36 protein-coding genes and 3 pseudogenes are annotated in these 40663 nt (G+C 68.7%); 13 read left to right on the plus strand and 26 right to left on the minus strand.

Annotated elements, in window-relative coordinates; all coding sequences use genetic code 11:
* Positions 1 to 337 precede the first annotated feature (337 nt).
* The 7 genes from ABZZ74_RS42955 to ABZZ74_RS42985 all read right to left on the minus strand — a co-directional run bounded on the left by ABZZ74_RS42955 (position 338) and on the right by ABZZ74_RS42985 (position 11809).
* The gene (locus tag ABZZ74_RS42955) at positions 338 to 1258 is read right to left on the minus strand and encodes a Dyp-type peroxidase (RefSeq protein ID WP_356949567.1); all 921 of its coding nucleotides are present in this window, start codon (positions 1256 to 1258) and stop codon (positions 338 to 340) included.
* Between the two features lie 203 nt (positions 1259 to 1461).
* On the minus strand, positions 1462 to 3093 hold the full coding sequence (locus tag ABZZ74_RS42960) for a hypothetical protein (protein WP_356949568.1): 1632 nt from the start codon (positions 3091 to 3093) through the stop codon (positions 1462 to 1464).
* Positions 3094 to 3113: 20 nt separating this feature from the next.
* A complete protein-coding gene (locus tag ABZZ74_RS42965) occupies positions 3114 to 7631 on the minus strand; it encodes an RHS repeat-associated core domain-containing protein (protein ID WP_356949569.1) in 4518 nt (1505 codons plus the stop codon).
* A 204-nt stretch (positions 7632 to 7835) separates the two neighbouring features.
* Positions 7836 to 8753, minus strand: a complete 918-nt coding sequence (locus ABZZ74_RS42970; RefSeq protein ID WP_356949570.1) for a hypothetical protein — start codon at positions 8751 to 8753, stop codon at positions 7836 to 7838.
* Complete coding sequence (locus ABZZ74_RS42975; RefSeq protein WP_356949571.1) at positions 8656 to 10140, minus strand: hypothetical protein; 1485 nt, start codon at positions 10138 to 10140, stop codon at positions 8656 to 8658. The genes ABZZ74_RS42970 and ABZZ74_RS42975 overlap by 98 nt, the downstream gene beginning before the upstream one ends.
* A gap of 2 nt (positions 10141 to 10142) precedes the next feature.
* A complete protein-coding gene (locus ABZZ74_RS42980) occupies positions 10143 to 10865 on the minus strand; it encodes an IPT/TIG domain-containing protein (RefSeq protein WP_356949572.1) in 723 nt (240 codons plus the stop codon).
* A 614-nt stretch (positions 10866 to 11479) separates the two neighbouring features.
* Entirely contained in the window at positions 11480 to 11809 is a 330-nt protein-coding gene (locus tag ABZZ74_RS42985) for a hypothetical protein (RefSeq protein ID WP_356949573.1), read from the minus strand.
* Positions 11810 to 11853: 44 nt separating this feature from the next.
* Here ABZZ74_RS42985 and ABZZ74_RS42990 point away from each other — a divergent pair, with 44 nt between their 5' ends.
* Entirely contained in the window at positions 11854 to 12291 is a 438-nt protein-coding gene (locus ABZZ74_RS42990) for a tetratricopeptide repeat protein (protein ID WP_356949599.1), read from the plus strand.
* Positions 12292 to 12442: 151 nt separating this feature from the next.
* On the opposite strand, the gene ABZZ74_RS42995 is transcribed toward ABZZ74_RS42990, so the two are convergent.
* From ABZZ74_RS42995 to ABZZ74_RS43030, 8 genes are all read right to left on the minus strand, one after another.
* The gene (locus ABZZ74_RS42995) at positions 12443 to 15661 is read right to left on the minus strand and encodes a tetratricopeptide repeat protein (protein ID WP_356949574.1); all 3219 of its coding nucleotides are present in this window, start codon (positions 15659 to 15661) and stop codon (positions 12443 to 12445) included.
* The gene (locus tag ABZZ74_RS43000; RefSeq protein ID WP_356949575.1) at positions 15654 to 16475 is read right to left on the minus strand and encodes a serine protease; all 822 of its coding nucleotides are present in this window, start codon (positions 16473 to 16475) and stop codon (positions 15654 to 15656) included. The genes ABZZ74_RS42995 and ABZZ74_RS43000 overlap by 8 nt, the downstream gene beginning before the upstream one ends.
* Positions 16472 to 16801, minus strand: a complete 330-nt coding sequence (locus tag ABZZ74_RS43005; RefSeq protein ID WP_356949576.1) for a CU044_2847 family protein — start codon at positions 16799 to 16801, stop codon at positions 16472 to 16474. The genes ABZZ74_RS43000 and ABZZ74_RS43005 overlap by 4 nt, the downstream gene beginning before the upstream one ends.
* Before the next feature lie 312 nt (positions 16802 to 17113).
* A complete protein-coding gene (locus ABZZ74_RS43010; RefSeq protein WP_356949577.1) occupies positions 17114 to 17455 on the minus strand; it encodes a hypothetical protein in 342 nt (113 codons plus the stop codon).
* A gap of 80 nt (positions 17456 to 17535) precedes the next feature.
* A complete protein-coding gene (locus ABZZ74_RS43015; RefSeq protein WP_356949578.1) occupies positions 17536 to 18192 on the minus strand; it encodes a class I SAM-dependent methyltransferase in 657 nt (218 codons plus the stop codon).
* A 119-nt stretch (positions 18193 to 18311) separates the two neighbouring features.
* Positions 18312 to 18959 (minus strand): hypothetical protein, encoded by a 648-nt coding sequence (locus ABZZ74_RS43020; RefSeq protein ID WP_356949579.1) that lies wholly within the window; start codon positions 18957 to 18959, stop codon positions 18312 to 18314.
* Entirely contained in the window at positions 18868 to 20364 is a 1497-nt protein-coding gene (locus tag ABZZ74_RS43025; RefSeq protein WP_356949580.1) for a hypothetical protein, read from the minus strand. The genes ABZZ74_RS43020 and ABZZ74_RS43025 overlap by 92 nt, the downstream gene beginning before the upstream one ends.
* Before the next feature lie 47 nt (positions 20365 to 20411).
* Entirely contained in the window at positions 20412 to 21926 is a 1515-nt protein-coding gene (locus ABZZ74_RS43030; protein ID WP_356949581.1) for a hypothetical protein, read from the minus strand.
* A 427-nt stretch (positions 21927 to 22353) separates the two neighbouring features.
* On the opposite strand from ABZZ74_RS43030, the gene ABZZ74_RS43035 reads away from it, so the two are divergent.
* A complete protein-coding gene (locus ABZZ74_RS43035) occupies positions 22354 to 23559 on the plus strand; it encodes a hypothetical protein (RefSeq protein ID WP_356949582.1) in 1206 nt (401 codons plus the stop codon).
* A 104-nt stretch (positions 23560 to 23663) separates the two neighbouring features.
* Here ABZZ74_RS43035 and ABZZ74_RS43040 read toward each other — a convergent pair whose 3' ends face one another.
* Both ABZZ74_RS43040 and ABZZ74_RS43045 read right to left on the minus strand, forming a co-directional pair.
* Positions 23664 to 24104 carry a hypothetical protein gene (locus ABZZ74_RS43040; protein ID WP_356949583.1) on the minus strand — a complete coding sequence of 147 codons (441 nt, stop codon included), beginning with the start codon at positions 24102 to 24104 and terminating at the stop codon, positions 23664 to 23666.
* Between the two features lie 7 nt (positions 24105 to 24111).
* Positions 24112 to 24317, minus strand: a pseudogene (locus tag ABZZ74_RS43045) (IS110 family transposase); the annotation flags it as partial.
* 136 nt (positions 24318 to 24453) lie between these two features.
* Here ABZZ74_RS43045 and ABZZ74_RS43050 point away from each other — a divergent pair.
* From ABZZ74_RS43050 to ABZZ74_RS43070, 5 genes are all read left to right on the plus strand, one after another.
* Positions 24454 to 24678, plus strand: coding sequence for a hypothetical protein (locus ABZZ74_RS43050; protein WP_356949584.1), 225 nt, complete (start codon positions 24454 to 24456; stop codon positions 24676 to 24678).
* Between the two features lie 5 nt (positions 24679 to 24683).
* Complete coding sequence (locus ABZZ74_RS43055) at positions 24684 to 25220, plus strand: DUF6879 family protein (RefSeq protein WP_356949585.1); 537 nt, start codon at positions 24684 to 24686, stop codon at positions 25218 to 25220.
* Positions 25217 to 26059, plus strand: a complete 843-nt coding sequence (locus ABZZ74_RS43060) for a helix-turn-helix transcriptional regulator (protein WP_356949586.1) — start codon at positions 25217 to 25219, stop codon at positions 26057 to 26059. The genes ABZZ74_RS43055 and ABZZ74_RS43060 overlap by 4 nt, the downstream gene beginning before the upstream one ends.
* A gap of 86 nt (positions 26060 to 26145) precedes the next feature.
* Positions 26146 to 26607 (plus strand): hypothetical protein, encoded by a 462-nt coding sequence (locus ABZZ74_RS43065; protein WP_356949587.1) that lies wholly within the window; start codon positions 26146 to 26148, stop codon positions 26605 to 26607.
* Positions 26604 to 26999, plus strand: coding sequence for a hypothetical protein (locus tag ABZZ74_RS43070; RefSeq protein ID WP_356949588.1), 396 nt, complete (start codon positions 26604 to 26606; stop codon positions 26997 to 26999). Before ABZZ74_RS43065 ends, ABZZ74_RS43070 begins: the two co-directional genes overlap by 4 nt.
* Before the next feature lie 236 nt (positions 27000 to 27235).
* On the opposite strand, the gene ABZZ74_RS43075 is transcribed toward ABZZ74_RS43070, so the two are convergent.
* The gene (locus tag ABZZ74_RS43075; RefSeq protein WP_356949589.1) at positions 27236 to 27442 is read right to left on the minus strand and encodes a DUF397 domain-containing protein; all 207 of its coding nucleotides are present in this window, start codon (positions 27440 to 27442) and stop codon (positions 27236 to 27238) included.
* 5 nt (positions 27443 to 27447) lie between these two features.
* The gene (locus ABZZ74_RS43080; protein WP_356949590.1) at positions 27448 to 28314 is read right to left on the minus strand and encodes a helix-turn-helix transcriptional regulator; all 867 of its coding nucleotides are present in this window, start codon (positions 28312 to 28314) and stop codon (positions 27448 to 27450) included.
* A gap of 208 nt (positions 28315 to 28522) precedes the next feature.
* On the opposite strand from ABZZ74_RS43080, the gene ABZZ74_RS43085 reads away from it, so the two are divergent.
* The 4 genes from ABZZ74_RS43085 to ABZZ74_RS43100 all read left to right on the plus strand — a co-directional run bounded on the left by ABZZ74_RS43085 (position 28523) and on the right by ABZZ74_RS43100 (position 30551).
* Entirely contained in the window at positions 28523 to 29179 is a 657-nt protein-coding gene (locus ABZZ74_RS43085) for an ATP-binding protein (RefSeq protein WP_356949591.1), read from the plus strand.
* Complete coding sequence (locus ABZZ74_RS43090) at positions 29109 to 29486, plus strand: hypothetical protein (protein ID WP_356949601.1); 378 nt, start codon at positions 29109 to 29111, stop codon at positions 29484 to 29486. Before ABZZ74_RS43085 ends, ABZZ74_RS43090 begins: the two co-directional genes overlap by 71 nt.
* 92 nt (positions 29487 to 29578) lie before the next feature.
* Entirely contained in the window at positions 29579 to 30124 is a 546-nt protein-coding gene (locus ABZZ74_RS43095; protein ID WP_356949600.1) for an ATP-binding protein, read from the plus strand.
* Positions 30102 to 30551: a hypothetical protein gene (locus tag ABZZ74_RS43100; RefSeq protein ID WP_356949602.1), complete on the plus strand. Its 450-nt coding sequence runs from the start codon at positions 30102 to 30104 to the stop codon at positions 30549 to 30551. Before ABZZ74_RS43095 ends, ABZZ74_RS43100 begins: the two co-directional genes overlap by 23 nt.
* Positions 30552 to 31266: 715 nt before the next feature.
* Here ABZZ74_RS43100 and ABZZ74_RS43105 read toward each other — a convergent pair.
* The 7 genes and pseudogenes from ABZZ74_RS43105 to ABZZ74_RS43135 form a co-directional block, all read right to left on the minus strand.
* Positions 31267 to 32183 (minus strand): annotated as a pseudogene (locus ABZZ74_RS43105) (replication-relaxation family protein).
* A gap of 344 nt (positions 32184 to 32527) precedes the next feature.
* Positions 32528 to 33244, minus strand: coding sequence for a hypothetical protein (locus ABZZ74_RS43110; protein WP_356949592.1), 717 nt, complete (start codon positions 33242 to 33244; stop codon positions 32528 to 32530).
* 183 nt (positions 33245 to 33427) lie between these two features.
* Positions 33428 to 34471, minus strand: coding sequence for a hypothetical protein (locus ABZZ74_RS43115; protein ID WP_356949593.1), 1044 nt, complete (start codon positions 34469 to 34471; stop codon positions 33428 to 33430).
* A 102-nt stretch (positions 34472 to 34573) separates the two neighbouring features.
* Positions 34574 to 34981: a hypothetical protein gene (locus ABZZ74_RS43120; RefSeq protein WP_356949594.1), complete on the minus strand. Its 408-nt coding sequence runs from the start codon at positions 34979 to 34981 to the stop codon at positions 34574 to 34576.
* 530 nt (positions 34982 to 35511) lie between these two features.
* Positions 35512 to 36198 (minus strand): GntR family transcriptional regulator, encoded by a 687-nt coding sequence (locus tag ABZZ74_RS43125; RefSeq protein ID WP_356949595.1) that lies wholly within the window; start codon positions 36196 to 36198, stop codon positions 35512 to 35514.
* Positions 36199 to 36222: 24 nt separating this feature from the next.
* Positions 36223 to 36957 carry an amino acid racemase gene (locus ABZZ74_RS43130; RefSeq protein ID WP_356949596.1) on the minus strand — a complete coding sequence of 245 codons (735 nt, stop codon included), beginning with the start codon at positions 36955 to 36957 and terminating at the stop codon, positions 36223 to 36225.
* Positions 36954 to 38297: a dicarboxylate/amino acid:cation symporter gene (locus tag ABZZ74_RS43135; protein ID WP_356949597.1), complete on the minus strand. Its 1344-nt coding sequence runs from the start codon at positions 38295 to 38297 to the stop codon at positions 36954 to 36956. Before ABZZ74_RS43135 ends, ABZZ74_RS43130 begins: the two co-directional genes overlap by 4 nt.
* Positions 38298 to 38435: 138 nt before the next feature.
* Here ABZZ74_RS43135 and ABZZ74_RS43140 point away from each other — a divergent pair, with 138 nt between their 5' ends.
* Together ABZZ74_RS43140 and ABZZ74_RS43145 are read left to right on the plus strand one after the other, a co-directional pair.
* Positions 38436 to 39860: an aspartate ammonia-lyase gene (locus ABZZ74_RS43140; RefSeq protein ID WP_356949598.1), complete on the plus strand. Its 1425-nt coding sequence runs from the start codon at positions 38436 to 38438 to the stop codon at positions 39858 to 39860.
* A gap of 644 nt (positions 39861 to 40504) precedes the next feature.
* Positions 40505 to 40663, plus strand: a pseudogene (locus tag ABZZ74_RS43145) (carotenoid oxygenase family protein); the annotation flags it as partial.

Raw genomic sequence — 40663 nt, forward strand, 5'->3', positions numbered from 1 at the left:
CTAGATACACGCCGTCCCACCAGCCGACGGCGCGTTTCCGCACGTCACCCCCCAAATCCACGGACTATCCCGCTACATCACCTGCGGAACCCGGGTTCCGGTGTGAGGGGCGTGTGGCTTGCATCGCCGCGTCGTACGCGTGGAGACGTCCCCGGACGGATCCCTTGTGGTTGGTTGCTGGGTTCCCCAGTAGGGGCGCGGGAACTGGGGTGGTGGCGGGCGGAGGCGGTCGCCGTTTGGTGCGGTGCTCCGTGGAGCCTTCGACTGGGCGATCGTCCCCGTGGATAAGAGGCCAAGGCTGTTTGAGCTGCCCTGACATGACGTCGCAGGGTGGCTGTCAGGCCAGTGCGTTGAGCCAGGTGTCGCCAGGTGGGGGGACGAAGAAGTATCCGCCACCGATAGTGAGGGTGTATTTGGCCATGGCTTCGCCCTGCAGCCGTCTCTGCACGGCTTCGAAGCCCTGGGCGAGGTCGCGTTGGAAGCAGGAGAAGATCAGTCCCTGGTCGTCGGTGCTGCGGTGGTAGTTGTAGCCGCGGCGGACCAGGGGTGGGGGATGGCGCCGGTCGGGGGCTGCTCTGCGTACGTGTGCGTCGAGGGGTGTGATTTTGCCGTCGGCGTCTGAGGTGAAGGCTGCTCGTTCGTCGTTTGGGGTGCCGTCGAGCCAGCGGCCGTCTTGTCGGCGGCCGATGATGCGTTCCTGTTCGTGGATGGTTTCTTTGTCCCAGAAGCTGGTGGCGAGTTGGATGATGCGGATGACTTGGTAGCTGCCGCCGACGGTCCAGGCCGGCTCGTCCTGGTCGGCGGTGATGATCGCACGGCGGGTGATTTCGGGTGCGGTGGCGGGGTTGCCGTATCCCTCGGTGAAGTGGAACGGATTGCGGGCCAGTCCTCGGCCGTGTTCGGTGTGGTTTTCGGGGCGGTGGCCGGCCAGGCGCCACCGCACGTTCCATAGCGGCAAGGCGTGCAGCGTCTGGTCGGCGGCTTCCTTCACTGCACTGCTCGAGGTCCCGGTGACCTGCAGCAGGAGGTCACCGTGTGAGTGGGAGGGCTGGAGTACGTCGCCGGTGAAAGAGGGCATGCGTTTGAGCTGGCTCGGTGCGTCAACACCGCCAGGCAGACCGTCCGCACTGACCGCCATCCAGCCGGCCGTCTTTGCTCCGTCGATGGCTGTGACCCGCTGGTGTACGGTCCTGAGCGCATCGGTGCGGTGCTTTTCGCTGACGTCCAGATCCAGCGAGATGACCTGCGCATACGGCAAGGGGGCCGCCCCGCGCAGAGGCGCGGGCGTCGACGTCTTGGGGGTGGGTTCGTCTTTGAGTACGGCGGCACCGACGGCGCCCAGCCCGCCTATGCCGAGGGCGGTGGCAAGTGAGGTCGTCAGGACCGTGCGTCTGCTGCTCATCGTCGGCCGAAAGCCCTTCGGGGGTTGGGACCGTGGGAAGCGGTGAGGGGCACTGTCCGTCAGGCGGGGTGCAGGGCTTGGCGGGCTACCGCCCGCGCGAGGTCGGTGCGGATGTTGTCGTAGACCGCGCTCAGGGCTTCCTCAAACGGCGCGAGGTGATCGGGCCAGTACTGGTCGCGGTAGTGCATCTCGGCCTGGGCCTGATAGACGGCTGCCTGATCGAGTGCGGAGTGAAGGGCCCGGCGCTGCCTGTCGGGATCTGTCGTCAGATGGTCATCGCAGACGGCGCGCGCTCTGATCCGGGCCTGGTCTGCGATCGTTTGCGCATCCCCGCCGCCGGTCGGCTGCTCGAGCAAGACGTCGGTAGCCAGCTCGCCGAGAGAACGGAGCAGTTGGGGGAGATCACCGTTGTGGTCGCCGATGGCCTGTGTCACGGCGGCGTCGACCAGGCGATGCAGCAGGGTCTGCAGCTCGTCTGGTTGCCAGCTGCGCTCGCGCAGGCCATACAGTTCGGTGCGCTGCTGTGCGCCGAGCCGACTCCACTGGGCGATCTGACGGTTCAGCGCCAGGTAGGCGGCCATCTGCGGCGCGTGCTGCTGCTGGGTGCGCAGTTCATCGACCTCGCGGCGGTCCCACACCGTAAGGTTGAAAAGCTCCTCGAGCTCGGTGGTGAACATCAGTGGGGCCAGCGATGTGCCGCCCACATGGGAGTAGCGCCGGACGTATTCGAAGACCGAGATCGTCGCTGTGATCCACTGGGTGTCGGTGACCGTCACGCCTTCCTTGGTCTCGATCGCCTGGAGCAGTCCCCCGCGCAGGCGCACCCCACCGGGCAGGGCCCCGGAGGGCAGGGGAGTGACGGTGCCGTCGGCAAGGTCGTAATCCCTGCCCCGTGTGTAGCAGTTGCCCGCGGCGAGCGCCTGCGCGATGCGCTTTTCCAGCAGCAGGGTCTGCATACTCGCGGTATCGGTGACGCCGAAGGCGTCGTGCACACGCTTGCGTCCTTGCGATGTCAGCCGTACCAGAGCACGTTCTGTGTCGACGGCGTAGTCCTGGCCCTTGTCCAATGTGGCGGCCAGGCGGGCTGCCGTGCGTAGCGCGTCTGCCGGGGAGGAGTCGTCTTCCAGCAGCATCAACGGCTCGGCGATGGGGGCGATCAGCACGTGTCCCGGATCCGTCACCACCGCTGCGGACACGCCCCGGCTGATGCGGTCATACGGCGCTTGGGCCTGCCGGTCATGCAGCAGGTCCAGGGCGAAGCGCCGGTAGGCTCCCACGGTGACGTCGGCGCTGTAGGCTGCGTTGCGCTCTGCTTCGTCCATGCCCTCGCGCAGCACGCCGACCGTGATGCCCAGGGGGCTGCAGACGGCCGCGGCGAGCTTTCCCTCTTCCTCGGCCTGCCGCTCATCGGGCGTGATCATATGGACGCCGCCGTCGGCCAGCACGTGCAGAGATGCGGCCAGGAACCGGGCGCCGCGCAGTCCTTCCTCCCCGGCAGTCCGGCCGCCATGGATCATGGTGCGGCCGGTCAGGCGGAGGGCCATCTGCCGGGCCTCGTCGTCGAACGCCACACCCCCAACTGCCGCGGCCGGCCGGCCGAGGACAGCGAGCACCGCGTGGGAGAGGGCCTCCAGCGTCTCTCCTGCTGCGGCACGGCGCCTCAGGTCCTCGATTGCGGAACGCGCGTCCATCCAAGCTCCCAACTCACGTATCAGCCGCCTCCGGGGAAGTGCCCGGGCAAGTGCATGTCGGGCAGCTTGTCAACGAAACGTGCGAAGGCCTCGGTCGCCTCGCCCGTACGGGTCTTGGGACCCTTTTCATCGATTTCGATGCGGCCCTCGAAGCGTCCCTGCCCGACCCGGTCCGTCCCGGGCGGCCGATACAGCGGGGAGTCCTCAGGGATGGTCCAGGTCCCGTCGGCGTTGCGGATCGCTCCTGTGGTGAAGTCCGGGTTGATCGCGGCCGGGTCGACGCCGCAGTTGTGGACGAGAACAGACGTCGTGCCTGCGATCACATAGTAGGTGTGCAGGCGGTCGACGGTGAGGTTGTAGACCGTGGTGTGTTCGGTGTGCCGGCGCAGGGCGGTGATCTGTACCCAGGTGCCGGCGCTGGTCTGCAGCCATTGTCCTGCGGTGAGCTCGCCGGCGTTGATCCACCGGTGAAGCTTAGGAACCCAGAAGGGATGGCCGTCGGTGGCGGTGAGGGTGCTGGTCTTGCTGCCTGTTGGGCCGTCGGTGTCGAGGGTGATGTCGATGAGGTGTTTGTCGCCGCTGCCTTTGACCAGGGCGGTGACTGTGTGTGGGCCGCTGTTGCCGGTGTCCGGGTCGGTGGCGAGTACGGTGTCGCCGACGTCGACGTCCTTGATGGCCTTGCGGGTGCCGTCGGCCATCAGCACGGGGGTATCGCCGGTGAAGCTGTTGGGGAAGGCGCAGCTGCCCAGTTTGGAGCCGAGTCGTCCCTCGGCCAGGGCGCCGAGGCCTTCGCCGAGCATGCCGGACAGGCAGCCGATGGCGGCGGACTGGCCGACCTGGCCCCAGTTGACCTTGCGTCCGGACAGGCGCTGGGTGAGCCAGTCCGTGCCGCCGTCGATGAGGCCGCCGATGACGCAGGCGGCGATCAGGGGGTTGTTGCCGGTGGGGTCGGTGTAGGTGGTGGGGGAGGACAGGGCGTACTCGTAGAGGTTGGCGCCGCTGGCGAAGCCGCTGGGGTCCTGGGAGATGAAGCGGCCGGTCTGCTGGTCGTAGTAGCGGTCGCGGTAGTAGAGCAGGCCGGTGCCATCGTCCTCGCGGCCGGTGAAGGTGTACGGGTTCGACGACGACGCACCCGAAGCGGTGGGCGTGCCGTTGGGGTCATAGGCGTAGCTCGTGGCCACCGTGCCGTCCGCGTTCGCCAGTCCCACCACGCTGCCCAGCGCGTCGGTCAGATAGACCTGCGGTGTGCCGGACTCGGAGCGGGTGAGGAACGCGTCCAGGCCCGAAGCGGCCACCGTGGCCGTCGTCGCCCCGGAACCGTCCTGCTCGACCAGCGGGTTGGCGCCGTCGGTCAGATACCGCCGACTGGACGCTCCCGTGGTCTTGGAGATCCGTCCGCCGAGAGCGTCGTAGCCGAAGGCTGCGGTGGTTCCCGCTTTGGACAGCCCGGTCAACTGCCCGCGGGCGTTCCAGGTGTAGGTGCGCAGGCCATCGCTCGTAAGCTGGCCGTTGGCGTCGTAGATGAAGGTGCGACCGCCGTAGCCGGTGATGCGGTTGTCCTTACCGAACTGTGTGCCGCTCTCCGCAGCGGGCAGGGCGACCTTGGCCAGCGACCCGCTCAGCCCGGTCTGCAGGGCGCGCTGGTCGCGTGCATAGGTCAGGTCGCCGATTGTCTTGGCGCCTTGCGTGTAGGCGACGGAGGTGATGATGCCGGTGGGGTCGTAGCCGGTGGTACGGGTGATGCCGCCCGGCAAAGTGGCGGTTTTTTGGCGCCCCACCGCGTCCAGGCCGAAAGTGACCTGCTGGCTGCCGGATTTGACGGAGGTGAGGATGTCGGAGGTGTCGTAGCCGTAGGTGGTGGTGGTTCCGGCCGCGGTCATGGTGCTGCGCCGGTCGGCGGCGTCGTAGGTGTAGCTGACCGTGCCGGTGGGGCCGGTGGTGGAGGCGAGGTGGTCGTAGGGGTCGTAGGTGAAGGACTGGGGGCCGGTCTGGCTGTCGTTGATCTGCTTGGTCAGGTCGTTGTCGTAGTAGTCGTAGGTGACGGTGGATTCCGCCTGGCCGGCGGCGTTGACGCCGTACTTGGTGGTCTTGAGCCGGCCCAGCAGGTCGTATTCGGCGACGGCCGAGGTGCCGGAGCGGTTGGTCGCCGTTTTAAGGAAGCCGGCTGCGTCGTAGGCGAACAGGGCCTGCGCGCCGAGCGGGTCGGTCACGGTTTTGGGCCGGTCGGCGTCGTCGTAGGCCCAGGTGGTGGTGTTGTTGCGGGCATCGGTGAGGGTGGTGACGTTGCCGTTGGCGTCGTAGTCAAGGCCCGTGGTGTCGCCGAGGGGATCGCTGATCTGCCGGACCTGGTTGAGCGCGTCGTAGGAGACGGTTGTCAGCGAGCCGGCGCTGTCGGTCAGCGCGCTGAGCCGGGCGGCGGTGTCGGCGAACTGTGAGCTGATGTGGCCTGCAGCGTCGGTGACGGCGGTGAGTTCGTTGTTGCTGTAGGCGTAGGTGGTAACGGCCTGGGAGGGGTCGGTGGCGGTCTTGATCTGTCCTGCACCGGTGTAGGTGTAGGTGGTGGCCCGTCCTTCGGCGTCGGTGATCTTCGTCAGGTTGCCGCTGGGGTCGTAGGTGAGCTGTGTGGTGTGGCCGAGGGCGTCGGTGATGCTGCTGGGCTGGTCGTAGGGCCCGTCGTAGGCGGCGGTGCCGGTGGAGCGTGCCTGGTCGGTGCCGGCCAGAACGGTCGCTCCCGTTACATGGCCCGCGGTGTCGTAGTGCAGTTGGGTGAGCCGTCCGTAGGGGTCTGTCACGGCATCGACGCGGTGGTTGGCGCCGCGTTCGAAGTGGGTGGTGCGGGCGAGGCTGGTGCCGTAGGCCTCGGTGTCGGAGGTGCCGTAGCCGCCGTTGAACTCCACCCGCCGCACCGCGCCGCCGGGTTGGGTCACCTCCGTTGCGGTGATCTCTCCGGTGCCGGTGGTGGTGTAGGCGAAGGAGTACTGCTGGCCTTCGGGCAACGTCTGCTGTTTGAGGCGGCCGTCCGGGTAGTAGCTGTTGGTCATGTAGACGATGCCGCGGGCGTCCGTGGCGGTGGCGATGCGGTTGGAGGCGCCGTCGTAGGTGTAGGAACTGACCTTGCCCGCCGGGTCGGTGACCGTCTCCAGCCGTCCCGTGGTGTCGTAGGTGTAGGAGACGGTGCGGCCGGAGTTGTCGAGGGCTTGCGTGACGCGGTTGCTGCTGTCGTAGGTGAAGGTGATCCAGCGGCCGGCCGAGGTCATCAGGCGGGTGATGCCGCCGCGGGTGCCGTCGGTGCGGGTGATGGTGAGGGTGTTGCCGTAGCGGTCGCGGATCTGCTTCAGCGGCGCGTACTGCGGGAACTGCCAGACGGTGCCGTCGGGGAAGGTCAGTTCCCACACGGTGTCGTGGAAGGCGATGACCGTGCCGCGGTAGCGGCCGGAGGTGCCTTGGGGCTGGAAGACGGCGTCGTAGTACCCGGTTCCCGCGGAGGTGCGCACGTAGTGCACCTTCTGCCCGCCGGGAAGGTAGAGGTCGACTTCCTTGTACTGCTGCTCGGAGTGCAGGAACGCGTTGTAGATGAGGTCGCGGCCGATGCCGAAGGCCCGGCTGGCGGTGTCGCCCTGCCAGTAGGTGCGGGTGTCCTCGATGGGGGTGAGGTCGTCGTCGACCGCGAGGTCGGTGCGGGAGTCGGTGAGCAGGCCCGTCGACAGGTCGGCCGGGTCGCCGGAGAGCCAGTCGATGGTGTCGTCCGCCCAGGAGGTCAGCCACGGGGGCAGGGTGGAGATGTTGAACATCGCCCCGTTAAAGGCCCACACCCGGGTCTTGGCGTCCGGGACCACCTGGCGGCCGTCCGCGCTGACCGCGCCGTGCCCGTAGACGTGCCAGCCCTTGCCCTGAGGGTCGTAGTCCATGAAGTCGACCTGGGTGCCGGGCGGTTCGTGCGTGTAGTTGGGGTAGATGATCTGGCCGCCCTTGGGGAAGAGGTACGTTCCGCCGGGCTGCACCGTGAAGTAGACGGGTACGACGCTGTGCTGCGGCAGGGGGAAGGGCGGCCGGTCGATCGGGATCGCCGTGATGCCGAGCCGGGTGACTGTTTTGCCGTTTTCGTCGCGGACCACCGACCCTTTGGGGATGCGGACCTCAAGGCCCGGGATCTTGGGGGTGGTCAGGACGATGTCCTTCGTCGCCGGGATGTCGAAGGTGACGGTGTGCTTGGTGTCCAGCGGCGTCATCCACACCGGGAAACCAAGGTCGCTCGAGAGCCCGGCCCGCGGGTGGATCCGGATGTCGAAGCGGCCGTAGGAGCGCTTGTTCGTGTTGGCGCTGGTACCGTCGACGACCAGCGTCCTGGCGTCGGCGCTGATGCCCGCCAGCTGGAAGCGGCCGCGGGCGTCGGTCCGCGTGTTCTTCGTGTCGATCCGCACGCTCACCTTGGCCAGGGGTGTGCCGTCCAGCTTGAGGACGTGCCCGGTCAGTGCGGTCGTCTCCGGTGGCGCCCGCAGCCGCGCCGGGGCCTTGGGGGCCCCGCCGCGCCAGGTCACCCAGTCCCAGCCGCTGAGGTTGTGCCGGTCCGGCTGCCAGGCATCCGCCCCGCTCGGGACGCTCCCCGCGGCCGCCTTGGCGCGGCCGTCACGGGTGTCGGTGCTGGGATGCGGTCGTGCCGCCTTGTGGGCGGGCGCTCTGGCCGTCTTGTCCGCGTTGACGCTGGAGCTGCTCGTGGCCGTGGTGGTTGTCAGGCCAAGACTCTAGGTGCCGGTCTTCTGCGCGGCGGGATCGACGGTGAGGATGTACGTGCCGGTTGCCGGCAGCGCCGGCAGTGCGAAGGAAGTCGTCGTGGTGCTCATGTACCGGGCGTCGACGAGCCACGTGCCGTTCGGGCCGTAGACCGACAGATACCAGGCGTCCGGGGGAGTGGCGCCCAGCCCGAGCGTGAGGTTCTGCCCGGTTGTGCTGCTGAAGGTGAAACGGGCGTTTTGACCGCTGGTAGTGATGGCGGCGGATTTGTTGCCGCCGCCCACCGTGAGGGCGCCTGCGGCCAGGTCCGGGACCAGGGTGGCGGTGGTGGTACCGGTGACCGGTTTACTCGGCTGCAGCAGCAGGCGGTAGGTGCCCGCCGTCAGCGGTGCTCTGAGGTCCACATCTGAGGTGGACAGGATGCCGAGATAGTCCGGGTCGCTTGCGCCGGGGCTCATCAGCTGAATGGTGGTGGTGCCGGTGAGGGTCGTGTTGCTGAACATCACGGAGGCGCCGTCTCCGGCCTGCGCGTTCAGCGTGAACTCCAGCTGCTGTCCGGGCCGGGTGATCGTGCCGGTGCGGCCGGATGACGACAGGGCGCCCGCCGAGGCCGGGCTGGACAGCCACAGCGTCACGCTTCCGGAGCCGGCCGACTGCGGTTCCAGCAGCAGGGTGTAGGCCCCACCGCTGGTGAGCGGATGCAAAAGGACGGCCTGGGTGGTGTTCGTGGCCACCGAGGTGACCAGAGAACCGTTGCCGCCCTCGGAGCCGATCAGGTCGCGGTAGGTGGTCTGGTTGATGCTGTTGCTGGACAGGCCCACACCGACGAAATCAGCGACGGGAGCGGTGAACCGGACGCGGATGCGCTGACCGGGGCGGGCGGCGGTGGCGGTGACCGAGTTGCTGTCGACGGTGGCACTGACGCTCACGTCGGCGGACAAAGTCACCTATCAGGCTGCCCTGCGCACCCTGATAGGGATCTGCCACCACCGTGTAGGTGCCGCTTTCCGGGAGATCCGACAGGCCCCTCGTCCACAGGCTTTGGGAGGACAGGGCCGCGGAGGTGACGACCTTGGTTCCGGACGGCGCGATCACATCGATGTAGACGGTCGTGGTGAAGGTGTTGCCGGTGATGCCCAGGGACAGGTCATCTCCCGCCGCGGCGGTGAAGGTTGCCTGCGCGTTCTGCCCGAAACGGGTGATGCTCGCCGTGGCCGTATTCCCGGTCGTGGTCAGCGATCCCACGTCCACCGTGCGGGACAGCGTGGTGGCCAGCGTTCCCGTGCCCAAGTGGTCCGGTGACATGCGCAGCCGGTAGGTACCGGTCTGCGGCAGCGCGGCACTGTCCCACTCCGCAGGGCTGCCGGCGGAAACATTGAAGCTGTCCACCTTGGTGCCGTCCGGGGCGTACACGTAGCCGGTGACGTAGGAGGAAAACCCCGTGGGGGTCACGCCCAGCGACATCTTCTGGCCCGCGGTGGCGGTGAAGGACAGTGTGCCGTCCTGCCCGGGACGGGTGATGCCCAATTGCACGGCGCTGCCGGTCGGATCGAGTGCGCTCGCGCTCGCGTAGTGCGACACGGTGACGGTCGCGGTGCCCGTCGCTCCGTTGGTGGGGTCCAGGTAGAGGGTGTAGGTCCCACTCGTCGGCAGCGCGTCGGTGTCCAGTGAGCTGTAGTACGCCTTCGACACTGACAGGGAGTTGAGCTGGTCTCCGTTCGGGGCGTACAGCCGCACGTTCATGTCGTCGCTCATCCCGGCGGTGTCGATGCCGAGACTGAACGAGTCGCCCTTCGCGGCGTCAAAGGTCCAGGCCCCGTCCTGGCCCGCCCGGGTCATCGCGGTGGCGGCGGGATCGCTGGTGAAGGTCAGCTGCCCGCCCGCGGGATGGGACACGGTCACCACTGCTGCGCCGGTGGCGCTGGAGGGCGGGTCGATCACCAGGGAGTAGGTGCCCGACACCGGCAGATCGCGCACCTCGTAGTCGCTGGAGCCGGTGTTGAGGTAGCCGGTGGTGCCCACGGTCTTGCCCTGCGGGTCGACCAGTGTCACGGTGGGGGCAGTCGTGAACGTGGACTGAGTGAATCCCACGGAGATGCTCTGGTCCTGATCGGCGTCGAAGAACACCCGGGCCCGCTTGCCGGCCTCGGTGACGGCGACCGACACCGGATCGCCGGTCACCGAAGCGCGGACCGTGGTCTCGAAGTTGTCGTCATTCCCGGCGAGCGGGACGGTGAAGTCCGTCGGCGAGGTGGCCTTTCCGTCCGGGGTCTGGACGGTGATCCGCCCGCTGGTGGTGGCCGGCGGCACCTTCACCGTCAGGGTGGTGTCGGTGGCACTGACCGTCTGGGCGAGGGTGCCGCGTTGAACCGCACCAGATTGTCGGTGGCGGCCGAGGCGAATCCCGTGCCGGTAAGGGTGACTTGAGTGCCCTCCACACCGGAGACCGGTGCGACGGCGGAGATCGTGGGTCCGGGCGAGGCCACCGTGAAGGTCTCCGCCGCCTCGGCCGTCGACCCGCCCGCCGTCACGGCCACCTTGCCGCTGACGGCGTTTGCGGGGACCGTCACGGTGAGACGAGTGGCGAAGGCGGAGGTCACGGCCGCCGTCTTGCCGCCGATGGTCACGTTGTTGTTCGCAGCGGTGGTCGAAAACCCGGTGCCGGACAGGGTGATCTTGGCGCCGGGTACGGCGCGCACCGGTACGACGGACAGCACAGACAGGGTGTTGGAGGCGAAGCGGTCGATGCCGAGCCGGTTGCCGACCTTGTCGTAGCGGTAGCGCGCGGTCTGACCGGCAGGGTCGGTCACGCCGACCAGACGGCCGGCGGCGTCGTAGGCGTAGACAGCGTTGTCGGTAGTGGGCTCTGCAGCGGCGGAGGACCCATGGGCTTTGCCAGGGGAGCCGGACTTCTGCTGGGACGGTGCCTGGTGCGAAGGCGCCGCCTGCGAATCCTTGGCGCTGGCAGAAGGACGGGGCTGGGGCGGCATGGCGTCGGCCGACACCGTTCCGGCGGCCAGCGCGAGAACCAGCACCCCCACCGCCACCAGCCGCTGCCGGCCGCGTCTGACTGCGTGAAGTAATCCGCCTCGTGACCGCATCGCGCCCTCCCCAGAGCACTTCACGGAGCGCTGAGACCCCGTGAACCTCACCCACAACGCACGAGCCGTCACACAGTAGGCACCGCAGGTCATGTACGCGACATGGTGTGTCGTAACTGGCTGAGATCGGCCTCGCGGCACAACCGCTGGCGGAATGCTCTGTGAGTGGAGCGCACGCTGTATCTGGCCGTGCTGGGCGCGCCTGAGAGAGGCAGTAGTTCCGTTAAGCGGAAGGCGTCGCAGCGGCCTTGATGATGGCGCGAATCCGGCGCAGTGAGGATCGCAGTCCATCCGAACGAATCGGCTGAAGTACTCCGTCGGTGGAACAGGCCGGCGGGCTCGTGGTTCTCGCTCTCGGCGCGGAGTAGGGGTGGGAGGCTGGCGGTACTGGCATGCCGGAGAAAGCGGGCGTCACGGAACCGTCGCCGGGCCGTACGACGCCTGCGTCCTCAGGTATCACCCTCTCGTGCGCCTGACGCCGCCCGCTGGGGCGCAGTGACATTGCCGGGCCGCAGCTGGTGCGGTCCCGACACAGTCTGGTTCGCGAATGGCTGTCAGGCAGGCTGCGGTGCTGCCGGCTCGGCCTGCGCGGCAGGCTCGCTGGTCTCCGGGGTGGTGTAGAAGACGGATCGGCCTTGCTTGGTGCGCTGGGCCTGGTTCTTGGCCACGAGCCCCTCGAGCGTGAGACGCACAATCTTGGCCTTGATCTCTCGGTCGGGGTGCTGCTGTTCCAGAGCGGTGGCGACCTCGGCGGCGGCGCGAGGCTCGTGCTGGCCGGCCAGATGATCGCGCACGAGATCGACGAGCGCGGCCCCGGTGGGCGGCGGTGCCGCAGTGGTCTTCTTTGCGGCTCGCTGCCCCGACGACCGACCGGGCGTGAACATCCAGCCCGACCCAGTTCCGGGAGGGCTCGAAGAGGACTTCCCGAATCAATCCGTCCAACCGAGAAGAGTTTCAGAGCGCTGTCGCAGATTTCGACCGGGCGCTCAGCCTCGACTCCGCACTCGACTGGGTCCTTCTCCTGCGGGCTCGAGCACACCGAAAATGCCGACGGCACGCTGACGCGCTCGCAGACTTCGACCGGCTGGTGCGCAAGCACCCAGACAACGCCGAATACGTCGGCAAGCGAGGTCGGATCCTCCTGGCGATGAGCTCCCTGCATGAAGCCCAGGCGGACTTCGACCATGCCGTCGACCTCGTTCCCTCCCTGGACTGGGCCACTGCGGGACAGGGCGAGGTTCAGCTGCGTCTGGGGAACTTCTCTCAAGCTGTGTCCTACTTCGATCAGGCCCTGGCTGTCGAGGGGACCAATGAGTGGGTTGCCCAGCTGCGACGTGAGGCGCTCAGCCTGCTCGCTGGCACCTGACCCTGACTGGCGTTGCGAGGCCCATACGGCGCAGACAGCAGCGGATGCCACGGCTGCTCTCCGCTCAAGGGGTGCCTTCGTGAGCTGAGGAGAAGCCCGATCGGCCCCGGACGCCAGTGTTCCCGTTGGCAGTCTTATGCCGTCAAGTTTGTCAGGAGCCGTCGAGCGAGGGCTGCGCGATGGTGGGCGGCAGCACGGTCCGCGCCACCATCCTCTGTCGCACCTCGGCGAATGCTGGATCGCCCTGGTAGTTGTTGTGCCCGCGGATCGGTGTTGACAGTGGGTACGCAGCCGACCGGCCGAAGCTGAGCGGGTCCCTCAACTGGCGGTCCACCTCGGGACCTTCGTCACCGCCGCCGACCCGCACCGGGCCGCCGATGGGATCCGTAGACCGCCACAGATTGCGCCAGCTGTCGATCTCGCGGTGGAGGCTGAACAGTGCATCGTGTCCGAAGTACGAAGGAAAGAGCCGTCCGTACAGACGTTCCAACGGTGAGCCGTAAGTGAGCAGTGCGATGCGCCTCCGGTCGGCGGGGGGGAGCTGCCAGATCGCGGCGACCGCGAGCACGCTGCCCTGAGAGTGTGCGGAGACCACGATCCGACCACCCGTCTGCCGACACCAGGTCGTCATGCGCCAGGTGAGGTCGGGAACCGCCCGTTCCGAGTAGCAGAGCCGGGCGAACGGGTGCGCAGCACGCGGCCAGAAGGTACCCAGGTCCCACACGATGCCGAGGAGGCTGCGAGACGTCGGGGCCCGGGTCGCCCGGCGGCTGGAGTTGAGGAAGACGACGATTCCGGCGGCGATCAACCATGACCCGATCGCCTTCAAGGTGCGGCTCAATTCATCGACGGGCTGCGGCAGCCCGGCCGCAGCGTGGCCCGGGGGAGCGCCCGTTACATACGCTCCTGTGAGGGAGGCCGCGGTCAACAGCAGCAGCGCTGTGGCCACGGCGCCAAGCAGCAGAGGGATTGCATCGGTGACTGCGGCGCGCGCCCGGGCAGCGGCAATCTGGCGGGAACGCAGAGTATTACGCGGCTCGTCGGGGAAATCCGCGTGGATCTGCGCACGCAACGCCCGCCCCAGCCGGTAACTCCGGACGTACACCCAACCCGCGAGGACCAACAGGACGGCAAGCAGCACGGGGAGGGCGGACATCTGCCAGGTCACCAACGGCGGAGGTCCGGTGATGGCGTCATGCGGCGGACCGGAGGAACTCCGGTTGCCCAGCCAGTCCGCGAGCCCTTGGACGGCACCGGCGCCCATCATGTTGTACAGGGAGCAGGCGAGCATCACGGCGGTGGCCGGGGCCAGCCCCCGCAACAGGACATTCGGGGCGGGCGCGCTGCGGAACAGGGCCTGCCCGGCCCCGGCAAGGGCCACCACGGCTAACCCCTGGGCCAGGAGCAGCCCGCTGTACATGGTGTCGCTGCCCGGCAGCCGCCCGACGGAGTCCCACCCGGGCCTAGACCACATGGCGTAGCCGAGACAGAGCACGAGGACCACTGCCGCCGGGCCGGCGGAGACGAGTCGACGGTCCAATGCCATGTCGATCCGGTCCTCGGCCGGACCGCGGCGGCACACTACCCAGACCACGGCCAGGCCGTCTACCAGGATCAGCGTGTAGAGGAGCTGGCCCACCACGTTCAGCGCGGGCGGTCCCCCCTGCTGCCGGTCGAAGCGGTAAGGCGCGGCGACGAGCAGCCAGGCGACGGTGAGCAGCCCGGCTGTCGTGTGCATCGCGGTGAGCCGGGCTACCAGACGCTGTCCGTACCAGAATCCGGGCTTCGCGAGAGGCTGACGGTGGTACGGATCATCCGGGGCGATCGCCCGGTACGGCGGCTGTTGGGACTCATATATGTTCCAGTTGCGCTGGGACAGGCGCCACAGCAGAGCGATGAACACGCACGGCACCAGCGACCCCACGGCGAGGCGGCGACCGGGCTGTGACCACCAGCCCGCCGCCAGGAAGCCCATCCAGAAACGCTGACCGCCAGCGCATGCGGCGCTGCCCGCGCACTGCCAGGCGGCCAGGTCCATGGAGAGTTCGCAGATCGCCGTCACGACCATGATGGTGAGGCTGAGCGCGGCGAGCCTTACCAGGAGCCCATGCACCCGGATGGTGCGCCCAAGACCGCGCGCAGGCGGGCGCATCCAATGGGCGAGGTTTACGATCATGAAGGGCAGGAGCAGATACTGCAGCACCCGGCCAGGGCTGCTGCCCGGAGCGAGTCGGGACCAGGAGTACGCCTCCGGCACAGGACGGTCACCATAGTCTTCCGGTCGCCGCTCCGCGTCCACGTCTTCGGCTCTGCGATGCAGCGCTGCGATGTCGTCGCCTCCAACCTGCACGACGCGCGGGTCATCCAGCATCTGTTCGGGGGTGGCGCCGTCAATGCCGTGCACCAGCAGTTCGAGGACGAGGGGCATGTGCTGGGTCGGCGCTGGCTGCGAGCGCGGAGCCGAGGTCGGGGCCGGGGCGGGGGCCGGGGCCGCCGAGTTGAGCAGGGCGGCCCGTGCCCGGCGGGTGGTCTCGTGCGCGCGGGTCAGAGCCGAGCGCACCGCCTTGGCCCGCGGATGCCGCATCCCCAACGTGGTCGCCGAACGTTGGGCCGCGCGCTCGAGGACGTCGGTGAGCCGCTCCATGCTCTCCACATCGCCGTCCAGGGTGGCCGTCTCGTGCCGGGCCGAGGCCATGAGAACGAGCGCCTCCAAGGCCCGGGGATGGTCGTCGCCCCAGCGGTCCATCTGGCGCCGGCACAGCTCTTCAAGTTCGCGGGCCAGGTCGCGGGTCCGGTGGTCGATACCGTCCTGGCGTGCGGCCAGAAAGAGAACGGAGACGGCCCGCAGGAGCAGTTCGAGGCGCTGCCCGGCCTCTGGCAGGGAACGGCTCAGCGTCTGCGCCCGCTGGGCATGGGCACGCGCGAGCGGCCACTTCCCCTGTTCAGCGACGCACACGGCCAGGTTCGCATACGTACGCGCCTGCTCGGCGGGAGTATCCGCCGTCTCCAGTGCCGTCTCCAGCGCGGCCAGCGCCTCGTCGAGATGCTCGCCTCCCGCATCGACGAGGACGGTGGCGAGCCGGTTGTGCACCACACACCGATGCCCGGCGGGTACGCGACCCTCGCCGATCCAGAACTCCGCCACCGCCAGCGCCGTGTCGACCTCGCCAGCCAGATCCAGCTCACGCAGCAGCGTGACGAAATAGGCGAAGTCCCGTGCATCGCCAGGAGTGTTGAGGAGAGTGACGTCGGCGTCGAGCTCGTTGACGTACGCGCGCAACAGCTCCGCCGCCTGCGGGTCGCCCCGCACCGCGCGCTCGGCCGCGGCGATCCGCTCCGCCCATCCCGGGGCGGTGGTCTGCTCAGTCACCACTGGCTCCGCCGAGCAGCTGGTCGCCCAGCGTTTGCAGGGCCCGGGCACGCTGCTCCGCAGCCTCCTGCGGGGTGATGTAGCCGTCGTCCTCCAGTTGGCGCAGCCGCATCAGGAAAGCCTCGACGCCGCCTTCCGGCACGGCCTGCCGGGGCTTTCGTGTCGGCAGGGCGAGCTGCTTGCCGGTGACCGCGGTACGCAGGTGGGCGACGTCGAAGTACGGGAACCGTTCGATCGCGTGCAGCACCGAGGCCGCGAACACCACGTTGGTGTCGGGGGAGCCATCCGCGCGGCTGAGCTCCTGTTCCATGAGGATGCCAACAACGGGGCGCTCACGAGAGCCGGCCTCGGCCGGGTCGATGTCCACTGGGCTGCCGGAGTAGCCCGCGAAATCGTGGACCTCCTGGTCGACCGTCAGTTGCAGCCCCGTGAACTCGCCGCCTGACTCGCTCTGGTGACTGATCGGCGCATGAGTGACTTGCCCGCTCAGCCGGGTCTTCTCACCCGGCGGCCGGTAGGAACCCTTCCACGATATGTCCTGGCGGGGACGGTCCGTGGGCGGGGCGATCGGGAGGTTGTATGCGTGGGCGTTCACCACCGCGACGAGCGCAAGGTCCGCGTCCTCGATCCGGTCACACAGCCGCCCCGGCACCCGCTGCCCGTCCGCAAGCTGCAGATCCAGCTGCGCGTCATAGGAGGACACCCCCTCCACACAATGCAGCGCGGTCAGCACGAAGCCGCGCGTGACGAGGAAACCGGCCCCCAGATGCAGGTCACCCTGATCGATCTGCACCCAGTAAGACGTGATGCTCATGGAGCACCCTTAGTCCGTTCCACCGTGAGCGTCACCTCGAGAGACGCTTCCGCGGACGCCTTGGACAGGATGACGCCTGCCTCCGCCGCAAGGGTCAGACCGAAGGAGACCTCCATCCCGGTCACTGCCCAGCCGCGCCGCTCCGGCACCTGGTCCAGGGCGTCCTGGGCAAGGGCGGTAGCCTGCCGGATCGCCTCCTGCACTTCACCCGACCGCTCGCCCAGCGGCGACGCCGTCCGCGTCCTACCGCCGATCTGGCGGGCCCCACGCGAGTCGACCTGAACGGTCTCAATCAACACGGATGAGGAAGCATCCTGGTCTGCCATGCCCGTTTCCCCCTTGGATCACCCCATTGCGGAGCAGCGTAGTCCTGCCCCGCGGCTGACGAAGGGGTTCCGTTCCGAGGTCCCCCTGGTGCCCGGAATTCCGCCGGACCCGGCGCAACTGCCGTACGCGTGGTCCCACAGCCTTTTATCCGACGTAGGGCAACGAGGCAACGCCCTGAACGGCCCTCCGTGGCACCGTGCAGCTACAGCAGAGTTCGGCTGAGCATCGATTGACGGTGTGAGGTCCCGCGAGATCTTGGACAGTTTGGTCCCAAGAGACGCTGGACGTCACCGGTAGATGCTGGACAGTCGCTACTTCCTCGTGCGCGCGACCGCCTTGAACTGCCTGATCGGTTTGTCGCTGGTGCGGGCGTGGGTGGACAGTTCGACCTCGCCGTCCAGGACGCGGAAGACGGTGTCCTCGATGAGGATGGTCACGGCTTTCCCGGCGTGAGCCCGGCCGATCCGGAGGCGCTGGCCGCCGACCATCACCACGCCGTCCGCGGGCACGTTGCGCTGAGCCTTCATTGCCTTCGCCGACGGCGGGATGATCGCGGTGCGTGGGCTGCGGGCCCCGCTGATCTGGGCTCGTTGCTCCGGTGGGATGGGCGCGGGCAGCGTCTTGACCACGCGGCCGTCGGCGATGACGTGCATAAGCTGGGCGTCGAACCGCAGGGTGACCTGCTGTCCAAGAGCCCCCGAACCGACACTTGGTCGAGGAAGCCACGGGCCACTCAGGGCTGATTCCATACAAGCGTATAGCGCCAGAACAGCCGTCGTGGCAGCCGTGCGCCAGGGAGGACGTCTCTGGCTTCGCGGACGATGTCGTCAAAGGTCATGTCCGGTGGGCGAGTAGGGGCCGTCATGGAGACGGGCCGCTGCGAGGGGCGGCCCTTGTTCTTCAGCCAGCCCATGGCAGCGTTGGCCGGAATGGCGACAGCACCGAGCAGGTGGTCCACGGGGGTCTGGGCGCGAGACAGGCCGACGATCACCAGTGTCCCTCCCTGGGTCAGATGACGGCGGAAACGGGTGAGCGCCGGGGTGAACGGCAGGTGGTGGATCGTGGCGACGCACGTGATGACGTCGTGAGGGCCGGCAGGAAGCTCGGCTATTGCATCCGCGACGGTGAAGGTGACGGGGAGCCCGGAAGGAGTCAGCTTCTGGGCCTGGGCTGTGATCACCGGGTCGGAATCGACGGCCTGCACAGCATCGGCTCGTCCGGTCAAGAGCCTTGCAAGATCACCGCTGCCGGAACCGACGTCCAGGGCATGGCCGAAGCGCCTCGGCAACTGCCGCAGGATCCAGCGATGGTAGTGGGCGTTGTGATCCCAGGGATAAGCGGCGTTGAACCGTTCAAGAGCCCGCAGGACACGAAGCGACAAGATCTTCATCGCCCCAGTCCATCAAGTCCCTGCGGCATGCACACCCTGTTCCGGAACAAAGATCACTCGCTCTCGGGCTGCCGGACGCAGTCCGAGGAAGCGAGTAGAAAAACACCTACTGAACGAGTTCACCGTCTGGTGAGCGGGAGGCTGAGGATCCCGCGGTCGTGTCCGACGATCAGGTCCGGGCCGGCTATGGCCAGACAGGTGAGCGCCACGTCCAGGGCGATGTGCCCCACCGCGCCGGTCTCCGGTTCCCATACCCGCAGCCGGTGACCGTGCCGGGTGCCGGTGACCAGGACCGTGCGGCCGCCGTGCAGGGTGGTGGCGGTGATGACCGGCAGGCCCCCGGTGCCTGTCGAGGCGGGGAGACCGTCGCCGATCGGGGCACCGGTGGCAAGGTCCCACAGCATGACCACGCCCTGGTTGTCTCCGGTGGCCAGCATGGTTCGGTCGGGTGTGGGCACGGCCGCCGCGGCTGCCACCCGGTGGTCGGCATCGGCGAGTGCGCGGGCGCTCAGTTGCACGGCCGCGCCTGGTTCCCAGGGGTCGTCGACGGCCGGGTCCCACACGTGAAGGCGGCCGGCGGTGTCCGCGGCCGCGATCAGTGTGTGGCCGGCGGAGATCGGGATGGCGGCGATCGACTGGATCGGACTGCCATAGGGGTTGAGGCGCCCGACGCACTCACCGGTGTCCGGATCCCACAGGCGGACCGCGCCTTTGGGGGTGGCGGTGACGAGCAGGGTGCGGCCGTCGGGGACGGTCGCGGTACACATTCCGGTCACCCCGCCGGGCCAGTCGCCGGCCCGGTTCGCGGACCGGCTGTCCGGTGACGGGGTTCCACAGGGCGATCGTCCCGGTGTCGCCTCCGCTCGCCACAAGGACGCGGTCGTCGGGCAGGGGCAGGGCCGTCATGGAGCGGATACGGTCACGGTGTCCTGGCAGCGGGGCATGGACGAGCCGGGCGTCGGCCACGTCCCACAGGCACACCACGCCCGCGTCCCCGGCGCCGGCCACGAGCGTCGGCCGACCCGGGCGGGAGACCACCGCCAGCGCGTTGACACCCCCGGATGAACCGGGCGCCGAATCGGAGAACGCCGGCACATCGGAGAACACCGAGATACGGCCCCAGGGGGTGCCGTCGGCCGCGAGCACCGTGTTCCCGTCCTGCCGGAACCGAGTCGCCGCTTCACCTGTTCGTCCGGGCGCCGTCGACTCCGCCATGGCGGCCGACTCGTCGGAGTCCGCCCGCGCCTCCGTCGCGCGGTGCCGGGGGCGCGCACCGTCCGGGTTGTCCGCCAGGCCGTCGGCGATCGTCCACGTCTGCTCGCAGTCCCAGCAGCGGAAGTCTCCGGTGAGCGACATCAGTTGGCGGGCCAACTCCCTTGCGTCCTGTTGCGGGGTGCCCCCGACGGCGACCATGCCGGCGACCAGGCACAGGACGGCCTGTCCCGGTGTTTCGGGGGGTACCCCTGCCACCGCGACGTCGCGTGCCGCCCGCAGGAAGGGCTCCCACTCCTCGCCCACTGCCTCCTCCCGCAGTGCGGCAGCGACCTCGCCCCAGGGATGTCCTCCCTGTCTGACATGGGCGGGATCAGGGCGTCCCGGAGCTTCGGCGGGCGGACGTGCCGGGTCCGTGAAGAAGTCGGGGATCTCGGTATCGCTCCCGCACTCGGGACATATCAGCAGGAGGTCACCTTCCCGGGGATCGGGGAACCGCCACAGCGCTTCGCCCATGTGGTGGCCGGCGAAGGCCACGCAGGCGAGCACGAGGTGGGCGCAGACCTGCGGGGTGGTATCGGCGGCAAGGAGACTTCGGGTGGCCGCCCGCTCGGCCAGACGCAGTGCGGCGCCGAACCCCGTCTCGAGGTCGGCCGGGACGGGGGGCCTGTCCTCCGCGGTCACGATGCATCCCAAGTCCACCCAGACGTCCGCGGTCTGTCCCGGAGGCAGGGCCGCTGCCGCCTCGACGAGATGCGGCAGAGCCGCATAGGCCCCGTCGAAGACGGTCCCGTCGTCCATCAGGCCGCCGGCCAGGTTCGTCCAGGTCTGCCTCCATCCATCGCTGCTCCCGGTGGCAGCCGCGGAGGACAACTGCTCCAGGAGTGCTTTCACCTCTTCGACCTTCACACCGTCGAGGTCAAGCCAACGAGGGCTGTGCAAGGGCAGCGTGGGAATCATGGAACGAGTCTCGCAGGCAGCACTGACAATCAGGAGGCTGTCCCGGATCAGCTCATCATCCGATCGGCGACCACTGCCACGGAACGGGGCACGATCCGCTCCAGGACCGGCAGAACAGGATCCCATTCGCCCGCAACCGTCACGACCTGCGCGGCGAGCCTGCGGGCGTGGGACGGCTCGGACAACTCCACGAGTGCGGCCAGGGCGCGGGCTCGTGTCGCGCGGTGGGCGATCGAGCGGGTGAGAGCCTCGGCCCGGGCGTGATTGCCGTGCCGGGCCGTCTCCCGGACGACCGCGACCAGTGCCTCGCCCTGCGCCCAGCGGTCGTTGATCGAGTGGACGAGAGCCTCGGCCCAGCCTGGATCGCCACGCCGGGCCAGTTCCCGGACCACTTCGATCAGCGCCCTGTCCTGTGCCCTGCGGTCGTTGATCGTGTGGGCGAGAGCCTCGGCACCGCCCGTGTCACCGGACCGGGCCAGTTCCCCGACGACGTCCGCCTGCCGCGCCACGGACAGATCGGGGTCGAGACGGCCGGCGAGGGCCATGGCCCGCTCGACCTGCCCGTGCCTGGCCAGCAGGAGCGTCACGGACCTCAGCAGAATGTCGTGATCACGGCCGTCGCCGGTCTCGAGCAGTGTCTCGGCCCGGTCGGCAAGGGCCAGGACCACGTCCTGGTCGGCGCTGTGAACGACCGCGTCCAGCACACAGGCCATGTCCCAGGCGTCGAGCGGGGATCCGGGAGGCAACGGGCGAACGGCGGCCTCGTCCAGGTCTCCTTCCGGGACCACCATGTCCTGTTCGGCGGCTTCGCCGAGCACCCACCCGCATACCGTGCCCCCGGCGCCGACGGCCGGTCCGGGCGGGGTGCGCAGGAGAGCATCGAGCCGGTCCAGGTCTCCCGCCAGCGCCTCGCGGGCCAACACCGCCGCCAGGGGCCGTGGCTGGGACCACCCTGTCGAGTTGCGGGAGCGGGTGATGTCCTCCACGCGGTCGGCAAGTGCAGCGGCTCGGTCATGGTCACCGCTGGCGACGGCCACCTCCACGAGGAGGGCGAGCACCTGTTCCGTCCCGTCGGCGGCGTAAGAACTCACCACGTCGTCGGCGCGAGCGGCGAACCTGAGCGCCTCATCGATGTCGCCGCTGTCCGCCACCGCCTTCGCCAACAGGGCCCAGGCCCACCCCCAGTGGTGCGGGTAGCGGATCCTCTCCGCCAGAGCGACGGCCCGGTCACGCTCACCGGCACGGGCCCACGCCGGCACGAGGGCGACCAGTGCCTGCTCCCGCACCTGCCGTAGGGGAATCGACTCGGCCAGCGCCTGAGCGCCACCCAGGTCTCCCGCGCCCGCCGCGGCCTGAACCAGCGCCAGTAGTTCCGTACCCTGCTTGAGCTCGTCACTGATCGTGTACGCCAGCTCAGCCGCACGGACGAGGTGGCCGGTGCGGGCAAGCGCCCTCGGGAACCACCCACTGGTGAAACCGGTGCTCGAGTGCCTGCCGACCGACAGCCGCAGAAGGGTCAGCAGGCAGGGCTCGAACCCCCCTTGAGCGATATCCCTTCCCATGTCGTTCTCGGGTGCCAGGCCGCGACGTAGCTCCCGTTCCCGCGTCATGAAAAGCTCTGGCCCCCACTGGGCCAACCCCTCTGACATACCTGGCGCCCCCCTTCGAAGCCCCTCAACTGCGCACCTGCGCAGGCGGCCCAACAGTAACGGGGCCCCGACCTGACGGAGTCTCGCCAGTGGCCTGGCCGAGACGCTGGTCCCGTGGGGCGCAGGAGGGCGACAGCGCGCCCGCGCAGCTGAATCGCCGCACAGATCCACGCACCGCTGAGCCCGTTGTTTCAACAGGGCAGCGGTGAACATCGCGTGGCTCTCAGCTCGGACATCAGCTTCGACGATGCCTCGGCTGCGTGTTTTCCCCGATGTGGTGATCCCCAAGAGCATCTACAGTCGTCTCGGTCACATTTCTGGGGGGCGTATGAAATATCGAATGCTGACCGCGGGCGTGGTGAACCTGCTGATGGGAGACGGGGAGACAACTCCGAAGGGCATCGAGACCACCGCCCTGGAAATGGCCCGCATGGGCCGACTGCAGGGTGAAGAGAAAGCCGACGGTACGGTGACCGTACGGATCGTCCCGCAGACCGCCGACTCGGCACCGCTGCGGCCCGTCGAGGAACTGGTGGTCGAACGGATCCGCCGACGCTGCCGAAGCGGTGTCGACCGCGTGCCGATAGGCGCCCTCGGGCCAGGCGACGGCGACGAGTTCTGGGTATGGTGGCGCGGCTTTCAGAACAGTGTCCGCAACGAGGCGGCCGCCCTTGGCCTCATACGGCCGGCCCGGAACAAGTACGTGACGCTGCTGTATCGGGGTGCGCCCTTCGCGGCCTGGTTCGGCGCCCTGTGGGCCGGCGTTTCGTTCAGTCCCGAGTGGATGCGGATCATTCTCACAGTGGTCCTCGTGCCCAGCCTGTTCGGGCTGCTGCGGCTGTCAGACGTCCCGCTCGAATCCGGGCCCAGGTTGACGGCCGCCGGACGACAGGCCGCGCGCGAGTGGCGGACCCACGACCGCGCTGGAGAGCATCGGCTGCCCAAACGCCAGGTGGGGACGGCTGGTCCCGAATCGGCGCTTCCCGTACGCGAGCCGCAGCAGATCTGGTCCTCGTACGGCAGATCGTGGCACGTCGTGGAGGCCGGGCCGCTGGACACCCCGCGCTGGGGACACCTGTGGCAGCTCGTGCTGCTGGCCCTGGCCGTGTGCGCCGCCTGTGGCGCCCTGGTCGCGGTGACCCTGACCGCGCACCGCCCGGCGTTGGCCTGGGAATGGGACACCGCTCCGTTGCTCGCCGGCGTACTGCTGTGGGTTTTGTGGCTGCCGGCCCGCCGCCGGGTCCTGGCCGTTCCCGACGAGGCAAGCTTTCGCGGTGCCGTCATCTCACGCTGGGACTACGACACCCACTACGACGACCCGTACACGGATGTCACACACTACTGCTGCTCCATCGAGGACCCGGCGACGCGGAAAGCCTGGTCCTTCGAGGTCGACCAGTGGAGCCGGCCGATGTTCTCACGCGAAGCGAACCCCGAGCTCAAGGACCGGTTCCGGGTAGGGGACGTCGTCGATGTCCACTGCAGCCCGCGTCGGCGAAAGATCCATCAGATCAGTGTGGTCGAGGCCGTGTCGCGGACCGACTGACGATCAGATCCGCTCTCCGGCACGCACGCAGCCGCTAGAGGTGGGGGTCCCGAGGCACCTGCGGCCTGAGCGGGTCCTGTTTGGGGCTGAGGCCCTGCGCGGCGTCACAGCTCGCTGTCGGCGGTCACCGGGACGGCGTAGTACCGCACCGCCCCGGTGGTGTACTGCGCGGCCACCGTGACCGACCACGCGCCGTGACCGCGCTGCGTACTGCGCACCGCGGTCACGGACGCAGGCTGCGGCAGCGTACCCGCTGCCGGGCTGGGCAACTCGACGTCAGGCGCCATCGACTGCGCAAGCCGCGCCTGCGCACTCGTCTCATCGTCCGCACGGCTGCGCAGCCAGGCGCCGAGGAACAGTTGCGCATAGCCGCCCGGGTCGGCGGCGGCCGGCGCGGTGCGCACGCCGGCGGGCTTGGCCGCGCCGGCCGCCGGGATGGTGGTCGGGGTGGAGGCAACGGCGACGGCGACGCACAGGGCGATGGCGCCGGCCGCGATGACGGCCCCTATGCCGATTGGCAGATCGACTACGGCCCCACTGATCACGTCCTGGCTATGGTCTAGGTCTGCGGGGCGACGGTCCAACGGGCCGCGGTTCGTAAAACGTTCCGTCGCGGAGCATGACAAAACAGGATGTTGGCCCGGCGCCGGGCGAGGCAGAGCAGGCCCGGGTGTGGTGCTTGCCCTGGGCGATTGTCTTGTCGTAGTCGGTCCGCGATGCCGGTCGCCCAGGGCGGCGAACGCGGAGAGGAAGAAAGCACACGCGGGCTCCTGCCCCCGCTTGCGCGCAATCACAGCGCCCTCCGTGCAAACGGGCAATCTGCCGCAATCTTCGGGCGCAGCGGCATCAATCATGCGCATGCTGGACCTCCAGCCAGCGCAGATGGAGGGCGACATGACGCTGAGGTTCATCGGCACCACATCAGAGAACGGCAACTGCCCCACCCTGTACGAGGTCGTGGAGACCGGTGACATCGTCGTTCAGGGCGACCGGCTCACCGACCCCGAACACCTCGACCAACTGCGGGACGTGAAGGACTGCGAGACCTTCGTCGTCGTCCCCCGCGAGCTCCTCACACGCTTCACACCCCGCGCCACCGAGCCTCAGGTGAAGGAGTAGCCCGCGTGCCGGACCTGATCCCGTTCGACGAGATCACCCACCTGTTCACGGACTTCGAACACACCGCCTGGCGGCTGGAGACGCAGCGCGGCTACGCCACCGACCGCGTCAGCCCGAACTGGGCACGCTTCCAAAACGGCGCCACCTTCGACTACGACCCCGCCAGCCCGTGGCACGCCGGCATCCGCAAGCAGACGGAAGCCGGGAAACGGATTGGCAGGGTACGCATCGTCGACGACCCGCCGACGGAGGGGCAACGCTTCCTCCTGGCGACCGGACTCGGCAACGTCGCCGCAGGCGAGGACATCCGCAACTTGTGGCGCGCGGACGCCATACGCCTTGACCTGCCGGACTTCGACTTCTGGCTCTTCGACTCCCGCACCGTCGTCAAGTTCGTCATCGACGAGCACGACGTGACGGTGGGGGTGCACGTCCTCGAGGATGCCGAGAGCGTCGTACGCGCTTGCCAGGCCCGAGACGCCGCCGTCCACTTCGCTGTCCCTACCAGCCAGTTCCAGGGGCAGGTACCGTCTGCCAGGTGAGCACCGATTACCAGTCTGGCCGTGAGGCCCTCGGTGTGCGGCTGCGCGAGCTGCGCGCCGAGGCCGGTCTCCAGGGCAAGGACCTTGCCGAACGGCTCGGCTGGCAGCGCTCCAAGGTCTCCCGGCTGGAGAACGGGAAGCAGACCGCGTCGGCCGCCGACCTCGAGGCCTGGGCGCGTGCCCTCGGCGCTCCCAGCGAGATCCCCGATCTACACAGCCGATTGCGGGGGCTGGAGTCACAGCAGCGTTCCTGGCGCCGCCAGCTCGCCACCGGCCACCGGGCCGTGCAGGACCGGTACGTCGCCGAGTACCGGCGCACAGCGACGATCCGCGGCTACGAGGCCACCGTGATCCCCGGGCTGCTCCAGACCCCCGAGTACGCCCGCCATGTGCTGATGCAGAACGCCGAGTTGATGCAGTCGCCCCGCGACACCGACGAGGCCGTGAACGCCCGCATGCGGCGCCAAGAGGTGCTGTACGACAGCGGCAAGACCTTCCGCGTCCTTATCTGGGAGGGCGCCCTGCACGTCCTCGTATGCCCGCACGAGGTGATGGCCGGCCAACTGGATCGGCTCGTCGGCCTGATCGGCCTGAGCCAGGTAGAGCTGGACATCGTCCCGTTCGCTGCCCGGCTGAAGCTCACCCCGAAGCACGGATTCTGGATCTTCGACGAACAGCGCGTCGTCGTCGAGACCATCAACACCGAGGTCACCCTGGAGTCCGAGGAGGACGTCGCCCTCTACGGGCGGGTCTGGGAGCGCCTCGCCGAGTCCGCGGTATCCGGCCAGCAAGCGCGGCGGTTGATCGGCCGTGCACGGGCCTCCCTCGACCTGAATTGAGCAATCGGGCCCAACCCGCCAAGTGACCGCGCAATCCCGCGCAATCGGCACGCACAGCCGCAATCAGCCACCCTACCGTCCGGGGCATGGCACAACAGATGCGGTTGGCTGCTGTGTACGAGGCCGGGGACGCGTGGCTCGCCGACAGCTCCGCGCACCCGACCCTCGTCCGCGCAGCCTGGAACAAGGACTCCCTCGCCCCGATCGCGTCCGGCGGGCGGTGGCTTGCCGCGGAAACAGCCCTCCTCGACACGATGAAGGCACTCAACCGCATCTGTGAGGAGCACCGCGGCCCCGTTCTCGCCGACACCGAGGCACACAAGGCCTGGTGGCTCGTATCGCTCGACGCCGCAGACGAGCTGGCCGACGTGCGGCAGGTGACGGTGCACGTGCCGGGCCGGCCCCTGCACTGCCCGCCGACGGGCTGGCACCTCGACTCGCGCATGTGGCTGTGCCGCCCCGACGGCTCCGGCCGCCTTACCGAACCTGCCGTGCTCGCCGCCGCGTTCGGCCCGGGCGGGCACCGACACCCTGCGGAGGCACGATGACGACCACCACAGCGGCCGCCGAAGAAGTGGACGTGCCGACGCTCGGCAAGTTGCTGGTGCAGTCCGCCAAGCCCGGCCGCGACCGCACCGCTGCGCAGGCCCTCGCCGAGGAGGAGACCCTCCTCGCCCACCAGGGCGTGCGCACGGCCCTCGTGGTCAAGGAGGGCGGCCGGATGACGGCCCGCTGGGAGGGCCTGATGGGGCGCCTTTACACGCTCAGCCTTGACGACGTACAGCGCGCTTTCCTCGGCCTGGTGCTGTCCATGATGGGTATCGGACACGTGCCGCTCACGGCGGTCGAGTCGCTCGACGAACGCCGACTACTGATCATGCAGCGCGCCCTGTGCCGCCTCGCGGGCAACGACTGCAGTGAAGTACACCCATTCGAGTGATCAGCGGACCCACAGTGAGGCGGGGAGCCCCGCGTGTTGCTAGGCGGTCAGGGATTCTGAGCACCCCCGCGTCGGCGGGGAGACCCGCGCACCTCGCTGGGATCAGCGTTTGCTTTCTCCGGGGCACCCCTGCGGACGCGGGGGTGTTCCGCGCTTCTGCCTACGAGGTGGGAGGTATGACGAACTCATGCCCGGTACCCTCGCTGAGGCTGGCGTCGGGGTGAACGTTTCGCCTGTTACGCCTGGGTCTTGGTGTGGGTGATGAAAGCTGTCCAGGCGGTGAGTGTGAGGGTGAGGGTCGGGCCGTGGGGGTTCTTGCTGTCACGGACGGGCACTGTGCCCAGGACCCTTGCCACTTCGACGCAGCTCTGGTCCCCGCTGGAGTAGGACGATTTGAACCAGTCGAGGCCGGTGTTGGCGGCGTTGGGGTAGTGCTGGGTCACGGGGGTTAGTCCATTTCCTGTGCGGCGGCGTGGATGCGGGCGAGGGACTCGTCGGCGGGCAGTGCTTCGGAGTTGAGGCGGCGGAAGAGGGTGGTGAAGATTTCGACTTGCGCGGGTTCCTCGTAGTAGACGGTGTCGATGAGTCCATCGGCATAGACGACGTCGGTCTCCGCAGGTTCGGGGAAGGAAAGGATCCCGAACGGGCCGTGGAGCGCGGAGTTGATGGCTGCGGCGGATGGAAGTACTTGGATCTGGATGTTGGTCTGCGCGGCCTGGCTGGTGAGGTGGCCGAGCTGCTCGCGCATGACTTCTGGGCCGCCGACGCGGTGGCGGAGGCTTGCTTCGGTGAGGATGGCCCACAGCCGTAGGGGTGCGGGGCGGGCGAAGACCTGGCGGCGTTGGCCTCGGACTTTGACCTGCTCCTGGACGTAGTCGAAGTCGTCGGCCTTGTCGGGGCGTTGTTCCCGGATGACTGCTTCGGTGTAGGCGGGTGTCTGGAGGAGTCCGGGGATCAGGCCGCTTTCGACGACGTAGAGGTCGGCGGCGTCCCATTCCAGGGCGATGTAGTCGGCGTAGGCCGATTTGAGGGTGTCCTCGTATTGGGACCACCAGCCGCGTTCCCGGCCGTGGCGGGCCAGTTCCTGCAGACGCGCGCGCAGGGCTTGGTCGTTGACGCCGTAAAAGTCTAGGAGTACGCGCAGGTCGAGGGCACGGATACCGGACTGTGCCGCCTCGATCCGGCTCATCTTGGATTCGGCGCACTGGAGTTCGTCGGCGGCCTGGGCGAGGGTCTTGCCGGCCTGGTTGCGGAGGTCTTTGAGCATGCGGCCGAGGCGGCGCTGCCGCACGGTGGGATTCCGGTTGACGGGCACGCTTGTCCTTCCTCCCCTGGTCGGCTGACGTCAGTTTGCCCTGGCGCGACTGTTCGCGACAAGCAAGATGATCCCAACTCAAAGTAGCGACTTGCACCTTGAGGTGGGGGAGCGGGATAGTGGGGTATCTCGGCAACTCTGTGTGCAGAGTTGATCACTTCTTGCGGCCTGTGTCGTGGCAGGTCACCGGAGCCTTGGAGGCATCCGTATGCCGGAACCACCCGAGCCGACTACAGATCGGTCCCGTTATCCCGGGCATCCTCGGCGGGTGGCGAACGCTCGCCGTCGAGCGGAGCGTGTGCTGGTCTGCTGGGGCGTGGAACGGGAGGCGGTCGAGGACGTTTGCGGGGTGGTCAGCGAGCTGGTGACGAATGCGGTGGTGCACGCGCGGACACCGAGAGGGCGCGAAGTGGGCGTCACTCTCATGTTGTTGGGTCATGTGGTGCGCGTGGAGGTCCGCGACGCCGATCCGACGCTCCTGAGGCCTATTTCCGAGCTCGCCGATGGCACGAGCTTGCCTGGCCGCGGGCGTGGCTTGTTGGTGGTGGATCGGTTATGCGGCGGCCGGTGGGGGAGTGTTGCAGAAGTCATCGGCAAGACCGTGTGGGCGGAGATCCCGTGTGAGGGAGCCGCCGTCAGGGAAGCCCCCGCGACCCAATCGCCTGCGAGGGATGCACGCCTGGGCCAGCCGGCCGAGGGCCTGGTGAACTTCTCCTCGAAGGCGCTGGCCTTCGCTGCCTGTCGCCCTTTCTTTGTGCGAGGCTGTCGGCGTCGTCCCGGCCGGTCCGCCCGTCGTGCTCTATACCTGCGGTTCCTCGTCGCAGATCGCGGTCAACGGGCTGTCGGCGTTGGGGGAGTTCGCTAAACGTGCGGGCTGGGCGGTGGTGGATGAGGTGTATGACCTTGCGCCGTTCGATGTCCCGCGGCGCACACGCCTGGGATGGCTGAGCGTCGAGCGCCTCCTGCTCCGGGGGAGTGCCGCCGGCCTGCTTGCGCCTGCCGAGCAGGAGATTGCCTGGCACCTGAGTGATCGCAGCGCGCTGCGGATGGGGCTGTTGGCCCTGCCGGCGTTCGCCGTGTATCCCACCGGTCGGATGGCGGGTGGCGGGGCGGCGGTGTACGCCGGTGCAGCGATGCCGGACCGCGGGGTGGGGGAGGGGCGGCAACTGTGAGCGCCCGTCGTGAACGCAGCAGCCACGCCGGTCCCCCGGTCGAAGATCTGGCCGTCATCTGGAGCGCCCCGCAGCCGGTGCCGTCATACGACATGCCACCGCAGCCCTCCCCGCAGTCGTCGGCCCTCGGGGCGGTGCGGCCGTGTCTACGGCAGGTGTGGCAGCTGCCAGGCCGCAGTGAGCGCGCGCCTCATCAGGCTCGAGCGCTGGTCGGTGACACCTGCCGGAGGTGGCGTGTTGCGCGCCGGGTTGTGGATGACCTCCTTGTGATCGTTTCTGAGCTGGTGACGAATGCCGTGGTGCATGCGCCGGGCGAGCACGTCACGGTGGCGGTGGTGCTCACCCCCACTGCCGTGGGGGTTGCCGTCATCGACCAGGGCCCCCGCCGCCCGATTCGTGCGCACGTTCCCGAGGCGGACGATGAGCACGGCCGCGGGCTGTTCCTCGTGGAGGCTCTGGCGGACCGGCACGGAGCGCAGCCCGCCGCAGGGGGCACGGCCGTGTGGGCCTGCCTCGCCCTCCCGCCTCCGCGCCCGCTCACCCGCAACGCGTCGGCCGTGCACGCTCCCACCGTCGACGGCGCCGCTGGCTCCCACCACCTTCAGGAGGGGCCCGATGCTCCCCGCGGCCATGCCTGACGAGGCGGCGATGCCCGCCCGCGGCGCGTACCGCCCGGCCGCTCCCGTCGCCGTGCGCTGGACCTTGCCCGCCACCGCTGACCTGCCCCAGGCGGTCGATGCGTGCGTGGCGGGTGCTTACACCGCCTGGGGCGCCGCAGGGCACCAGGCCGACCTGCTCGCCGACCTCGCCGCCGACTTCATCACCGACGTCCTGGGGGCTGCGGCCAGCCCCTGCGTCACCGTCACCGCGATGCTGCAGGGCAGGCGCGCCACGCTCAGCGTGGCCCCTGCAACTGCTCCTGCACCACCCGCAGTCGTCGCCCTGCCGCGCCGGGAGGCGCCCACGACCATGCCATCGTCTTGGGGCCACGTCCCCTTGGCGCACGGTTTGTGCGTCTACGCCACCGTCAATCTCATCGTCCACCACCGGCGGGGGCCACGGTGACCGGCGATGCGAGGCGGCACGAGACCCGCCACTACCCGACGAACGATCCCGCCACGCCTCAACGCACCGCACAGGACGTGGGAGTGGTGCTGGAAAGCTGGCGGCTGGCCACCCCCGTCGTCACAGCCCTCGTCGCACGGGCACACACACTCGTCGCGGAGGCGATTGCTGCATACGGCGGGGAACGCGTCACTGTCACAGTCGTCCGCAACGAAGACCGGGCCACGGTTCATGTCCTGTCCGTCGTGTGCCTGCAGGAACACCCGGACGGCCTGATCGACCCCGCGACCGCGAACGTCCTGCTGGAGGCAGCCGAGCGCTGGGGGCCGCCGCTCAGCAGCGTTGTCTGTGCACGACGTTCGCGTTGCTGGGCGACGACTGGAAGAGCCGGCGGCTGTTCATTGCCCCCCGGCCCAGCCCCTAGACCCGCAGGTCCGCGTGTCCCCCGTCGCGGATCTGCGGTGTGCCCCGCCCGGCCTCCCCCGTTCAGCGCGCCGGGCGGGGCACTGCCCGCCCGGCTAGCCGGTGTACGCGATACGGCGCCTCAGGGCGAAAGCCTCGGATGTTCGAGTTCGTTCCCTTCTCCGCCTGACGGCGCCAGTTCCGGAATGAATCCACTCGGCTTCGTCCGCCGACCGGGGCCGGTCGGTCTGTGACCAGCCTGGGTGCGAGCGACGGCGTCCAAGGGCTTCCGGGTCCTGGCGGACCCCCGTGATCACAGATCGGTCCACGGGCGGGGCTCGCCTCCAGCCAGCGGCATCCATACCGACGCGGACGGCCCCTGCTCCTCGAGGTCCTCCAGGACGGCGGCTCCCAGCTGGGCCTCGCGGGCGAGTGCTGCGACGAGCGGGTGCTGAGTGACCATCCCTTGCAGATCCCTGATGCGGTTTTCCAGCCTGCCCGGGCGGCGCCGGTGAGCACGAAGAGAAGGCGGGGGAAGACCGGATACCAGCGCAGCCATACCGGACCGGTGGAAGCCGGCCTGCGCCGTCCGACGGGCTGGGCTTCGTACTGGAGCAGCCTCGCGTACTCGATCAGCTTCACGGCCAGGCGCTCGCTGCTCATGGTGCTGCGATCGACTTCCACGAATGCGCGCAGTTTGCGCCGGTGTTGGCCGTCGACGGCGGTGTAGTGCATGACGGCGTCTGCGACCAGCCGCTCGCCATCACCGATGGAGTGAGCGACCTCCGGGGTCCAGTCCCATGGGCCGTGCTCGTGCCCGAGCCGGCGGGCGTCGGCCGCGAACGGCAGGTGGGATCGTACGACGGTCAGGGTGTGTGTGGTCTTGAGCGAGGCCGCGGTTGCTGAGGTGATGGGGTACGGCGGCCGCCCTCGCAGGACAGGCAGACCGCGGGTTAGGCGAGCGCCCTCGGGAGTGAGGTACCAGGCGTGCGTACGGGACCGGTCTGCACCTGGCAGCGGAGTGAAGCCGACGAAGCCCGTGGAGCGCAGCCTATTGAGCGCACGGGAGAACAACTGGCGTGAGTTGTCCGGCCGAAGCATCTGCCGCAACTGGCCGGTCGTGGCCATGCGGTGCAGGGCGAGCGCGGTCAGGATTTGCAGACGCAGTGGTTCAACCGGGCTCGGGGCCAACCCGCCGAGGGTCGGAGCACCTGATGAGGAACGGGTCATGAAAGGAGGCAACCCTCAACCCCCGACCCAGCCTCCGACCATGAGACCCCGACCAAGGTCACGACCCGACAACGCTTCCGTGGTCGGGGTCATGGTTGGGGGTCCACGGCCCCGACCACGAGATTGCGCGAAGTTTGGACATCCGCGACCACGACGGATCGCACAAAAGGCGTCCCAGAAGAGTGGCGATGGCCGGTCCGCAGCAGCCGTGGGCTACTGCGGGGCGTGGTGGCGAGCCACGCCATGCCGGCCATCGTGCGACACCCGGTCCGCAAGGGACCAACGACCCGTAACCGGATGCCGCGTCTATGGGGGGTGGGCGAAGGGGCGCTCACCGCCGGGTCCTACTTTTGAGACCGCTGGGCGGCCTGATCGAGGATGCGCCGGCGCGTCCATCGGCGGCGTCCGTTCTGGCGCCCGGCGTTCTCGGCGACTCCGTCCGTGGTCGTCAGCAGCGGAAGGTTGCCCTGGGACAGGCTGCTCGAGAAGGAACCGACGGTCTTGTATCCCAGCAGGGCGGCCGCCTGGCTCGCTCCCAGAAGCTCGTCGGGATCGCCATCGGCCGGAACGTCGGGCAGGGGCGGCGCTTCGTAGGCTCCGGCTCGTCTTCCGCGGCCGGGACGGGTGGCCATCCACGCCTGCAGGGTCTCCACCTTCCACAGCAGCCGGCGGTAGGGGTTGTCCGCCGTGCCCTTCTCTTCGACGACATCCGGCTCGGGGAAGTAACCGGGGCGGTCGCGTACGAAGGTGGTGACCTGGTTGGAGTTCTTGTAACCGAGATACCTCGAGGCCTCCGCCGCGTTCAGCAACGTCTCCGGGGGAAGCGAGGGCGGTGTGTGTTCAACGAGCCGTGCCGGCGTGCGGTGCGCGAACCATTCGGTGACCTCCGCGTGGTCCCACAGGCGGGCGCGACCGCGCATGGCGACAGGCTCGGGGAATGCCTTGCCGGCTGCGTTCTCAGCGCGCCCGGTGTAGAGGCCGGTGATCCGTGCTGGCGTCAGGCCTTGCTCAGCCGCGATCTCGGCAGCGTCGGCCAGGCGAGGCTCACGGCGCGAGGTCATGGCAGAACCGTCCGTCCTGTCAGCGGAGAGCCGGCCAGCCCGACTCACAACGCAAATAATGGCAGGAGTTTTGGTTGGAGGTCCAGCCCGCGGCACAGAGTTTTTTCCGTGCTTCGGCCGACTCTGGCGGGGTGGTGGGCCGGCGCCCGCCGAAGCAGGCCAGCACTGCTGTGGCCGCGGAGTTCAAAAAGACCGTGAACAGCGCCGACTTGTCCACCGCGTCGATGCATCCGGTACGAAGCAGCTCTTCCCCAGCCCGCTGGAGGATGTCGACGCTCTCGGCAAGACCATCGACCGTGTGGCCGTGCCGCAAGGCCCTGCGCATCCGCCCCGGAAGACACCCGCGTGCCGGTTGGCGGGCACCAGGCCGTCCCAGACGACGAAGTCACCCCCGCCGATCAGGGCGTCGCGCGCAGGTTCGCATGCCATGGTCTGTTCGCCGAGCATGGCGATGAGGAGGTCGCGAGTCACACGGCGACCCGGTGCCAGGAAGTTCAGCGATCGACCGCGTGTGACAACGACAGCGCCTCTCCGGTGACCATCCGACTGCTTCGACCTGATTCCTTCGCACGCTATACGGTGCCGTCGGTGACAGAGCCTGAGCACCTTGACCGCCTCGGTCGGCCAGTCCTTGACGGGCAGCCACTCATCCACGATCCGCGCGGAGTTGGCCAGCACTGTGCGGAAAGGCGGGCGCTTCTCTCGGTCAGCTCCCTCGTCGCTGCGCAGACCCATGACCGTCAGGATTCGCACCGGGCGGCCGAGCTCACGCTTGAGCTGGTTGACCATCGGCGTCCAGGCGCTGGAGACCACGCCCTCCTTGGCGTACCTGCAGCAGTAGGGGCTGCCCATCCGCGGGAGCCGCCCGTACGCCGCGATCTCGGTCAACAGGCTGCGCGGCATCGAGGTGCCGTCCGGACCGGGCATCGTGCGGGTGACTTCGACGTGACGGTCTGGAGGTACCCCAAAGGCGGCACTCTGCATGGCGGCGAGCTCGGAGACGCCCGGGTAGCGGGTGCCCTCGAAGACGATCGGAGGCCACTCCAGTACTCCGAGGCTGGAGTGGTAAGAGACCACCCGGTCTTCGACGCCGGCGCTCCGGGCCGCATCCATGAACACGGCCATCATCACCGCGCTGTCCTTGGCTCCGGACAGGTGGGGTGCAAGCAGATCATAGATGGTCAGGTCTGGTACGTCAGGCGAGGCGGGGGCAAGGTTCGTAGCCATGGATTCCTCCAGGAAGAGCGGGACAAGGACGGTGGGACTGCTGCCACGACGTGTCGCAGGTGATGAGCTGGCGATGGCACCGATCGAGCAGCAGTGCAGTCCTCAGACCCCGATCGGCTCGGGGTCGGCCTGCTTGGGATAGGGCCGCTGAGCGGGGAGGTCGAGATTGATCTGCTCCCGCTCGCGCCGGTTCTTGCCGAGCCGGAACACGTAGCGGTGCGCGCCGCGGTGCCGTACGTTGCGTGCGCCGACCGCGACCAGGGCCTCCCGGAGCCAGATCGCTGGGGCGCAGCCGGCCCGCGGCACCGGCGCTCCGAGCGCGATGAGCTGGGCTTCGGCGTACTCGTGGCCCTGCTCCTGGCGGCGGATCTTCTGCGCCGCACGGTCGGAAGCGCGCGGGTTCGTGGATTCTCGGACGTGGTGATGCCCGAACCGGAACGTGAGAGTCACCCTGGCGTCGGCGAGCGCGCGGGTTCCGGGCTTGACCTTCGACCTTGGCTGAAGGCTCACCAGGCGTTCATCGGCGCCGACGAGCACCTGGGGCTACCGCTGGAGGAGATCGGCGAGTTGTTCGCCGTGTGGGAGACGACATCGAACGCCGCCGTCACCGATCATGATTCGTCCGGGGCCGCGGTTGGAGGAGCAGGCGTCCCTGACCCAGGTGCGGAAGGCCGCCGGGGTTCCTCAAGGGTGTCGCCTTCCGCAGGATCGAGCCCGGCGCAGCCCGCACACGAGTGGCCGTCGCCGGGCGCAATAACGACGATAATCCGCTGGTCACGCGCCTGCTTGAGACCATCACCCAAAATACGCCGCACAGTTCCTAGCGGCGAGGCCGTCGCGGCCCCCTGTTCTGACACCCTCGTGTCTGCCTCGGTCGCCCTGGGGATGAGTGCGGCGTGCACGGCGTGAGCTTGAGCGTGCCGGTTCGCTGGGCCTGCAGGGCGTACGGCACATTGAACTGCTCTAACGGGCGCAAGCGGCGTGTTATCCCCAACGGCTCCGTCTGGCCCAGCGCGGCCGTTGTTGCCGCGACGGGCGCCTTATCCGGTGCCTGCCTGGGTGAACTGGTTGGTGTCGAAGAGCTTGTTGATGTGCCCGCCGAGTTCGGACCAGTGGTGTCCGGAGAGCTCGGCAGCAGCACGGGCGTCTTTGCTGGCACAGACGTCAATGAGTGCGTCGTGGTGTTCGATTGTGTTGCGGCCACCGAGGAGGGTGGAGAACTTGCGGTAGAGGATGCGGTGGATCTGCGGGTGGAGCTGCTCGACGATCCCGCTGAGTACGGGATTGTCCGCTGCCGTGATGGGGATGGCGTGGAAGCGGTCGTCGGCGGCGAGCGCGGCAGGTGTGTCGTTGGCGGAGACGGCCCGTTCGAAGTCGCGGTTGGCCTCGCGCATGCGCTGCAGGTCCTGCTCCGTCATGACCGGCACGGCCGTTTCGATGGCGAGCTGGTCCAGAGCGCGCAGGACGGCCAAGGCCTTCTCGACGTCACGCCGGTTCAGGGTGGTAATCCGGGTGTAGACCCCGGGCTTGGCCTCGACCAGGCCGATGTCGGCGAGCCTGGCGAGCGCCTCACGCACCGGTGTGCGGCTGAGCCCGAGGCGCTCCGCGAGTTCTCCGTCCTTGACCTTCTCGCCGGGGACGAGTTCGCCACGCACGATGGAGTCGCGCAGGCGGTCGAAGACCTCGTCACTGAGGAGGCGACGGGAGACAGGGCGGTCGAGTGACATATTGCGTACAGTACATCGCCTCCTTCATTCGTCTTCGTGGCCTCCGCCATGGGGCCGGGACCGGCGGACCAGAGCCCGCGCCAGGACGAGTGCCGGATCGATGACGGGTACGCTCACGGCGTCGTCCGGCAGGCCGAGGGGGATTTCCGTGCAGCCGGCGATGACGGCCTGCGCACCCTGCTCGGTCAGGCGTCGTGCGGCGCGGGTGAGAAGCGCGGTCGTCCTCTCGTCGTGGGTGCCCGCCTTGACCGCGTGGATGGCGGCCATGACCTCGGCGTCCTGGCTGGTGGTGCCGGGCAGGACGAGGCGGATGCCGAAGTGGTCTAGCCACTCCTGGTAGAGGCCCGTGCGTACCGTGCCGGTGGTGGCGAGCAGGCCGACGGTGTGGATGCGGGGGCTGAGCGTGCTCAGGTGGCGGGCGACTTCGCCGATCATGTGGACGATGGGCAGGCCGACGTGGTCGGCGATGCGTGGGACGAAGGCGTGGGCGGTGTTGCAGGGGATGGCGATGACGGTGGCGCCCGCCTCGCGCAGGACGCGACCGCCGTTGAGGAGCCAGGGGGTGGGGTCGGGTCCGCCAGCCAGCAGGGCCTCGGTGCGGTCGGGGATGGTGGGGTCGGACCAGATGACCGTTCGCAGGTGGTCCTGGTCGCCGGCGCCGGGGGTGGCCGCGACCAGCTTGGCGTAGAAGTCGGCCGTGGCCGCCGGGCCCATGCCGCCGAGGATGCCGATGATCTCGGTCGTGGTGGGGACGCTCACTGGGCCTGTGCCTTCTGGAGGGCCACGGCCTTGGAGTCAGCCGTGGCGTGAGGGTGTTCGCGCGCACCGCGCTTGGCCGCGCGCCGGTTCTCGGAGCTGTCGACGACAGCGGCGGCGAGCGAGTTGCCGATGACGTTCACGCCGGTGCGGGCCATGTCGACGATGAAGTCGACGCCGAGGAGCAAGGCGATGCCCTCGGCCGGCAGACCGATGGAGTTGCCGGCGGCGATCAGGACGACGATGGAGGCGGAGGCGACGCCCGCCATGCCCTTGGAGAGGATTACCAGCACGCCGACCATGAGCAGCAGCGCGGGCAACGAGGTGTCGGCTCCGTAGGCGTTGGCGAGGAAGACCAGCGCGGCGGCCTGGTAGAGGACGGAGCCGTCGGTGTTGAAGGAGTAACCGAGCGGCACGACGAAGGAGGTCGTCGATCGGCTGAGGCCGAACGCCTCGAGCTTGCCCATCAGTGGGGCCAGCACCGACTCGGAACTGCGGGTGACGAAGGCGATCCCGGCCAGCCCGGCTATGGACTTCAGCAGATCGAGGTAGCGGATGCGGTAGATCGCGGCGATGAGCGGGAAGAGGACGCCGACGACGATGGCCAGACCCGCGTAGACGACTGCGATGAAGCCCAGCAGGCTGCGCAGGTTGCCGAAGCCGTAGTACGCCACGTCGTAGGAGATGAAGCCGAGCACGCCCAGCGGCGCGATCCGGATGACGTACCCGACGACCTTGAACATCACCGCGGCGACGGACTCCAGGACGGACGCGAAGGGTGCGGACTTCTCTCCGATCGCGGCCATGGCGACGCCCACGAGGAGGGCGAAGACGATCGCGCCGAGCAGGTTGCCCTCGCCGAAGGCGGCGAAGATGTTCTTGGGCACGGCGTGCAGGACCAGTTCGTGGAAGTCGATGCCCTGGCTCAGGCCGTCCAGTTCCTTGGCGTCGGCCCCGTGGACGGGGGCGCCCTTGCCGATGCCCGTGAGCTTGGCCAGCCCCACCGCGATCAGCAGGACGACGGTGGTGACGAGTTCGAAGTAGAGGATGGCCTTTCCGGCGATCCGGCCGACCTTCTTGACCGACTCCATGCGGGCGATGCCCAGCACGATGAGCGGGAAGACGAGGGGCAGGACCACGACCTGCACCAGATTCAGGAACACGTCGCCGAGAATCTTCATCTGCTCACCGGCGGACGGCGCCAGCGTACCGATCAGGGCTCCGAGTCCGACGGCGATGATCGACTGTATGCCGATCGGCGTACGCAGACACCGGCGCCAGATGCCTGCAGGACGGGTGGGAGAGGTGCCTGTTCCGGCTGAGTGGGGACGAGCGGTGTCCATGAGGGGGCCTCCTGAGATATGCAATATATTGCGTTCTGCATGTTGGTCGGTAACACTGAGGCCCGAGGCGGCGGCCTGTCAAGAGGCCCCGTACCGGCATCCCCGCCCACGCCCGGTGACAGCGAAGAGGAGCACCCGATGGAGCAGGCCACACGCATCGAGCACGACCTGGTGGGGGACAGGGAGGTCCCGGCCGACGTCTACTACGGCGTGCACACCGTCCGGGCCGTGGAGAACTTCGCGATCACCGGGTCGACCATCGCCCGGTTCCCCGACCTGATCACCGCGCTGGCAGCCGTCAAGCAGGCCGCCGCACAGGCCAACCGCGACCTCGGCCTGCTGCCCCCGGACATCGCGGAAGCGATCATCGGCGCATGCGAGGAGATCCGCGCCGGCGCACTCGCCGACCACTTCGTCGTCGACCCCGTCCAGGGCGGCGCCGGCACGTCGACCAACATGAACGCCAACGAGGTCATCGCCAACCGCGCCCTGGAGATCCTCGGCCACCCCCGTGGCTTCTACGACGCGATCCACCCCCTCGACCACGTCAACCTCGGCCAGAGCACCAACGACGTCTACCCCACCGCCGTCCGCCTCGCGCTCGTCGCCGCACTACGACGGCTCGGCGAAGCCCTTCAGGCACTGGCCGCCGCCTTCACCACCAAAGCCGTGGAGTTCAGCGACGTCCTGAAGATGGGCCGGACCCAACTCCAGGACGCCGTCCCGATGACCCTGGGCCAGGAATTCACCACCTACGCCGTCATGATCGAGGAGGACCGGCAGCGCCTGAACGAGGCCGCCGCCCTGCTGCTGGAGTCCAACCTCGGCGGCACCGCCATCGGCACCGGAATCAACGGCCATCCCCGCTACGCCGAACTCGCCTGCGCCCATCTCGCCGACCTCAGCGGTGAATCCGTACGGCCGACGGGCGACTTCATCGAGGCCACGCAGGACTGCGGAGCCTTCGTCCAGCTCTCCGGCGTGCTCAAGCGCGTCGCCGTGAAGCTCTCCAAAACCTGCAACGACCTGCGACTCACCTCATCAGGCCCCGTCACCGGCCTCGGCGAGATCAACCTGCCGCCAGTACAGGCCGGTTCGTCGATCATGCCCGGCAAGGTCAACCCAGTGATCCCCGAAGTCGTCAACCAGGTCGCCTTCGAAGTCATCGGCAACGACCTGACCGTCACCATGGCCGCCGAAGCCGGCCAGCTCCAGCTCAACGCCTTCGAACCCGTCATCGCCTACAGCCTGCTGCGCTCCCTGGCTCACCTGCGTGCCGCCTGCGACGCCCTGACCACCCGCTGCGTGCCCGGCATCACCGCCAACCGCGAACGCCTCCACGACAGTGTCCACCGCTCCATCGGACTGGTCACCGCGCTCGCCCCGCACATCGGCTACGCCGCCTCCACCACCCTCGCCCGCCAGGCCCTCGTCACCGGCCGCCCCGTCAAGGACCTGGCCGCGGAAGCCGGCCTGCTCACCGCCGACCAACTGGACATGATCCTGCGGCCCGAGAATCTCACTCGCCCTTTCACACAGCCGTCAGCGACAACCGCTCCGTGAACACCAGCTTGTCTAGCCCGGGGACACGCCCAGCCGGTCCGTGACCCGGAGCCCCGCTGGCATCACCTCGGCCGGGAGCATGTTTGTACCATTCACAAGGGTGAAGCGGTCCACGAGCGGCTGACGAGGGACATCGAGTCGCTGCGGCTGCGGCCGGGCGCCAAGCTCAGTGAGGTCCAACTGGGCGAGGAACTGGGCCCGTCCCCGCGCGATGGTTCCTGAGACCATTCGGCAGCTGGCCCGGGACGGGTTGGCCGACTTCGTGCCCGGTGCGTGGCCCGGGTGGGCGCCATTTCCCTGGGCGGTTCACTTGGGAAGCTTGGCCGTACGCTCGGGGTGTGCGGCCGTGACGTAGCGCATGGCCGCCTGCTCGGTGATGAGCGGGTCGGCACACTCTCGGCCGCCTCGTTGAGGATGCGGTCTTGTCGAAGGCCACTCAGCGTCAGCCCGCGGGGAAGTGCCCCGCTCAGCTGGCCGATGCTGACGGCCGGGTGGTCGAAGTCGACCGCGGTCTTCTGGCTGACCAGCAGGTGTGGGTTGGCCGAGGCGGGCCAGCGCTGGTGGCGGTAGGTCGTCCAGTCGGCGGCGAGTTGGTGGGTGATCTCCTTCAGGCCGTTGGTGAACTCGCCGTGGCCGCGCTTCTTGGCTATCTGTTGGTGTTCGTCCATGACCCCGAGCGGCTCCGCCACCGACCTGGTGATCCTGGCGGCCCAGGACGTCACCGCGGGTCCCGTGGCCACCGTTCACCTGGCGGCCCGGGTCCCCCTCGGCTTCCACGGCAGCTGGATCCCCGACGCGGGCTG

Source organism: Streptomyces sp. NPDC006476 (genome assembly GCF_040612015.1).
In the GTDB taxonomy this organism is placed as follows: domain Bacteria; phylum Actinomycetota; class Actinomycetes; order Streptomycetales; family Streptomycetaceae; genus Streptomyces; species Streptomyces griseorubiginosus_B.

Excerpts from the sequence above, each read along its gene's own strand:
- ABZZ74_RS43140 (WP_356949598.1), top strand. The coding sequence starts at position 38,436 with ATGGAGCAGGCCACACGCATCGAGCACGACCTGGTGGGGGACAGGGAG.
- ABZZ74_RS43005 (WP_356949576.1), bottom strand. The coding sequence starts at position 16,801 with ATGGCAGACCAGGATGCTTCCTCATCCGTGTTGATTGAGACCGTTCAG.
- ABZZ74_RS43065 (WP_356949587.1), top strand. The coding sequence starts at position 26,146 with ATGGCACAACAGATGCGGTTGGCTGCTGTGTACGAGGCCGGGGACGCG.
- ABZZ74_RS43020 (WP_356949579.1), bottom strand. The coding sequence starts at position 18,959 with ATGTGTACCGCGACCGTCCCCGACGGCCGCACCCTGCTCGTCACCGCC.
- ABZZ74_RS43085 (WP_356949591.1), top strand. The coding sequence starts at position 28,523 with ATGCCGGAACCACCCGAGCCGACTACAGATCGGTCCCGTTATCCCGGG.
- ABZZ74_RS43070 (WP_356949588.1), top strand. The coding sequence starts at position 26,604 with ATGACGACCACCACAGCGGCCGCCGAAGAAGTGGACGTGCCGACGCTC.
- ABZZ74_RS43135 (WP_356949597.1), bottom strand. The coding sequence starts at position 38,297 with ATGGACACCGCTCGTCCCCACTCAGCCGGAACAGGCACCTCTCCCACC.
- ABZZ74_RS43000 (WP_356949575.1), bottom strand. The coding sequence starts at position 16,475 with ATGAGCATCACGTCTTACTGGGTGCAGATCGATCAGGGTGACCTGCAT.
- ABZZ74_RS43100 (WP_356949602.1), top strand. The coding sequence starts at position 30,102 with ATGCTCCCCGCGGCCATGCCTGACGAGGCGGCGATGCCCGCCCGCGGC.
- ABZZ74_RS43030 (WP_356949581.1), bottom strand. The coding sequence starts at position 21,926 with ATGGGAAGGGATATCGCTCAAGGGGGGTTCGAGCCCTGCCTGCTGACC.
- ABZZ74_RS43010 (WP_356949577.1), bottom strand. The coding sequence starts at position 17,455 with ATGCACGTCATCGCCGACGGCCGCGTGGTCAAGACGCTGCCCGCGCCC.
- ABZZ74_RS43110 (WP_356949592.1), bottom strand. The coding sequence starts at position 33,244 with ATGACCTCGCGCCGTGAGCCTCGCCTGGCCGACGCTGCCGAGATCGCG.
- ABZZ74_RS43095 (WP_356949600.1), top strand. The coding sequence starts at position 29,579 with ATGCCACCGCAGCCCTCCCCGCAGTCGTCGGCCCTCGGGGCGGTGCGG.
- ABZZ74_RS43015 (WP_356949578.1), bottom strand. The coding sequence starts at position 18,192 with ATGAAGATCTTGTCGCTTCGTGTCCTGCGGGCTCTTGAACGGTTCAAC.
- ABZZ74_RS43115 (WP_356949593.1), bottom strand. The coding sequence starts at position 34,471 with ATGGCTACGAACCTTGCCCCCGCCTCGCCTGACGTACCAGACCTGACC.
- ABZZ74_RS43025 (WP_356949580.1), bottom strand. The coding sequence starts at position 20,364 with ATGATTCCCACGCTGCCCTTGCACAGCCCTCGTTGGCTTGACCTCGAC.
- ABZZ74_RS42960 (WP_356949568.1), bottom strand. The coding sequence starts at position 3,093 with ATGGACGCGCGTTCCGCAATCGAGGACCTGAGGCGCCGTGCCGCAGCA.
- ABZZ74_RS42985 (WP_356949573.1), bottom strand. The coding sequence starts at position 11,809 with ATGTTCACGCCCGGTCGGTCGTCGGGGCAGCGAGCCGCAAAGAAGACC.
- ABZZ74_RS43050 (WP_356949584.1), top strand. The coding sequence starts at position 24,454 with ATGACGCTGAGGTTCATCGGCACCACATCAGAGAACGGCAACTGCCCC.
- ABZZ74_RS43035 (WP_356949582.1), top strand. The coding sequence starts at position 22,354 with ATGCTGACCGCGGGCGTGGTGAACCTGCTGATGGGAGACGGGGAGACA.
- ABZZ74_RS43125 (WP_356949595.1), bottom strand. The coding sequence starts at position 36,198 with ATGTCACTCGACCGCCCTGTCTCCCGTCGCCTCCTCAGTGACGAGGTC.